The organism is Kitasatospora sp. SUK 42 (assembly GCF_015776785.2).
Lineage (GTDB): Bacteria > Actinomycetota > Actinomycetes > Streptomycetales > Streptomycetaceae > Kitasatospora.
Genome location: NZ_LFMD02000002.1, coordinates 209899 through 265746, shown reverse-complemented (window position 1 = coordinate 265746; position 55848 = coordinate 209899). Strand labels below are relative to the sequence as shown.

Genomic DNA, 55848 nt, shown 5'->3' with positions numbered 1-55848 from the left:
CGCCGGCGCCAAGAAGGTCATCATCTCGGCGCCCGCCACCGACGAGGACGTCACCATCGTCCTGGGTGTCAACGACGAGAAGTACGACGCCGCCAAGCACGACATCATCTCCAACGCCTCCTGCACCACCAACTGCGTGGCGCCGATGGCCAAGGTGCTGAACGAGGCCTTCGGCATCGTCAAGGGTCTGATGACCACCGTCCACGCGTTCACCAACGACCAGGTGACCCTGGACTTCCCGCACAAGGACCTGCGCCGCGCCCGTGCCGCCTCGCAGAACATCATCCCGACCTCGACCGGTGCCGCCAAGGCGACCGCCCTGGTCCTGCCGGAGCTGAAGGGCAAGCTGGACGGCACCTCGCTGCGCGTCCCGGTCCCGACCGGCTCCATCACCGACCTGGTCGTCACCCTGGAGCGCGAGGTCACCAAGGACGAGGTCAACGCGGCCTTCCTGAAGGCCTCGCAGGAGGGCTCGCTCAAGGGCATCCTGGCCTACACCGAGGACCAGATCGTCTCCTCCGACATCGTCAACGACCCGGCCTCCTGCATCTTCGACTCCAGCCTGACCATGGTCCAGGGCAACCAGGTCAAGGTGCTCGGCTGGTACGACAACGAGTGGGGCTACTCGAACCGCGTCGTCGACCTGGTCACCCTCGTCGGTGGGCAGCTCTGACCTTGCGGGAGCTGACGTGATGTAGGGGCGAGGGCCCGGCCGGCGAACTTGCGCCGGCCGGGCCCTCGTTCCGCGCTCAAGGACTTCCCAGGCGGCCCCTGCGCCGTGCCGCCTCACTGCGCATCAACCATCTCCCCAGGAGAAACCGAATCCCCGTGAAGACCATCGAAGAGCTCATCGAAGCCGGTGTCGAAGGCAAGCGCGTGTTCGTCCGCGCCGACCTGAACGTGCCGCTGGACGGCACGACGATCACCGACGACGGCCGGATCCGCGCCGTCGCCCCGACCATCGCCAAGCTGGCCGAGGCCGGCGCGAAGGTCGTCGTCGCCTCGCACCTCGGCCGGCCCAAGGGCGCGCCGGACCCGCAGTTCTCGCTCGCCCCGGCGGCCAAGCGCCTCGGCGAGATCCTCGGCCGGGAGGTCGCCTTCGCCACCGACACCGTCGGTGAGAGCGCCGGGGCCACCGTGGCCGGGCTGGCCGACGGCCAGGTCGCGTTGCTGGAGAACCTGCGCTTCAACGAGGGCGAGACCAGCAAGGACGACGCCGAGCGCAAGGCCTTCGCCGAGCAGCTGGCCGCCCTGGCCGACCTGTACGTGGGCGACGGCTTCGGCGCCGTGCACCGCAAGCACGCCTCGGTCTACGACCTGCCCGGCCTGCTGCCGCACGCCGCCGGCGACCTGATCGCCACCGAGGTCGGTGTGCTGAAGAAGCTCACCGAGGAGGTCGCGCGCCCGTACGTGGTCGTGCTCGGCGGGGCCAAGGTCTCGGACAAGCTCGGCGTGATCGACAACCTTCTGGAGAAGGCCGACCGGATCCTGATCGGCGGCGGCATGGCGTACACCTTCCTCAAGGCCAAGGGCCACGAGGTCGGCATCTCGCTGCTGCAGGAGGACCAGATCCCGACCGTCCTGGAGTACCTGGCCCGGGCGGAGCAGCGGGGCGTCGAGTTCGTCCTGCCGGTGGACGTCCTGGTCTCCGCCGAGTTCCCGGACCTCAAGACCAAGGCCCCGGCGAACTACTCGACCGTCGCCGCGGACGCCATCCCGGCCGACGAGGAGGGCCTGGACATCGGCCCGAAGACCCGCGAGCTGTACGCGGCCAAGCTGGCCGACGCGGGCACCGTGTTCTGGAACGGCCCGATGGGCGTCTTCGAGCACCCCGACTACGCGAACGGCACCAAGGCCGTCGCGCAGGGCCTGCTCGACAGCGACGCGTTCACCGTGGTCGGAGGCGGCGACTCCGCCGCGGCCGTCCGCATCCTGGGCTTCGACGAGACGAAGTTCGGGCACATCTCGACCGGCGGTGGCGCGAGCCTTGAGTACCTGGAGGGCAAGACCCTCCCCGGTCTCGCCGCCCTGGAAGGCTGAAGGCAATGACTGAGCGTCTCCCGCTGATGGCGGGCAACTGGAAGATGAACCTCAACCACCTTGAGGCCATCCAGCACACCCAGAAGCTGGCCTTCGCGCTGGCCGACAAGGACTACGAGGCCGTCGAGGTCGCCGTCCTGGTGCCGTTCACCGACCTGCGCTCGGTGCAGACCCTGGTCGACGGCGACAAGCTGAAGATCAAGTACGGCTCGCAGGACATCTCGCGGCACGACTCCGGTGCCTACACCGGCGAGGTCTCCGGCCCGATGCTGGCCAAGCTCAAGTGCACCTACGCGGTGATCGGCCACTCGGAGCGCCGCCAGTACCACGGCGAGAACGAGGAGATCGTCAACGCCAAGGTCAAGGCCGCCTACCGGGCCGGGGTCACCCCGATCCTGTGCATCGGCGAGCCGCTGGAGGTCCGCAAGGCCGGCACCCACGTCGAGTACACCCTGGCCCAGCTGGACGGCGCCCTGGCGGACGTCCCGGCCCACCAGGCCGAGTCGATCGTGGTCGCCTACGAGCCGGTCTGGGCGATCGGCACCGGCGAGGTGGCCACCCCGGAGGACGCGCAGGAGGTCTGCGCCGCCATCCGCCGGCGGCTCGCCGAGCTGTACAGCGCCGACCTGGCCGACAAGGTCCGTGTGCTGTACGGGGGTTCGGTCAAGTCGTCGAGCGCGGCCGGCCTGATGGCCAAGCCCGACATCGACGGCGGCCTGATCGGCGGTGCCTCGCTGGACGCCGACGAGTTCGTCAAGATCGTGCGCTACCGTGAGCAGGCAGTAGGCTAACGCCGCCGCAGCAACGTAGGCTTTGGGGCCGGACCGCCGTACGCGGCCCGGCCCCTTCGCCGAAGATACGAGAGAGTTGGTCCCGTCGTGGTTCTCGGGTTCTCGATTGCCCTGATCATCTTCAGCCTGCTGATGATCCTGCTGGTGCTGCTGCACAAGGGGAAGGGCGGCGGGCTGTCCGACATGTTCGGCGGTGGCGCGATGTCGACCGGTGGAGGTTCGGCGGTCGCCGAGCGCAACCTGGACCGCATCACCATCGTGGTCGGCACCGCCTGGTTCGCCTGCATCATCGTGCTGGGCCTGGTCCTGAAGTACAAGAGCTGACGCAGGCCTGACGCCCCGTCGCCCGAGCGCCTATCCTGGGACGGTCGGGCGCGGAGGCGGTAGTGGCGGATGCTTAACACCTGCTTACACTAGGACGACTTTCGCCACCGACGCGCACCGCGGCGGGTGGGCGCACCAGCACGCAGGGAGTCAGACCGTGGCAAGTGGCAACGCCATCCGTGGCAGCAGGGTCGGGGCCGGCCCGATGGGGGAGGCGGAGCGCGGTGAGTCCGCTCCGCGCAACCGGATCTCCTTCTGGTGCGCCAACAAGCACGAGACCCGGCCCAGCTTCGCCGCCGAGGCCGTCATCCCGGACACCTGGGACTGCCCGCGCTGCGGCTTCCCGGCCGGGCAGGACGAGCACAACCCGCCGGCGCCCTCGCGCAACGAGCCGTACAAGACCCACCTCGCCTACGTCCGCGAGCGGCGCACCGACGCCGACGGCGAGGCGATCCTCGCCGAGGCGCTGGCCAAGCTGCGCGGCGAGATCTGACCCGTTCGTTCGATGACGAAGGGCGCCACCGTCGAGTGACGGTGGCGCCCTTCGGCGTTCGCGGAGCCTACGCGGAGCTACGCGGAGGCCGGCGGGTAGAGCTGCGGCGGGATCTGCTCCGCGGCGGCGCGGTCCAGCAGCCACAGGGTGCGGCTGCGGCCGTACGCGCCGGAGGCGGGGGCCTGGATCTCGCCCGGGCCGGACAGGGCCAGCGCCACCGCGCCCGCCTTGTCCTCCCCGGCCGCCAGCAGCCAGACCTCGCGGGCCGCCCGGATCGCCGGGAGGGTGAGCGAGATCCGGGTCGGCGGGGGCTTGGGGGCCCCGCGCACGCCGACCACGGTCAGCTCGTCCTCCCGCACGCCCGGGTGCTCGGGGAAGAGCGAGGCGACGTGGGTGTCCGGGCCGACACCGAGCAGCAGCACGTCGAAGGAGGGGACGCCGAGCCGGTCGCCCGGCCCGGCCGCCTTCGCGAGCTCCTCCGCGTAACGGGCGGCCGCGGCCTCCACGTCCGAGCCGTCCACCCCGTCCGAGGCGGGCATCTCGTGCACCCGCTCCGGGTCGAGCGGGACGGCGTCCAGCAGCTCGGCACGGGCCTGGACGGCGTTGCGGTCCGGGTCGGCGGCGGGCACGAAGCGCTCGTCGCCCCACCAGAGGTCCAGCCGGCCCCAGTCGACCGCGTCGCGCGCCGGGGAGGCGGCGATCGCGGCCAGCAGGGCGTTGCCGTTGCGGCCGCCGGTGAGCACCACCGAGGCAGTGCCGCGGGCGGCCTGGGCGTCCACGATCCGGGTGATCAGCCGGGCCGCGGCCGCCTGGGCCATCAGCTCCTTGTCCCGGTGGACGACCAGCTGCGGGATCGCGTTGGTCATGCGTTCCCCTTGGCCGCGCGCTTGCCCGCGGTCCTCTTGGCCGGGGACTTCTCGGCGCTGTCGGCGGTCACCCGGGCCGGGTTGGCCACGGGGGCCTCGGCGGCGGCCTCGGTGGCCGCGGCCTCGGCGACGGCGTGGGCGACCCGCTCGGCCGCCGCCGTCTCGGCGTTGGTCGGCTCGTGCAGCCGCTCGACGGGCGTGCGCACGGCCGTCGCGTAGATGTCGTCCGGGTCCAGCCGGCGCAGCTCCTCGGCGATCAGCTCCGAGGTCTCGCGCCGCTTGAGCGCCACCTGGCGGTCCGGCGAGCCGGGCATGGAGAGCGTGCCCATCAGGCCGTCCGGCCGGTCCAGGGTGATGTCCCCGTCCTTGGTGCGCAGCCGCACCGCGGTGATGCCGGGGCCACCGGTGACGACCCGCTCGACCGGGGCGTGCAGCCGGTTGGTCAGCCACAGGCCGAGCAGTTCGACGCTGGGGTTGTAGGACTCGCCCTCGACCACGGCGGAGACGATGTGCGACGGCCGCTGGTCCAGCGCGGCGGCCAGCATCGAGCGCCAGCCGGTGATCCGGGTCCAGGCCAGGTCGGTGTCGCCCGGGGTGTAGCTCTCGGCCAGCTGGGAGAGCTGGCCGACCGGGGACTCGGCGGTGACCGCGTCGGTGATCCGGCGCTGGGCGAGCGCGCCCAGCGGGTCCTGCGCCGGGTGCAGCGGCGCGTTGTCCGGCCACCAGACCACGGTCGGGGCGTCCGGCAGCAGCAGCGGCAGGACCACCGACTGGGCGTGCGAGGCGAGTTCGCCGTGCATGCGCAGGACGACGGTCTCGCCGGAGCCGGCGTCCGAGCCGACCAGGATCTCGGCGTCCAGCCGGGTCTCGGCACGGGCCCGGGGCGAGCGCCCGGCGCGCTTGATCACCGCGAGGGTGCGCATCGGGTGCTCGCGGGAGGCGTCGTTGGCGGCCTTGAGGGCGTCGTAGGCGCTGCCCTCGTCGGTCACGATCACCAGGGTGAGCACCATGCCGGCGGCGGTGGAGCCGCTGGCCCGGCGCGCCTCCATGAGCGCGGCGTTGATCTTGCTGGACGTCGTGTTGGTGAGGTCGATCTTCATGGCCGGCGCCAGCTCCTGCCGTCTCGTGCGAGCATCTCGTCCGCCTCGACGGGGCCCCAGGTCCCCGCCGCGTACTGGGCGGGCTTGCCGTGGGTGTCCCAGTACTTCTCGATCGGGTCGAGGATCTGCCAGGAGAGCTCGACCTCCTGGTGGCGCGGGAACAGGTTGGCGTCGCCGAGCAGCACGTCGAGGATGAGCCGCTCGTACGCCTCCGGGCTGGACTCGGTGAAGGACTCGCCGTAGGCGAAGTCCATCGTGACGTCCCGGACCTCGAAGGAGGTGCCCGGCACCTTGGAGCCGAACCGCACCGTCACGCCCTCGTCCGGCTGGACCCGGATGACCAGGGCGTTCTGCCCCAGCTCCTCGGTCGCGTAGGAGTCGAAGGGCAGGTACGGGGCGCGCTGGAAGACCACCGCGATCTCGGTGACCCGGCGGCCCAGCCGCTTGCCGGTGCGCAGGTAGAACGGGACGCCCGCCCAGCGGCGGTTGTTGATCTCCAGCTTGATGGCCGCGTAGGTGTCGGTCTTGGACTCGGGGTCGATGCCGTCCTCGTCCAGGTAACCGGCGACCTCCTCGCCACCCTGCCAGCCGGCCGCGTACTGGCCGCGCACGGTGTGCCGGCCGAGGTCGGCCGGGAGCTTGACGGCGCTGAGCACCTTGAGCTTCTCGGCCACCAGCGCCTTCGGGTGGAAGGACGCGGGCTCCTCGATGGCGGTGAGCGCCATCAGCTGGAGCAGGTGGTTCTGGATGACGTCACGGGCGGAGCCGATGCCGTCGTAGTAGCCGGCCCGGCCGCCGATGCCGATGTCCTCGGCCATCGTGATCTGCACGTGGTCGACGTACGACCGGTTCCAGATCGGCTCGAACATCTGGTTGGCGAAGCGCAGCGCCAGGATGTTCTGGACCGTCTCCTTGCCCAGGTAGTGGTCGATCCGGAAGACCTCGTCCCGGGGGAAGACCTCGTGGACGACCTTGTTGAGCTCCTGCGCGCTCTCCAGGTCGTGGCCGAAGGGCTTCTCGATGACGGCGCGGCGCCAGGAGCCCTGCGGCGGGTCGGCCAGGCCGTGCTTCTTGAGCTGCTGGACGACGGTCGGGAAGAACTTCGGCGGGACGGACAGGTAGAAGGCGAAGTTGCCGCCGGTGCCCTGCGCCTTGTCCAGCTCCTCGATGGTCTCGCGCAGCTTGTCGAAGGCGTCGTCGTCGTCGAACGTGCCGTGGACGAAGCGCATGCCCTTGGCGAGCTGCTGCCAGACCTCCTCCCGGAACGGGGTGCGGGCGTGGTCGCGGACGGCGTCGTGGACCTCCTTGGCGAAGTCCTCGTCGTCCCACTCGCGGCGGGCGAAGCCGACCAGGGAGAAGCCCGGCGGCAGCAGACCGCGGTTGGCCAGGTCGTAGATGGCCGGCATCAGCTTCTTGCGGGACAGGTCGCCGGTGACCCCGAAGATGACCAGGCCGGACGGCCCCGCGATGCGCGGGAGCCGCCGGTCGGAGGGGTCACGAAGCGGGTTGACGGGGGCGGCCGGGAGGTCGTCCGCGTCCGTTTCCGGCGTCAACTCAGGGAAATCAGTGCTCACTTGATGTGCTCCGCTTTCGTGCGCTGGCTGTGAGCAGGGGTCACTTCTCGCCGGCGAAGGAGGCGAGCGAGGCGGTGACGGTGTCGAGCAGTTCCTGCCAGGACTGCTCGAACTTCTCCACGCCCTCGTCCTCCAGCACCTGGACCACGTCGTCGTAGTCCACGCCGGCGGCGGCGATGGCGTCCAGGACGGCCTTCGCGTCGGCGTAGTTGGGGACGATGGTGTTGCCGGTGACCACGCCGTGGTCGCCGGTGGCGTCCAGGGTGGCCTCGGGCATGGTGTTCACGGTGCCGGGGGCGACCAGCTCGGTGACGTACAGGGTGTCCGGCAGGGCCGGGTCCTTGACACCGGTGGAGGCCCAGAGCGGGCGCTGCGGCTTGGCGCCGGCCGCTTCGAGGGCCTTCCAGCGGGCGCTGCCCTCGGTCTTGCCGTCGACCGAGCCGAAGACCTCCTCGTACGCCTGGTAGGCGAGGCGGGCGTTGGCCAGGGCGGCCTTGCTGCGCAGCTCCTTGGCGGCGCCGCCGATCTTGTCCAGGCGCTTGTCGATCTCGGTGTCCACGCGGGAGACGAAGAAGGAGGCGACGGACTCGATCTGGGAGAGGTCCAGGCCCTTGGCCTTGGCGGCCTCCAGGCCGGTCAGGTAGGCGTCGATGACGGCCTTGTAGCGTTCGAGCGAGAAGATCAGCGTGACGTTGACGCTGATGCCCAGGCCGATGACCTCGCTGATCGCGGGCAGGCCGGCCTTGGTGGCGGGGATCTTGATGAAGACGTTCGGGCGGTCGACCAGCCACCACAGCTGCTTGGCCTCGGCCACGGTGGGGGCGGTCTCGTGCGCCAGGCGCGGGTCGACCTCGATGGAGACGCGGCCGTCGCGGCCGTTGGAGGCGTCGTAGACCGGGCGCAGCACGTCGGCGGCGTCGCGCACGTCCGAGGTGGTGATCATGCGGATCGCCTCGTCGGTGGTGACCTTGCGGACGGCGAGGTCGCGCAGCTGGCCGTCGTAGGAGCTGTCGCCGCTGCCGGCGATGGCCTTCTGGAAGATGGTCGGGTTGGTGGTGACACCCACCACGTGCTTGTTCTGCACCAGTTCGGCCAGGTTGCCGGAGTTCAGCCGCTTGCGGCTGAGGTCGTCCAGCCAGATCGCAACGCCTTCGTCGCTGAGGCGCTTCAGTGCGTCAGTCATGGTGCTTCAGTCCTTCTTCTTCATTGTGCTTCGTGGGGTGGTCGAAGGGGGCCGCGTGCCCGCGTGCGGGCGGGCACGCGGCCCGGAGCCGCTAGCGGTTGACGGCCTCAAGCGACCGCAGCGCGTTGTGCGCCTCGGCCACCACGCGCTCGGCGGTGATGCCGAACTCCTCGAAGAGCACCTTGTAGTCGGCGGAGGCGCCGAAGTGCTCCAGCGAGACGATCCGGCCGTGGTCGCCGACCAGCTCGCGCCAGCCCTGGCCGATGCCGGCCTCGACCGAGACGCGGGCCTTGACCGACGGCGGCAGCACGCTGTCGCGGTACGCCTGGTCCTGCTCCTGGAACCACTCGAAGGACGGGATCGATACCACGCGGGTGGCGATGCCCTCGGCCTCCAGGGCCTCGCGGGCCTGGACGGCCAGCTGGACCTCGGAGCCGGTGCCCAGCAGGATCACCTGCGGGTTGCCGGTGGACGCCTCGGCCAGGATGTAGCCGCCCTTCGCGGTGCCCTCGGCGGAGCCGAAGGTCTCGCGGTCGAAGGTCGGGACGTTCTGGCGGGTGAGGGCCAGGCCGACCGGGCCGGGGTGGCTGGTCTGGCGCTCGATCACGGTGCGCCAGGCGACGGCGGTCTCGTTGGCGTCGGCCGGGCGGACCACGGACAGGCCCGGGATGGCGCGCAGCGAGGCCAGGTGCTCCACCGGCTGGTGGGTCGGGCCGTCCTCGCCGAGGCCGATCGAGTCGTGCGTCCAGACGTAGGTGACCGGCAGCTTCATCAGCGCGGCCAGGCGGACGGCCGGGCGCATGTAGTCGGCGAAGACCAGGAAGGTGCCGCCGTAGACGCGGGTCCTGCCGTGCAGCGCGATGCCGTTCATGGTGGAGCCCATGGCGTGCTCGCGGATGCCGAAGTGGATCGTCCGGCCGTACGGGCTGGCGGACTTCAGCGGGTTGCCCTCGGGGAGGAAGGAGCTGTCCTCGTCGATGGTGGTGAGGTTGGACTCCGCGAGGTCGGCCGAGCCGCCCCACAGCTCCGGGATCACCGCGCCGAGGGCCTTGAGGGTCTCGCCGGAGGCCTTGCGGGTGGCGACGTCCTTGCCGGCCGGGAAGGACGGGACGGCCTTCTTCCACCCCTCGGGCAGCTCGCCGGCCTGGATGCGGTCGAAGTCGGCGGCGCGCTGCGGGTTGGCGGTGCGCCAGGCGTCGAAGCCCTGCTGCCACTGGTCGCGGGCGGCCTTGCCGCGCTTGATGACCAGGCGGGCGTGCTCGATGACCTGGTCGCTGACCTCGAAGGTCTTCTCCGGGTCGAAGCCCAGGACCTTCTTGGTGGCGGCGATCTCGGCGGCGCCGAGCGCGGAGCCGTGGGCCTTGGCGGTGTTCTGGGCGTCCGGGGCCGGCCAGGCGATGATCGTGCGCATCGCGATGATCGACGGACGGGAGGTCTCGGCCTTGGCGGCGGCCAGCGCCTCGGCGAGGGCCGCGACGTCGATGTCGCCGCTGGCCTTGGGGGTGACCCGCTGGACGTGCCAGCCGTACGCCTCGTAGCGCTTGAGGACGTCCTCGGAGAAGGCCGTCTCGGTGTCGCCCTCGATCGAGATGTGGTTGTCGTCGTAGAGGGCGACCAGGTTGCCCAGCTTCTGGTGGCCGGCCAGCGAGGAGGCCTCGGCGGAGATGCCCTCCTCCAGGTCGCCGTCGGAGACGATGGCCCAGATGGTGTGGTCGAACGGCGACTCGCCGGCCGGGGCCTCCGGGTCGAACAGGCCGCGCTCGTAGCGGGCGGCCATCGCCATGCCGACCGCGTTGGCGATGCCCTGGCCGAGCGGGCCGGTGGTGGTCTCGACCCCGGCGGTGTGGCCGTGCTCGGGGTGGCCCGGGGTGCGGCTGCCGGCCACCCGGAAGGCCTTGAGGTCGTCCAGCTCCAGGCCGTAGCCGGAGAGGTACAGCTGGGTGTAGAGGGTCAGGCTGGTGTGCCCGGGGGAGAGGACGAAGCGGTCGCGGCCGGCCCATGCCGGATCGGTCGGGTCGTGGCGCAGGAATCGCTGGAAGATCAGGTACGCCGCGGGGGCCAGTGACATGGCCGTCCCGGGGTGTCCGTTGCCGACCTTCTGGACGGCGTCCATGGCCAGGACCCGCGCCGTGTCAACCGTCCGCTCGTCCAGTTCGGTCCACTCGAATGCGTTCGTCGGCGTGGTGCTCACCCTGTCAGGGCTCCTTCCAATGTGAAGAGTGACCCCGTGATTGGGGACCGGGTCGGCCACGGCGCTGTGGTCTCGACTGTGGATGGTGCCGGTCACGGAGGGTAGATCCCGCTTCTGCGTGCGAGCCTACCGTCCGGGCCGGTGGCTCACCCTGCGTGCCGGGACAACCGTGATCACCGCACGGTGATTCCCACGAGGGCGAACTGATTGGTTTTGTCCCAGCGTCTCCCGATTTGCCGCCCCGCGCCGCCCCGGTGGTCAGGACGGGTTGTGAGGCCCGCCGGAGCCCCTCGGGGGCCCCGCCCGGCCGGGTTCACCCGGGGGTGTGCGATCCGCCTCGCCGGGGGACCCCGGGGCCGGATGGGATATATGGAGCGTCTAAGGTGGCGTGGTACGCGCAGAGCGGACGATTCGGGACCCATCGTTCCTGTGGACGCCTGCGAGGATTCATTCTCAGTTGGGGTGTTAGTGACCGCCGTCGAAACCCGTCCCGCCGGGGTCACCGGGGCGACTCCTGCGCACCGGCCGATCGGGGCCCGTGTCGGCGCATTCGTCGCACTGACGAAGCCACGGATCATCGAGCTGCTGCTGATGAGCACGGTGCCGGTGATGTTCCTCGCCCAGCAGGGCGTCCCGAACATGCTGCTGGTGCTGAAGGTCGTGGTCGGCGGCTACCTCTCGGCGGGCGGTGCCAACGCCCTCAACATGTACATCGACCGCGACATCGACGCGGTGATGTCCCGTACCGAGCGGCGGCCGATCGTCACCGGGATGGTGTCGCCGCGCGAGGCGCTGGTGTTCGGCATCGCCCTCGCAGTCGTCTCGACCCTGCTGCTGGGCTTCGGGGTCAACTGGCTCTCCTCCGGGCTCGCGCTCGGTGCGCTGCTGTTCTACGTGTTCGTCTACACGCTGGGGCTCAAGCGGCGCACCTCGCAGAACATCGTCTGGGGAGGCATCGCCGGCTGCATGCCGGTGCTGATCGGCTGGTCCTCGGTGACCAACTCGCTGTCCTGGGTGGCGGTGGCGCTGTTCCTGGTGGTGTTCTTCTGGACGCCGCCGCACACCTGGGTGCTGTCGATGAAGGTGCGCGAGGACTACGAGCGGGCCGGCGTTCCGATGCTGCCGGTGATCAAGGGCAACGTCGCGGTCGGCAAGCAGGTCGTCGCCTACTCCTGGGTGATGGTGGCGGTCTCGCTGGCGGTGTGGCCGCTGGGGCACATGAGCTGGCTGTACCCGGTCACCGCGGTGCTGCTGGGCGGGTTCTGGATGCGTGAGGCGCACGCGCTGTACAGCCGGGCCAAGGCCGGGATCGTCGGCGCCAAGCTGAAGGAGATGCGGCTGTTCCACTGGTCGATCACCTACCTGTCGCTGCTGTTCGTGGAGTGCGCGATCGACCCGTTCCTGAAGTGACGCTTGTTCGACGCTGAAGAGCCCCGGTCCTGGTGGACCGGGGCTCTTCACGTTTTCGGCGATTGGGCCGGACGGGGCCTAGCGGGAGGGGAGTTCGGACGGGCCGACGTGGCCGTCCAGCCAGTCCCTGAGCGGCTGGGAGGCGCGCAGGAAGGCGGTGATCCTGGTTCCGGCCGTCCGGGTGCCCAGCCACGTGGCGGGCTCCCACTCCTGCCAGGCCACCAGGCCCTTGTGGCGCAGCAGCTCGATCCTCGGGTGGTCCCTGGGGTAGCCGCGCGGCGCGGACTTGAGGGAGTCCCGGCCGTGGACCCGGGGACCGTCCGCTTCCACCGCGGCGATCACCCGTACCAGCTCGGCGCCGCCGACGTCCTCGGCGACGGCGGCGCGGTAGCGCTCCAGCTGGTCGGGGGCGAGCTGGTACATCCCGTTGCCGCAGGCCAGGCCGTCGGCGGAGAGCTGGATGTAGCCGCCGGTCTCCAGGTGGGCGCCGATGTGCGTCTTGTACGGGGACTTGTCGGCGCTGAAGCGGACGTCGCGGTGGGGGCGGAAGATCTTCCCCGGCCCGAACTCCGGCTCCAGGTCGGCGAGCAGCAGCTCCATGGGGGCGCGTATGGCGTCCTCGTACTGGTCCTTGTGGGCCTGCCAGAACGTCTTCGAGTTGTCGGCTTCGAGGTGCTCGTAGAAGTCCAGGGCCTCGGCTGGCCAGCCTTTGAAGGTCACCTTCCCAGTATGTGGCCCGGTGCACAGGGCGTCCCCGTCGCCAGCGCCGCTACCGGTGGGTAGCATGCGGGCATGACCAGCGCAGAGACCGCCACCGCCGCGGCGTCGGACGCCCGTACCGAGCGCCGCGCCAAGCGCATCGCCAAGCACCTGACCAGCTTCGCCCGGCAGCACGGCGGCAGCGCCGACGCGGTCGTGGAGTACGTCGGCTCCGTGGCCACCCGGATCGTGGTGGTCGGCGCGGACGGCGCCTGGGGGGACCAGGTGGCCCCGAGCTACGCCGTCGGCCGGCGGGCCGCCCAGCTGGCCGGACTGACCCTGCACGACGACTTCGAGGGCGAGCTCGGCCTCAAGGTGAAGACCGGCGAGTACGAGTGGAAGCGGATGGCCGGGATCCAGCTCGGCGGCTGACCGCACCCGGATGAACGCCGACGGCCCGGCTCCCCCGCGTGGGGGAGCCGGGCCGTCGGCGTGTGCCCGGGCGGGCCGTCAGACGGACGCGGTCTGCGGGGTCTGGACGGGCAGCTGCCCGGGGGTCGCCTCGACCTCGCGGGTGCGCAGGGCGAGGGGGATGCGCAGGGCGGCGATCCAGGTGAGGGTGGCGCCGAGCATGTGGAGGCCGACCATCAGCTCGGGGGCGTCCGTGAAGTACTGGACGAAGCCGAGCACGCCCTGGAGCAGCAGGACCGCGAGCAGCTCCCTGGCCCTGGCCCTGGCGGGCTGCGGGGCCTTCACGGCGGCGAAGACGAAGATCACCGCGATGGACAGGCCGACCGAGACGAACGCGAAGTCGGCGTGGAACTGGGCCAGGCGGTCGTAGTCGATCGGGATGCGCGGGACGATCTTGTTGTCCGAGGGCGTGCCGGGGTGGTGGCCGGCGCCGGTCACCAGGGTGCCCGCCGCGACCAGCAGTCCGACCACGGTGACCAGGACGTACGAGAGCTGGTGGATCGGCCGGGCCACCGAGAGCCTGGCCGGGCCGTCGCCCTCCTTGGACCGCTCCCACATCAGCAGCGCGACCCAGATCAGGGCCATCGCGGCGATCATGTGCAGCGCCACGGTGTAGGGGTTGAGGCCGGTCAGCACGGTGATGCCGCCGAGCACGGCGTTGCTCATCACCAGCCAGAACTGGGCCCAGCCGAGCTTGGTCATGCCGCGCCGCCAGGGGCGGTGGCAGCGGGCGGCCAGGATCGCCCAGCCGACGGCGGCGCTCAGCACGTAGGTGAGCATCCGGTTGGTGAACTCGACGACGCCGTGGAAGCCCATCTCGGCGGTGGGCGTCAGGCTCTCGTCGGTGCAGCGGGGCCAGGTCGTACAGCCGAGGCCGGAGGCGGTGAGCCGGACGGCGCCGCCGGTGACGACGATCACCACGCTCATCACCAGCGCGGCGAACGCGGCGCGCCGGACCATCGCGGCGGAGGGCTGCCAGCGCTCGGCGAGCAGGGAGAAGGGGTTAGGCACGGGGTCAATCGTAGGCGGCCTTACAGCCGATCTTGGGGCGGGGCGCGGGCGGCGCGCGGGAACTGTGCGTAACAGATGGTCGGCGACACGCAGGGGATCGACACGCGGACAAAAGGGGATGGTTCGGTCAAGATCTGCATTGGTCTTGACCATTCACCCGTTTGGCCGAAAGAGTGCGGCTTGGTCCATACCATTTCGGGCCCCCTCCCCCCATTTATGCCCGCACGCAAGCGGAGAGCTGCACATGCGCATACCCATTTCCGCCGCCGCGCTCGCGGTAGGCGGCTCGCTCGCACTGGCCGGCCTGACCATGCCGGCCGCCCACGCCGTCGGCACCGACCAGGAGTGCCGCAGCCTCGGAATCGCCAACGGCTACGGCGAGTTCATCGAGGGCGACGACACCCACACCCCCGACGCCGAGGGTGCCGTCGCGGTCGGCGGCAACGCCGACTTCACCGGAGGCTTCTCGGTCGGCCAGGAGCTGACCGCCGCCGAGCTCGACGCGCTGCCCGGCAAGAACGCGCTCGTCGTGGCCGGAAAGATCACCGGCCACAACACCCAGGTGATGAAGGGCAACGGCGTCTACGGCGCCAAGGCCGACGCCGCGGTCGTCCAGGCCCACGCCGGTGGCATCGCCCAGGGCGCCTCGCCGATCGACTTCAAGGCCGAGTTCGCCAAGCTGCGCGCCGCCTCGACCTCGCTGGCCGCCGTGCCGCAGACGGCCGGGGCCACCGTCCAGACCGAGGGCACCAAGCTGACCTTCAGCGGCGGGGACGCCAAGTACAACAGCTTCACGGTCGACGCCGCGAAGCTCCAGGGCGCCAAGGACGTCTTCGTCAAGGTGCCGGCCGGCTCGGTGACCGTCATCAACGTGACCGGCGGGACGTACGACATGGCGGCGGCCGGCACCACCGGCTTCCACCTGTGGGACGCCGGCAAGTCCGCCTTCGTGCTGGACGACAAGCTGCAGAGCGCGGCGAGCGGGGCGATCCGGGCCAAGCTGCTCTGGAACTTCCCGACCGCGACCAAGGTGGTCAAGAACAGCCAGGCCGCCTGGGCCGGCACCGTGCTCGCGCCGAACGCCGCCTTCGACCTCGGCAGCGGCGGCCCGGTCAACGGCTCGGTGATCGCCGCCTCGCTGACCGGCAAGGGCGGCGCGGAGACGCACCACTACCCGTTCACCGGCTGCCTGCCGGGCACCGTCGTGCCGACGCCGTCGGTCACCCCGCCGGTGGTGGTGCCTCCGGTGGGGCCGAGCGGCACCCCGACCGTCCCGGCGACGGCGACGCCGGGAACCTCGGCGAGCCCGTCCGGCACCCCGAGCGTTCCGGCGACCGGCAAGCCGGGCACGAGTGCGTCGCCGAGCCCGTCCGCCTCGTCCTCGGCCGTCGCGGCCGCCGCGACGGCCGCGCCCTCCGGTTCGGCCAGCCCGTCCGCCCAGGCGAACGCGGGCGGCAACCTGGCGCACACCGGCTCCGGTCCGGTGGTGCCGCTGGCGATCGGCGGCGCGGTGGTGATCGCGGCCGGTGCCGGAATCGTGGTGGCGGCCCGGCGCAAGGCGGCCAGGAAGGCCTGAACTGTCTGAATGGCCCGAACAGTTGGAATGACCTGAACGTTCGTCGGCTGATCGACAAGACGCCCTCGGTGATTGAACCTGATCACCGAGGGCGTCTTTTTGCCTTGATGTTGACGAAGTTCAGTCAGGTTTGCCGAATCCGTGTTCTGCGAGGTGGTGGCTGTGATGGGCTGGCCATGCACATTCGGGAACGGACCGACAGACGAAATCCGGTCGTGCGGCGGGGTGTGGCGAGGTGCGGAAGTGCCGGTAGAGTCCCCCGGACAGTCGTAGCGGGCCACCGCAAGACACTCCAACACGCCTGCTGCGCATGACCGTTCGGAGGGGAACAGCGTAATGGCGCGACAGCAGCGGCACATGCGGATCGGCGCGGCGGCGATCGCCGGCACGGCGACGGCCGGATTTCTCCTGCCCCTGGCGCTGGCCACCAACGCCTCGGCGCACGTACCGACCTGGTCGGTGACCTGCGACAAGGTCGTCATCAGTCTGATCAACTACAGCGGCAACGAGACCGTGAAGAACACCGTCAGCCTCACCATCGACGGCGAGAAGGTCCTGGACGGCAAGATCTTCCCGGCGGAGTTCCACGGCTCCTACCCGGTGAAGGACCACAACGCCCCGATCCAGGCCCACCTGGTGGTCAACACCACCGAGACGCCGAGCGAGCGCGGCTGGAACATCGACGAGACCAAGACCATCGAGCCGTGCCACACGCCGACTCCGACCCCCACCCAGACCCCCACCCAGACCCCCACCCCCACTCCCACACCGACCCCCACGCCGACGCCCACTCCCACGCCGACGTCGACCCCGACTCTGACGCCGAGCACCACCCCGTCGGCCACCCACACCCCGAGCAGGACCCCGGCCCCGGTGCCCACCACCAGTGCGCCGGCGCTCGCCCAGACCGGTAGCAGCGACGCCACCCCGGTGATCGCGGCGGCCGGCGGCGGTGTGCTGCTGGTCGGTGGCGCGCTCGTGCTGCTCGCCCGCAAGCGCCGTGGCGGCAGCCAGGGCTGACGCACCGTCGGCTGAAGCACGCGACGCCCCCGGCCGCATGCGGCCGGGGGCGTCGCACGTTGCCGGTGGGCGGCTACTCCCAGCGGAAGAAGCGGGCGGCCGCGGCCAGGCCGAGGACGGACCAGCCGGCCAGGATGCCGAGGTCCGACCACGGCACCCCGGCGCCGTGCTGCAGCACCGACCGCAGACCGTCCGAGAGCGCCGAGATCGGCAGCAGCTCCAGCACCGACCGCACGGCGTCCGGGAACCTGCTCAGCGGCACGATCACCCCGCCGGCCAGCAGCAGCAGGATGAACACCAGGTTGGCGCCGGCCAGCGTGGCCTCGGCCTTCAGGGTGCCGGCCATCAGCAGGCCGAGGCCGGAGAAGGCCGCGGTGCCGAGCACCAGCAGCGCGACCACCGACAGGAAGTCGCCCTGCGGGGACCAGCCGAGCGCCAGCGCGATCACCGACAGCAGCGCGACCTGCAGCGCCTCGGTGACCAGCACGCAGCCGGTCTTGGCGGTCAGCAGCGCCCAGCGCGGCAGCGGGCTGGCGCCCAGTCGCTTGAGCACGCCGTAGCGGCGCTCGAAACCGGTGGCGATGGCCTGCCCGGTGAAGGCGGTGGACATCACGGCCAGCGCGAGCAGGCCGGGCGCCAGGAAGTCGACCCGCTTGCCGGGGCCCTCCACGGCGACGATGTCGACGGCGGAGAACAGCACCAGCAGCACGGTCGGGATGACCACGGTGAGCAGCAGCTGCTCGCCGTTGCGCAGCAGCATCCTGGTCTCGAAGGCGGTCTGGGCCAGCAGCATCCGGCCGACCGGGGCCGCGCCCGGCTTGGGGGAGTAGTCCGTGGCAACAGTGTTGATCGTTCCCTCACTTCGTTCGCTCATGAACGGAGCTCCCGTCCGGTCAGGTCGAGGAAGACGTCTTCGAGGCTGCGGCGCTGGACGGACAGCCGTTCGGGCAGGATGCCGGAGGCCGCGCACCAGCCGGTGACGGTGGCCAGCAGGCGGGGGTCGACGGGCGCCTCGACGCGGTAGCTGCCGGGGGCGGTCTCGGTGGCGGTGGCGCCCTCGGGCAGCTCCTTGAGCAGCGGGCCGAGGTCGAGCCCGGGCGGGCCGTCGAAGCGCAGGCTGTCCTCGGCGCCGCCGCGGCACAGCTCCTCGGTGGTGCCGTCGGCGATCACCCTGCCGCGGTCGACGATGGCGACGCGGTCGGCGAGCTGCTCGGCCTCGTCCATGTGGTGGGTGGTGACCACCACGGTGACGCCGTCCCGGCGCAGGTCGCGGACCAGTTCCCAGGTGGCGCGGCGGGCCTGCGGGTCGAGGCCGGCGGTGGGCTCGTCCAGGAAGACCAGCTCGGGGCGGCCGACCACGGCCATCGCCAGGGCGAGCCGCTGCTGCTGGCCGCCGGACAGCCGCCGGTAGGTGGTGCGGCCGCAGGAGCCGAGGCCGAGGCGTTCGACCAGGTCGTCCACGTCCAGCGGGTGGGCGTGCAGTCTGGCGGTGTGCCGCAGCATCTCGACGGCGCGCGCGCCCGCGTACACGCCGCCGGACTGGAGCATCACGCCGATCCGGGGCCGCAGCGCGGCGTTCTGGGCGACCGGGTCGAGGCCGAGGACGCGGACGGTGCCGGCGTCGGGGCGGCGGTAGCCCTCGCAGGTCTCGATGGTGGTGGTCTTGCCGGCGCCGTTCGGGCCGAGGACGGCGGTGATCGCGTTGGTCGCGATGGTGAGGTCGAGGCCGTCCACGGCCGACTTGTCGCCGTACCGCTTGACCAGCCCGGCGATCTGGACCGCGGGTTCGGAGTGCATACCGGCGAGTGTAAGAGTGCTTCACGGGGTGGCCCGACGCCGCCTCGTTGATCGTTTCCGCAGGCGAGGTAAGCCTTGCCTGCGTGACAGATGCCACGGGTGAGGCCTGGGTCACGGCTTGTCCCGGCGGAAGTAATTACGCAACACTGGTGTTGTGAAAAACATGCGCGAGCACGCCCAGCAGCAGGAGGCCGAGTCGGCCCCCGGCTGCGACGTGCCCGTGACGGCGGCCGAGGTGCTGCTGGACGGCCACCGGGCCACCCGCGACCGGGTCGCCCGGTCGATCCTGGACCACGGCCCCTCCTCCGCCGCCGACCTGGCGAACCGGCTCGGCCTCACCGCCGCCGCCGTCCGCCGCCACCTGGACGGACTGGCCGCCGCCGGCCTGGTCGAGTCCCGCGAGCAGCGGGTCTACGGCAGCCGGGGCCGGGGCCGCCCGGCCAAGGTCTTCGCCCTCACCGACGCCGGCCGGGACGCCTTCTACCAGGCGTACGACCAGCTCGCGGCCGACGCGCTGCGCTGGATCTCGGACTCGGTGGGCGGCGGCAAGGCGGGCGAGGAGGCGGTCGCCGCCTTCGCCCGGGCCCGTTTCGGCAAGCAGGGCGAGAAGTACCTGGAGGCCCTGCGGCGGGCCGAGGCGCAGGAGCGCCCGGAGGCCCTGGCCCAGGCGCTGAGCGCGGACGGGTACGCTGCCACGGTGCGGCGTGTCCCGTCGGCCGCGGCCAAGGCCCCGGCGGGCGCCCAGCTCTGCCAGCACCACTGCCCGGTCGCGCACATCGCCGAGCAGTTCCCCCAGCTCTGCGAGGCGGAGACCGAGGTCTTCTCCCAGCTCCTGGGCACCCATGTGCAACGGCTGGCCACCATCGCCCACGGCGACGGGGTCTGCACCACCTATGTGCCGGCACCCGGTGCCGCATCGTCGCCCGACCGGCGCCCTGCGGGCCACGGCTCCGATGCAGTGCCGACTGCCGGTACGTCCACCGAAGATTCTGCGTCCGCGCGTTAGGAAGCTCGCATGACTGACACCGTTTCGCACCCGGAGCTTGAGGGCCTGGGCAACTACGAGTACGGCTGGGCCGACCCGGACGTCGCCGGTGCCGCGGCCAAGCGCGGGCTCAGCGAGGACGTCGTCCGCGACATCTCGGCGAAGAAGAACGAGTCCGAGTGGATGCTCAACCTGCGTCTCAAGGGCCTGAAGCTGTTCGGCAAGAAGCCCATGCCGACCTGGGGCTCCGACCTCTCCGGCATCGACTTCGACAACATCAAGTACTTCGTCCGCTCCACCGAGAAGCAGGCCGAGTCCTGGGAGGACCTGCCCTCGGACATCAAGGCCACCTACGACAAGCTGGGCATCCCGGAGGCGGAGAAGCAGCGCCTGGTCGCCGGTGTCGCCGCGCAGTACGAGTCCGAGGTCGTCTACCACCAGATCCGCGAGGACCTGGAGGAGCAGGGCGTCATCTTCCTGGACACCGACACCGCGCTGCGCGAGCACCCGGAGATCTTCAAGGAGTACTTCGGCACCGTCATCCCGGCCGGCGACAACAAGTTCGCCGCGCTGAACACCGCGGTGTGGTCCGGCGGCTCCTTCATCTACGTGCCGAAGGGCGTGCACGTCGACATCCCGCTCCAGGCCTACTTCCGGATCAACACCGAGAACATGGGCCAGTTCGAGCGGACGCTGATCATCGTCGACGAGGACGCCTACGTCCACTACGTCGAGGGCTGCACCGCGCCGATCTACTCCTCCGACTCGCTGCACTCGGCGGTCGTGGAGATCATCGTGAAGAAGGGCGGCCGCTGCCGCTACACGACGATCCAGAACTGGTCGAACAACGTCTACAACCTGGTCACCAAGCGCGCCGTGGCGTACGAGGGCGCGACCATGGAGTGGGTCGACGGCAACATCGGCTCCAAGGTCACCATGAAGTACCCGGCCGTCTACCTGATGGGCGAGCACGCCAAGGGCGAGACCCTGTCGATCGCCTTCGCGGGCGAGGGCCAGCACCAGGACGCCGGCGCCAAGATGGTGCACATGGCACCGAACACCTCCTCGCACATCGTCTCCAAGTCGGTGGCGCGCGGTGGCGGCCGGACCTCCTACCGCGGTCTGATCGAGATCGGCGAGGGCTCCCACGGCGCCAAGTCCAACGTGCTGTGCGACGCGCTGCTGGTCGACACCATCTCCCGCTCGGACACCTACCCGTACGTGGACGTCCGCGAGGACGACGTGTCCATGGGCCACGAGGCGACCGTCTCCAAGGTCAGCGAGGACCAGCTGTTCTACCTGATGAGCCGCGGCCTGACCGAGACCGAGGCGATGGCGATGATCGTCCGCGGCTTCGTCGAGCCGATCGCGCGCGAGCTGCCGATGGAGTACGCGCTGGAGCTCAACCGGCTGATCGAGCTGCAGATGGAGGGCGCGGTCGGCTGACGTCCGGCCGCCACCGCCCACCGACGTTTCGAGGAAGAGAGCACTACGACAGCTATGGCTGACGTCCAGAACACCACCGGCTCCACCACCGCCGGTTCGATCGAGGTCGGCACCGCCGGCGCGGGCGCGCAGCTCGCCGGCCCCGGCACCGGCCGGGCCGCGGTCCAGCAGCCGATCGACGCGCGCGTCGCGGTCAAGCCCTCCTACGACGTGAACGACTTCCCGGTGCCGCACGGCCGCGAGGAGGACTGGCGGTTCACCCCGCTGCACCGCCTCGGCGGGCTGCACGACGGGACCGCCGCCACCGCCGAACGCGGTGAGGACAAGGTCGAGTTCACGCTGCCGGACGGCGTCACCGCCGAGACCGTCGGCCGCGAGGACGCCCGGCTGGGCAAGGCCGGCACGCCGGTCGACCGGGTCGCCGCGCAGGCCTTCAGCGCCTTCGAACAGGCACTGGTGGTCACCGTCCCCAAGGACGCGGTGCTGACCGAGCCGGTCAAGATCGACGTGCGCGCCGAGGGCGGGGTCCGCTTCGCCCACGTGGTGATCGACGTCAAGCCGTTCGCCGAGGCCGTCGTGGTGCTCAACCACGAGGGCACCGGCACCCGGGCCGCCAACGTCGAGCTGCTGGTCGGCGACGGCGCCAAGCTCACCTTCGTCTCCGTCCAGGACTGGGACCGGGACGCCGTGCACGTGGCGCAGCACAACGCGCTGGTCGGCCGGGACGCCTCGTTCAAGTCCGTGGTCGTCACCTTCGGCGGCGACCTGGTCCGCCTGCACCCGCGGGTCAACTACGCCGGCCCCGGCGGCGAGGCCGAGCTGTTCGGCCTGTACTTCGCCGATGCCGGCCAGCACCTGGAGCACCGCCTGATCATCGACCACGACACGCCGCACTGCCGGTCGAACGTGGCGTACAAGGGCGCGCTGCAGGGCCAGGACGCGCACGCGGTCTGGGTCGGCGACGTGCTGATCCGCGCCGCCGCGCTCGGCACCGACACCTACGAGCTCAACCGGAACCTGGTGCTCACCGACGGCGCCCGGGTCGACTCGATCCCGAACCTGGAGATCGAGACCGGCGAGATCGTCGGCGCCGGCCACGCCTCGGCGACCGGCCGCTTCGACGACGAGCAGCTGTTCTACCTGATGGCGCGCGGCATCCCGGCCGACGAGGCCCGCCGCCTGGTGGTCCGCGGCTTCTTCGCCGAGCTGCTCCAGCAGATCGGCGTGGCCGAGGTGCAGGAGCAGCTCATGGAGAAGATCGAGACCGAGCTGGAATCGGCGGTCTGATCCCGATGAGCTTCCTCCGTGCCTGCGCGCTGAGCGACCTCCAGGAGGACGTGCCCAAGCGCGTGGACCTCAACGGCGTGCCGGTCTCCATCGTCCGCACCGACGAGGGGGTGTTCGCGATCAACGACACCTGCTCGCACGCGAACGTCTCGCTCTCCGAGGGTGAGGTCGAGGACTGCATGATCGAGTGCTGGCTGCACGGCTCCAGCTTCGACCTGCGCACCGGCAAGCCCTCCGGCCTGCCCGCCACCAAGCCGGTCCCTGTCTACCCCGTAAAGATCGAAGGGGACGATGTGCTCGTCTCCGTCAACCAGGAGTCCTGAGTACACATGGCAACCCTTGAAATCCGCGACCTGCACGTCTCCGTCGAGGCCGAGAACGGCCCGCGCGAGATCCTGAAGGGCGTCGACCTGACCGTGAAGCAGGGCGAGACCCACGCCATCATGGGTCCGAACGGCTCCGGCAAGTCCACCCTGGCCTACTCGCTGGCCGGCCACCCCAAGTACACCGTGACCGGCGGCTCGGTGCTGCTGGACGGCGAGGACGTCCTGGAGATGTCCGTCGACGAGCGGGCCAAGGCCGGCGTCTTCCTGGCCATGCAGTACCCGGTCGAGGTCCCGGGCGTCTCGGTCAGCAACTTCCTGCGCACCGCCGCCACCGCCGTCCGGGGCGAGGCCCCCAAGCTGCGGCTGTGGGTCAAGGAGGTCAAGGAGGCGATGGCCGCCCTGCAGATGGACCCGGCGTTCGCCGAGCGCAACGTCAACGAGGGCTTCTCCGGCGGTGAGAAGAAGCGCCACGAGATCCTCCAGCTGGAGCTGCTCAAGCCGAAGATCGCGATCCTCGACGAGACCGACTCCGGCCTGGACGTCGACGCGCTGCGGATCGTCTCCGAGGGCATCAACCGGGTCCGCTCGACCGGCGAGGTCGGCACCCTGCTGGTGACCCACTACACCCGCATCCTGCGGTACATCCAGCCCGACTACGTCCACGTCTTCGCAGGCGGCCGCATCGTCGAGTCCGGCGGTGCCGAGCTGGCCGACAAGCTGGAGAACGAGGGCTACGAGGCGTACGTGAAGGGGGGCGCGTCCGAGTGACGCATCCGTTCACCGGTCTGCTCGACACCGACGCGATCCGCAAGGACTTCCCGGTCCTGCAGCGCGTGCTGCACGACGAGAAGCCGCTGGTCTACCTGGACAACGCGGCCACCTCGCAGAAGCCCCGCCAGGTGCTCGAAGCGCTCAACGCCTACTACGAGCGGCACAACGCCAACGTCCACCGCGGCGTGCACGTGCTCGCCGAGGAGGCCACGGCGATGTACGAGGGCGCCCGGGACAAGGTCGCCGCGTTCGTCAACGCGCCGAGCCGCAACGAGGTGATCTTCACCAAGAACGCCTCGGAGTCGCTCAACCTCGTGGCCAACATGCTCGGCTGGGCCGACGAGCCGTACCGCGTCGACGCCGACTCCGAGATCGTCATCACGGAGATGGAGCACCACTCCAACATCGTGCCGTGGCAGCTGCTGTCGCAGCGCACCGGCGCGAAGCTCAAGTGGTTCGGGCTCACCGACGAGGGCCGGCTCGACCTGTCGAACATCGACGAGCTGATCACCGAGAAGACCAAGGTCGTCTCCTTCACCCTGGTCTCCAACCTGCTGGGCACGATCAACCCGGTCGAGGCGATCGTCCGCAAGGCCCAGTCGGTCGGCGCGCTGGTCGTGATCGACGCCTCGCAGGCCGCCCCGCACATGGTGCTGGACGTGCAGGCGCTGGAGGCCGACTTCGTCGCCTTTACCGGCCACAAGATGCTGGCCCCGACCGGCATCGGCGTGCTCTGGGGCCGCCAGGAGCTGCTGGAGGACCTCCCGCCGTTCCTGGGCGGCGGCGAGATGATCGAGACCGTCACCATGGGCTCCTCCACCTACGCCCCGGCGCCGCACAAGTTCGAGGCGGGCACCCCGCCGATCGCCCAGGCGGTCGGGCTGGGCGCGGCCATCGACTACCTGTCGGCGATCGGCATGGAGAAGATCGCGGCGCACGAGCACGCGATCACCGAGTACGCGGTGGAGCGCCTGCTGGAGGTCCCGGACCTGCGGATCATCGGCCCGCGCACGGCCGTGGACCGCGGTGCCGCGATCTCCTTCACCCTCGGTGACATCCACCCGCACGACGTGGGCCAGGTGCTGGACGAGCAGGGCATCGCCGTGCGCGTCGGCCACCACTGCGCGCGGCCGGTCTGCCTGCGGTACGGAATTCCGGCGACCACGCGGGCGTCGTTCTACCTGTACTCGACGCCGGGCGAGGTCGACGCGCTGATCGCCGGCCTGCACCACGTCCGGAACTTCTTCGGCTGACGGGACGCGCAGGACATGAAGCTCGACTCGATGTACCAGGACATCATCCTGGACCACTACCGCAACCCGCACGGCAAGGGGCTGCGGGACGGCGACGCCGAAGTGCACCACGTCAACCCGACGTGCGGCGACGAGATCACCCTGCGGGTGAAGCTCGACGGCGCCACCGTCACCGACGTCTCGTACGAGTCACAGGGCTGTTCGATCAGCCAGGCCAGCGCCTCGGTGCTGAACGACCTGGTGGTCGGCAAGACCGTGGGCGAGGCGCAGGTGGTCCAGGAGGCCTTCCTGGAGCTGATGCAGAGCAAGGGCCAGGGCGAGGGCGACGAGGAGGTGCTGGAGGACGCGGTCGCGTTCGCCGGCGTCTCCAAGTACCCGGCCCGGGTCAAGTGCGCCCTGCTCAGCTGGATGGCCTGGAAGGACGCCACCGCCCAGGCGCTCGCCCAGCACCCCGCAGTGAACGACTGACCCCGCAGAGGAGGACAAGACCATGAGTGACGAGATCACCACCGACGCCACGGCCTCCACTGCGGAGGAGCAGCCGAACGGTGTCATCGTCGGCACCACCGCCGGCACCGTGTCTGTCGAGGACCTGACCGAGGCCCTGATGGACGTCGTCGACCCCGAACTGGGCATCGACGTCGTCAACCTGGGCCTGATCTACGGCATCCACATCGACGAGTCCGACGTGGCCACCATCGACATGACGCTCACCTCGGCGGCCTGCCCGCTGACCGACGTCATCGAGGACCAGGCCAAGACCGCCACCGACGGCCTGGTGCAGGACCTGCGCATCAACTGGGTCTGGATGCCGCCGTGGGGCCCCGACAAGATCACCGACGACGGCCGCGAGCAGCTCCGCGCCCTCGGCTTCAACGTCTGAGATCACCGGAACGAACGCCGCTGCCCGGGACTTCTTCGGAAGTCCCGGGCAGCGGCGCTTCCGTCGGGTGAACACCCGCGCGCCATCTGCTTCGTTGAGCAGGTTCACCGCCGTTCCCCACCATCCACCCCCCACCCGCCTGTCGGCGGGTGCCCACCCCCGCCCTCGCCGCGCGCCGCCCGGCCAGGCGGCGCGCGGTGCTCATGGAGCAGGGTGACGTACCTGTCGGAGCCCCTTCGGACCGGTGGGACAGCGTGTCTCAGGCGGCGATGTGTGCAGGCCGACGGCCGGTCATCGCGGAGCGTAGAGCGGTTCGGACTCGGGCGGCACCTTCGGCTGCCACGTCCGCCCCCTGGCCGACTGTGAGTGTTCGGGTTGTCAGGCCGGCGCACGGGCGGCAGATGCCCGGTCGTGGCACGGGGTCGTGGCACTCGGCACACTCGGAGTAGCGGGCTGCCGGGGGACGTTCCCTGGGGCGGGAGGGCGGCAGCTTGTGTTCCAGCCGGTAGCGGAGCACCGCCGCCGCCGAGTGCACCGGGACGGGAAGGCCCGGTAGCAGGGCTTGGACCAGGTCGGCCGGGGTGCTGCCGCGAGCCAGCCACTGCGCTACCAGGGGTGCCAGCTCCCGGGCTTCGGCCTCGCCCAGGCGTAGGCGGGGCTCGGGGCGGATCACGCGGAACAGGGTGGCCACCGCTTCGCGGAACGGTTCGTTGTCGGGTGGTGCCTCCTGTCCTTCCTGGTCGCTTTCGTCGGCCGGGCTCGCGGGGAGGGTGGGTTCTTGGCGCCGGTTCTTTACAACAGGGCTGCCAGCACTGCCGGTTGCCGCTTCACCGGGCGCCGGACGGGTGGTACCCGGTCGTGCGAGCTGTGGGGTGTCGTAGACGTGGCTCTCGGTGATGATCGTGCCGTCCGGCATGCGGATCTTCTCGATCCGGTAGTAGCCCGCCTCGGTCAGCTCCTTCAGGGCCTTGCGGATGGCGCCGCGCCCCTGGGGACTGGTGTCGGCCATGCGCCGACCGTCCTCGCGCCAGCCGTCCGGGCGGGAGAGGAGGTCCGCGAGCAGGCCTCGGGCGGTGTAGCTCAACCGCCGGTACTGGAGTAGGGCGTTGGGCAGCACGGTGAAGTTGCGCACGTGGGCGCTACGATGGACGCGCATCGGGAGTGTTGGCTCCTGTTGCCGGACCCCGGGGTGTTACCAGCACCGCCGGGGTCGCCTGTTTTCGGTTGGATTACGGAACGTACCACGGCCTTTGGCATGGCATGAGGCGTTTTGCGCAACTGCGCTTCGTCAGGGTGAGTTGGACGGCTTCACATCCGCCTCATGCCGTACTTGGTGGCGGGAGCGTCTATCCCCTCGCTAGGTCGGTCAGGAACGTCAGCCGCCGGGTGGCTTGTGCCGGATCAGACCGGATGTGGCGCTATCTGTCGCGCGCGTTCGAGGAGTTCGCGGACGTGAGGGTTGCGCCGGTGCGGCCGGGTTGCGGAGAGCATGGTGCGGAAGCGGTCGTCGGCCCTGCCGGACTGGACGTGGGGGAAGTCGTCCAGGGCGAGGTTCCAGTTCTGGGCAGCTTCTTCCAGTCGGCCGGCTTCGAGCTGCCATTCGGCGAGCATCGCGCGGTGGCGGACGCGGGCTCGGCGGTACATCGTCGGGCGGACCTTCTCGGAGCGATGGAGGGCGCGGATCGCACCTTCGCGGTCGCCGAGCTCGTAGTTGACCTGGGCGACGTGGTACGAGAGCGAGGCGGGGTCGTAGGAGCCGTGGGCCTTGGCCTTGGACTCGGCCTGTTCCATGGCGACTTCGGCTTCGTGGAGTTTGGTGAGCGCTCCGGTGCGGTCGCCGGTCTGGGCGAGGGCGTGGGCCTGCTGTCCGGCGAGGAAGGCACGCATCCGCGGTCCGGCCTCGGGTGAGGCGGCAGCGGCGGCGTTCGCGTACCGCAAGGCGGGTGTGCCGTGGCCGAGTTCGACGGCCTGGACGCTCATGCCGCGCAGGGTGGTGCAGTAGGTGAGGTGGTCGCCGGCGGCGAGGGCGAGCTCCAGGGCCTTGGTGTAGTAGGCCTGGCCGAGCAGGTCGAGGCGTTCGTCCACGGCCATGTAGCCGGTCAGGTAGAGGTGGTCGGCGGCGGCGGACAGCATCGCCTTGCGAACTTCGTCGTCGGCGGTGGCCTTCAGGTGCGGCGCGATGTTGTTGACCATGAACGCGGCGGCCATCGGGCGGGCGGTCCGGCCGCCGAACTGGTCGTCCAGCTCGCTGATGCGCTCGGTCATGGCGATCACGGCCTCGACCTCGGCCATGCCGATCCTGGTGCGCGGATCGGCCTTCAGCCGCTCGAACCGCCCGATGACGTCCGGCCAACCGGGGATGGTGAGGGCGACCGAGTGCAGGCCCGCCCCGAGTATCCCCCTGCGCGATGGGTCCATGTCCATAACCCCCAAATCGATCAGTCCAGCCACCGTATCCGCGGACTGGGGCTGAACGTCAGGCTCGTCGGTGAAGCCCGCCTCGAACGCGGTGACGGGTCGGCGTTTCCAGGACCACCTTCTGGTACTTGGCCATGGGGCGGGTTCCCGAGGGCCAGGTTGGCTACCGACCCGGGTACGGCGGACCCGGCGGTGGCAGGGGCGGAGGCGGCGGGGACGGCGGAGGCTGCGTGGCCTCCAAGACCAGTACGGCGTTTTGCGGCATGATGAATCTCCCTTCGGCGCGATGGGACTCTGGCCCGGCGGGTCGCCGAGACCGGTGAACGAGGAGTGGCTCCGGCCGCAGGGGTTTACCTGGAGCCGCCCCGCCCCGGGCTGGTGTGCCGTTGATGCCGGGGCGGGAGTGCAGGGGTCAGACAGGTAGAGGCGTGTCGGGAACCGGTTCCGAGGGTTCGGCTTGAGCCATGGGCCGGGCACTCACGCTTGCTCCACGTGGAGGTCGGCGCACATTGTCTTGCCGTGGGGCTCCAGGTCGATGCCCCAAATGACGGCCAGACGGTCGACCAGGGCCAAGCCGCGGCCGGACTCTGCATCGTGGGCGGCACTGATCAGAACCGGCAAAGCACGGGATCCGTCTCGGACGGAGATCCGTACGGCGTGACCAGCCTGGTTGGTTACCTGGGCGATGCTGACCCGCATGGTGGTCAGGCATCCGGTCTTGACCGCGTTGGAGACCAGCTCCGTGACGACCAACTCGGCTTCGTCGGCCAGGCGCTCCAGTTCCCAGTCCGCAAGCTTCCTGCGGACCAGCGTCCGCGCAACCGACGCGGATTGCGGCTTGTACGGCAGTTTGGCCACGGTAGGTCGTGCGAGGGGTTCCGTTCTGGTCGGCGCCTCGGTCGTCACGGTCCGCTCCTGATCGCCAAGGCTGCGACGGCAGGACAGCGGGGGCTGTCCTGTCGGCAGCGGTCGGAGTCGGCCGCCCGGGGCTTCCCCGGAGCCGGTGTTGGCTCGCGAACCCGAACGGCTGACACCAAGTCAACCGGCGTTCCTTCGTCCAAGTCGCGACCGTAACGGCTCGGTTGTCTTTACCGTTTTTACTGCCCCATGGTGCCGAAGAAGGGACTGGTCATGGCGCAGCCAGTGACGAACCGCCAGCTCGAAACGGCCATCGTCGACGCCGACATGACGTTCGACGCACTCGCCCGAGGCGTCGTGCGGGTGGCAGCCGAAGTTGGCGTACACCTGCGGACCAACCCGTCGACCGTCCACAAGTGGCTTCGGGGCGCCGATCCCGGAGGTGATACCCCGGCCTTCATCTGCGAGGCGCTGTTTCGCAAGACGGGGCGGCTCTACACCCCCGCCGAACTCGGGCTACGGTCGGTGGAAGAATCCGATCCAGGCCTGGGACTGTCCATCGGCCCCGACCCGGTGGGCGTCCTCGCGCGGGTGTGGAGAGCTGATTTGGACCGACGAAAATTCCTGGCCGCCTCGGCGTACTCTGTCGCTGCGATGCACCTGCCACTGGAATACGTCCGTGAGGGTGCAGAACGCGCAGCAGCCGTTCGAAGCGGCGCTGTCGCGGGGGCCGCCGAGGTCGCCGCCGTTCGCGACATGATCAGCATGTTCACCGAGATCGACGAGCGTCATGGTGGTCAGCACGGGCGCTCCGCGCTGATCCAGTACCTGCGATCCGACGTCGCCGCTCTCTGCCGGGGCACCTTTCGCACCCACGAGGACCGTCGGCAGATGCTCTCCGCCGCAGCGGTCGGCGTGCACCTGGCCGGATGGGTGGCGTACGACGCCGGCGAACAGGGCCTCGCTCAGCGTTATTACCACCAGTCCTACGCGCTCGCCGTCGAGTCCGGAATTGTCGGCCACGACGCCTTCGTCCTGCGCACCCTCGCCCAGCAGGGCATGAAGCTCCGCCACCCTGCGCAGACCTTCGCCCTCTCCGAGACCGCGCTGTCCCGCGCCACCGGGCGGGTGGACGCCGGCACTGAGGCCATCCTCACCATCACCCATGCCCACGGCCTCGCCGCCACCAACCAGCGTCGCCCTGCAGTCCAGGCGATCCAGCGTGCCCAGGACCTACTGGAGGCTGCGAACGGAGAGGATGTGCCATTCTGGGCTCGCTCCTGGGGCCCTGCCCGCGCCATGGTCAACTCCCGAAGCGCCAAGGTTTTCTCCCGGCTCGGCGACCGCAAGGGCGCGGTCGAGAATTACGCGGCGGCGGCAGCCACTCGGCCGGCTACGACCTACGCGCGCATCCTCGCGCTCGACCTGGTGGCCCAGGCCGAGATGGAACTCGCTGATGGCGGTATCGAGCAGGCGTGCGACACGTGGAACCGTGCGCTCGACGCCATGGCCGGCGTGCAGTCCGTCCGTACCCGCCGTGCCGTCCTGGAGATGCGCAAGAGCCTCGCTCAGTTCAAGAACCGTGGAGTCTTGGCAGCTCAAGAGCTCGACGAGCGCGGAGCTGTCTTCCTGACCTGAGTGTTTTCGACGACCCGCACGGGGTGGTGGCTGAGGTCACTCATTCGCCCCCCCCGGCGGTCCGAAGGTCGTGCCGGATGAGGAGGGGCTTCAGGTAGTCCGCGTGCGGGCCCGCCAGTCGTTCGGCGTCGGTGTGATCGACGGCGGTGATCCGCTCGAATTCCGGCGTGCGTCCGTTCGCCGTCTCCGACTCGGTCAGTGCCTCGAACTGCTGGAGCAGGGTCGCCACGGGCAGCGGCGGTGCCTGGTAGTGCATGCCGATGTTGCCGTGCTCGCCGCGCGTGACCGCCCACAGTGCCAGATCCTCGGGTGCCACCCGCAGGCCGATCTCCTCGGCGAGTTCCTTGCAGGCCTGACGGCGCAGCTCGTACTCGTCGAGCGTGCGGCCTGCGGTGGGCGGCTCCACGTTGCCGCCCGGGAACTGCCATCGGCCCGGGGCCGCCGTCGTGGCGGACATGCGCCCCACGATCAGGGCGTCGTCGTCCGTCGGCTGTGCGACGGTCACGAATACGGACGACATCGCGGGCGCGCCTGGCACGCGGCGTAGGGCGAGCCACCGGTAGGTGACGGGAGCCCAGGACAGCGCGAGGGTTCGGCCGTCGTGCTCGACGCCCGTGCACACCACCGCCGGGCCGTCGAAGAGGTCGGAGTTGGCCTGCGTCGCGGTCCTCCACACCCTGTCCATGGCGGCCCGGTGCTCCTGGGTGAGCCGAGGGGCGGCCGTTTCAACGAGGCGCAGCGTGTCGGCCTTCAGCACCTGGACGGGGCGCGGCGGGTGGGCTGAGCTCGTCATGGCGGGAGGTTCCTTTCGTCAACCTGCTGTCGCGCAAACCGCCCCTTCGGAGAATGTGTTTGTGTGGCAGTGGTGTATCTGCCGGCGGGCGGCCAAGTTGGGGCTGCGCGCCGCCTGGCTGGGCGGCGCGCGGTGAGGGCGGGGGCGGGCACCCGCCGGCAGGCGGGTGGGGGGTGGATGGTGGGGAACGGCGGTGAACCTGCTCAACGAAGCAGATGGCGCGCGGGTGTTCACCCGGCGGCGGGCGAAGCGGGGGCAGATGGTGAGGCGCGGAAACGCCGCTGCCCGGGACTTCCGAAGAAGTCCCGGGCAGCGGCGTTGTTTGTGCTGGTCAGGCCGTTGGCTTGGGCTTGCGGGCCACGGCGACCGCGAGGGCGGCGCAGAGGATCGCCGCGATGGCGGCGAAGCCGCTGACGGCGGGGAGGAGGCCGTAGGACTGGACGAGGGCGCCGACGGCGATGATGGGGGCGGAGCTGCCGAGGTAGACGATGACCCAGAGGGCGCTCAGTTCGGAGCCGCGGCGTTCCGGGTCCATCGCGGTGACGGCGGTGGTGAAGAGGGAGCGGAAGGCCACGCCCTGGCAGACGCCGCCGAGGATGCTGCCGATGAAGAGCAGTGCTGGGGTCCCGGTGTACTGGGCGGCGACCACCAGGCCCAGGCCGGCGGCGAGGCCGGTCATGCCGAAGGCGGTCACCACGCGGTCGGTGGTGGGCGGGACGATCAGTTGGGTGGCGGCCGAGGAGGCGAGCAGGAGGGCGGCCACGATCGCGCCGACCAGCTTGGAGTCGGTGTGCAGCAGCTTGGCGGCGAAGGCCGGAGCCAGGCTGAGGTAGACGCCGAACACCGCGTAGGAGATGAATCCGGCCGTGGCGGCGAGCAGGAACTCGCGGCGGCCGGTGCGCGGCAGCCGCAGGCGCTGCGGGCGCAGGTGGGCCGGGGTGGTGATGCGGGGCGGCGACGCCGGCGGGCGGTTGCGGCCGGGCATCCGGGGGTGCACCAGGGCGAGCGGCACGCAGAGCGCGAGCAGGGCGATGGCGTGCAGGAGGAAGGGCGTCAGCAGCGGGTCGGAGCCGCCGGCCAGCAGGGCGCCGACCACCGGGCCGAGCGCGACGCCACCCGCGGAACAGGCGAGGGTGATCTTGGGGGCCAGGGCGGGGTGGTCGGGCAGCAGGTCGCCGAGGGCGGCGCCGGCGGCGCCGGTGGAGAGGCCGACGGCGATGCCCTGGACGGCTCGGCCGGCGGCGAGCTGCCAGAAGCTGCCGGAGGTGGCGAACACGACGTCGCCGAGGGCCGACAGCGCGACGGCGGGCAGGATCAGGGCGCGTCGGCCGAGGTGGTCGGACCAGTGGCCGACCACGGCCAGTACCGGGACCAGCGCGAACACGTAGATCGCGAAGAGGATGGTGGTGTCGAGCGCGGTGAGGTGCAGCCGCTGCTGGAGGAGCGAGTAGATCGGCGTCGCGAGATTGGCACCGATCAGCATCAGCAGCAGGGCGGCGGCCACCAGGCCGACGCGGACGCCGCGCAGCGCGTTCCAGCGGCTGATCGCGGCGAGCTGGAGCTGGGCGCGGGGCGCGAGCTCCAGGGGAAGCAGGGCCTCCGACAGTCGGCGTCCGTCGAACTGCGCGGTGCGCAGGCCGGAGCCGGCGGGGGAGAGGTCCGCCATGGCAGGGGTCTCCTGTGGCCGGGCGCCACCGGGGCCGGCGGGGTGTGCCGACGTGCCCGTCCGGTGGCGCTGTGGTGTGGCCGCGGTGCGGGGCTCCTGGTGGTGCGAGGTGAGCTGAAGAAGAGGGGCTTCGTTGCCCGGTGGTCCGCGCGGGGTGTGCGCGGTACCACTGCGAAGGATAAAGGGTGGGCGCACGGTGGCGGCGCGCGCCCCTGTGCGCGCCCCATGAGGCCGGGCATCGGGGGTGCCCGGCCTATACGCTGAGTAGGTAGATCGGGTACGCGGAGCTGTTCGAGCTGACCGCTGGCTGAGGGAGTGCACACGACGATGGCCGGACGACGTCGGAAGAACGCGGGAGCTTCGGGGGAGGGCGCGGCCGAGGCGGTCCTGCCCGCCGACCTGGAGCTCCAGGACCTCTACGGGGCGTTCGCCGCGCACGGGTTGGACGACGAGGACCTGGACGACGCGGCCGTCCTGGTACCGCCGGTGAAGCTGCCCGACGAGCGGGAGCTGGCCGAGCAGGCGAAGGCCGTGCCGATGTTCGGGTACGCGCTGGCGCTCGCCCGCTGGGCGGCCCCGCACCGGGCGGTGGACGAGTTCGGCGACCTGGTCGAGGCCGACCGGGCGCCCGTGGCGAGGCTGCTGGGGCTGGCCCCGGCCGAGGGCGAGGTGCCGGAGGAAGCCGAGGTCGAGGCGCTGCGGGCCTGGTCGCTGGCCTGCGACCTGGACCTGGTGGAGCTGGGCACGACCGCGGAGGGCGAGCACGTCGCGGTGCCGGGGCCGGACCTGGAGCCCGCCGAGCAGGGCGATCCGGACACCGTCCTGGAGCTGTGGCTGACCGCCGCGGGGATCGTCCGGGAGCTGGCGGTGGAGGCCGACTCGCTGCCGGAGGAGGAGGGCGAGGAGGCCGGGGAGGCCGAGGAAGGCGAGGAGGGCGAAGGAACCGAGGCCGAGGACGAGGACGCGCTCTCCGAGGTCGAGGAGGCCCGGGACGCCGCCGCCGAGCTGCTCGACGAGGCGCTGCAGGTGCTGTACGAGACCACCGCCTTCGCCGAGCCCGGCAACGAGACCGTGCCGCTGGGCGTGCTGGCCGCGCTGCTGGTGGTGCCGGAGGGCGAGGAGCCGAGCGAGGAGTTGCTGGGCGACATCACCGATGTGATGGTCGCCCTGGACCCGATGCTGGGCGACCTCGCCGAGCTGGGCCTGCTGGACTACCGCCCGATCGACCCGGAGCTGTTCGACGAGGAGGAGGGCGAGGAGCCCGCCGTCGTCGGCGAGGCGCCGCTGGACGAGGAGGAGTCGGCCCGCTTCGGCCTGGTCCGGCTCACCCCGCTCGGCCAGTACGGCATCCGGCAGTGGCTGCTGGAGGACGGCTACGACGCGCCGCTGGTCGGTGAGCTGGCCCAGGGGGACGCGGCCGAGCTGCTGCGGGGGCTGTGCGAGTCGACCAACGTGCTGCCGGAGGAGGAGCTGAGGGTCTGGGTGTCCGGCCGGGAGCCGGAGGCGGCGGCGCGCGAGCTGCTGGCGGCCGCGCGCGGCTCGGACGCGTACGGCCCGCTGCGGCGGATGCTGTGCGTCTCGGCGCTCAACCTGCTGGGCGCGGGCGCCGAGCCGGCCGCCCGGGAGGTGCTGGACGACCCGGAGCTGGGCGGTGCGGTGCGGGCCTGGTTGAACGCGCAGGGCGTGGCGGACGTGCCGGTGCCGGACCGGGCGATGGCGCTGTGGACGGTGGTCGACACCTTCGCCGCCCAGCTGCTGGACAACGGCGGCGACGCCGAGCTGCTGCGCGAACTGATCACCGACCTGCCGGTGAACGGCGACGCGACGGGGTGGTTCGGCGAGCTGTGGCGGGTCGACCACCCGTACACGGCGGACGTCCTGGAGGCGATCGGCGAGCTGCACCCGGACCGGGCGCTGGCCAAGGAGGCGCGCAAGGCGGCCTTCAAGGCGCGGTCGAAGAAGTAGGACGGCCTTCCCCGGGACGGCTTTCCCCGGGACGGCTTTCTCAGGGACGGCCTTCTCAGGGAAGGTCCAGCGAGCCGTCCTCGGTGAAGGGGAAGAACGGGTTGTGGGCCAGCTCCCACAGGTGCCCGTCCGGGTCCTCGAAGTAGCCGGAGTAGCCGCCCCAGCTGGTCGGGACCGGCGCCTTGACCACCACGGCGCCGGCCTCGACGGCCGTCTCCATCGCGGTGTCCACCAGTGCGGGGGACTCCAGGTTCACCGCGAGGGTGACGCCGCGGAAGGAGGGCTCGCCGGCGGCGGGCACGCCCGCGTCGGCGGCCAATTCGTCGGTGGGGAAGAGGCCGAGCACCGAGTCGGCGGTGCGGAACCAGACGATCTCCGGGCTGGAGGCGGTGGAGCGCCGCCAGCCCAGGGCCTCGTAGAAGCGGGCGCTGTGTTCGAGGTCGGAGACGCCGAGGGTGACGATGCTGATCCGGGCGGGGAAGGCGCGCTGTGCCGCGCTGCTCTGTGCTGTCATGCCGCCAGCGTAGGGAGGGCTGCTGACAACCGGCCGCCTGACACGGCCACCGCCCCCGTGCGGCAGCCGAGCTGATGACCCGGCAGCTCCGGGCACGTAAGGTGGCGTCAGCGGTGCGGGCGCGAGGACTCGGGGGTGCGGCAGAGGATGATGCGGGAGAGCGGCGGCAGGCCCCAGGAGCGGCACGACGGAGGGCCCGGCCCGGCCGGGCGGGATCGGCGCGCCGACCGTCTCGCCGACCGCCTCGCCGACCAGGAGGAGTTCTCCCGCCGGACCCTGGCGGCGGCCGACTTCCCGGTGTACGGGGTGGCCGCCGGGCCGGCCCGGCGCGGCGAGGCGCTGGCCGCCTTCGAGACCTGCGGAGGCGAGCTGCGCTGGGTCGAGGTGCAGTCCGGTGACTGGAGCTCGCCGGTCGGACCGTACGTGACCGTGCGCACCTACCGGCCGGGGGCCGAGCCGGGCGACGCGCTGCCCGAGCTGGAGGACGTGGTCGAGGACGAACGGGACCGGCTCTACGAGCAGTTGGGGATCGACGAGGGCGACGGTCCGGGCCGGGTCCGGGCGCTGCGCGAGTGGATCACCGTGGACGGCGAGCCCTGCGCGGTCGAGGTGCACGAGGACCGGCCGGTGCCCGACCGCGGGCCGGACGCGGCCGGGCCGGTCTGGGCCGGGCGGCTGCGGGTCGGCGGGCTGACCGTGACGGTGTGCGGGCGCGGGGTGGCCCCCGGCGGTGTGGAGCTGGGAGCGATAGGGGACTTCGAGCGCCACCTCAACGGGCGCACCGAGCTGCTGCGCGACCTGGCCTCCCGGCGGGCCCGCCGGGTGCCGGTGGAGGAGCGCGAACTGCCACCCGTGGTCGGGCTGGAGGCGCACCGGGAGGTGATCGCGCAGAGCATCGCGGAGAGCGCCGCGATCGAGGCGCAGGTGCGGGTCGGGCGTACGCCGCGGCTGCCGCGCGGGCTGCGCGGGGACGCCTGCGTGGTGCGCTGGGAGACGGCGGTGCGCCAGCAGATGCGGCTCGCCACGGAGACCCGGGAGGAGGCCGCGGCCGCCGTGACCTCGATGGTGAACCACCTCAACCGGCTGTCCCAGCAGACGCAGTGGCTGATCGGCACGCCGGCGGGGGAGGCGGCGGTGGAGGAGGTCGTCCGCTACACGGTGTTCGCGAGCGAGGTGGCGAGCCTGCCGGCCCAGCGGGCCTGGGAGCGGCTGTGGCGCGAGCGGCCGGGCGGCGGAGCGCAGGACCGGGAGGAGCACCGGCTCGCCGAGGAGTTGTGGCTGGCGGCCTGGGAGCGGTGGCGGGCGGGGCGCGGCTGAGGGAGTGGCGGACCGCCGGGTGTGAACGACCGCTGCCCGTGGACTACTCGTCCGCGGGCAGCCGCAGTTGCAGCATCGCCAGCAGCCGCTGTTGCGGCTGGGCCAGGTCGATGCCGGTCAACTGCTCGGCGCGGCGCACCCGGTAGCGCAGCGTGTTGGGGTGGATGTGCAGCGAGTCGGCGGCCACCCGGACCTCGCCCAGCGCGTCCAGCCAGGCCAGTACGGACTCGGCGAGCCGGGTGCCGTGCCGGCGGTCGTAGGCGGTGAGCGCGGTGAGGCGGGGGTCGCGCAGGCCGCCGCGTTCCTGGAGCAGCGCGAGCATCTCGCTGACCAGCACCTCGGCCTGGACGTCGATCAGCGCCGCGACGTCCAGGTCCACCCCGCCGCGGCCCATCGCGTCCAGGATGCGGTCCGCCTGGGCGCGGGAGTCCGGCACCTGGGCCAGGCCCTCGACGGTCGAGCCGATCGCGGCGCGCAGCGGGACGCCGAGGTGCTCCCGGGCGGCCGCGACCACCTCGGCCGCCCAGTCGCGCACGGTGGTCATCGGCAGGCCGGCCGGCAGCTCCGGCAGCAGCACGTACACCCGGGAGTCGATCGGGGCGAGCAGCGCGGTGCGGTGCCGGGCGGCGGTGTGCACCGAGATCAGGCCGGTGACGTCGGAGCGGTGCAGCGCCTCGGTGGTGTGCGCGCTGTACGCCAGCACGGTGGCCGGGCGGCGCAGGTCCAGGCCCAGGTGGGTGGCGAGCGACTGGGGGCCGGTGGAGCCCTCCAGTAGGCCGGTGAGCAGGGTCTGGGTGAGCCGGACGTCGGCGGACAGCTCGCGGCGGCGGCGCACCAGTTGGGCGGCGGCGACCCGGGCGGCGCCGACCAGGGCCTGCTCGGCGAGCGGGGCCAGCGGCTGCGCGCCCTCCTGCACCCAGATGGTGCCGAGCGGCTGCGCGCCGGCCCGGATGCCGACCGCGAGGCGGCGGCGCAGGCCGAGCTCGGGGTGCGGCTCGACCGCGATCGGGGTGTCCGAGCTGCGCAGGTGCTGGAAGATGCCCCACTCGCGGAGCTTGGACAGGTACGGCTCCGGGCCCTGCCAGCCGAGGATGGACAGCCGGCGCAGGTCGTCGACCTCGTCGGAGTCGGAGGAGCGGGAGTAGGCGAGCACCCGGCTGGAGGTGTCCTCGATCGAGACGATGCCGTTGGTGAGCACGGCGACGGTCTGGGCGAGGGAGAAGAGGTCGCCGGCGTTGGGCTCGGGGGCGCCGGGCGCGTCCGGGGCGTCGGGGCCGGCGATGATCGCGCGGGCGAGCGAGTCGAGGTGCTCCCAGCGGGTCTCGCGGCGGACGGAGAGCAGGGCGACGCCCGCGTCGGTGGCGGCCTCGCGCAGGGCGTCGGCCTGGCCGGGGCCGTCCAGCTTGACGGCGACGGCGGCGGCGCCGGCCCGGCCGGCGGCGCGCAGGGCGGGGAGGGCGGCGCGGCCGCGGGCGCCGATGGCGAGGACGAGCTCGCCGGGGGCGGCGGTGGGAGGGTCCTCCGGGTCGAGGATCGCGACGTCGCGGACGGGGACGTCCAACCCCTGTGGGGCGGCCTGGAGTTCGACCAGGGGTTCGCCGAGGGACATCAGCAGCTGCCGGAGCGGGAGGCCGGGGGTCGTCACTCCGGGCCTCCTTCATCCGCTCGGACAACGCCGTGTGGTTGATTTTAGCCGGGCGGACAGAGTTCCGGCCCGTCATTCATAAATAGTTGACTCTGACTATTCGGGGCTGGATAGTCGGTACTGACCAAGAGATGAGGACGTCTCGTGGCGAAGCGACGCAAGGTGTCGAACCCGCTGGCCCTCGCGGTCCTGGCCGAGCTCACGGCCGAGCCGATGCACCCGTACGAGATGGGGCGTCGGCTCAAGGAGCACGCCAAGGACCGCAACATCAAGTACAACCGCAGCTCGCTGTACATGGTCGTGGAGCAGCTGCGGAAGGCCGGGTTCGTCGCCGAGGGGGAGACCGTCCGCGACACCCAGCGGCCGGAGCGCACCGTCTACGCCATCACCCAGGAGGGGAGGACGGAGCTCCACGACTGGATGCGCGAACTCGTCGCCGAACCGCGGCACGAGTACCCCGCCTTCGGGGTGTCGCTGTCGCTGCTCATGGTGCTCCCGCCGGCCGAGGCCGTGGAGCTCCTGGAGAAGCGGCGGGCCGCGCTGACCGACGAGGTGGCGGGCATCCGGGAGACGCTGCACAAGGCCACCGAGGAGGGCGTCGGCTGGCTCTTCCTGATCGAGGAGGAGTACCGGGTCGGCGGGCTGGAGGCGGAGGCCGCCTTCGTCGAGCGCCTCATCACACAGCTCCGGGAGCCGGAGTTCGTCCGGACCTGGCACGAGCATTTCGGGAGTCTGCAATGAGTGCACCACGTACCACGAGGAAGGCCCTGGTCATCGGCGGCGGCATCGCCGGCCCGGTGACGGCGCTGGCCCTGCGCGGGGCCGGTGTCGAGGCGGAGGTCTTCGAGGCCTACGGGACCTCCGCCGACGGCATCGGCGGGACCTTCATGATCGCGCCGAACGGGCTGGCCGCGCTGGCCGCCGTCGGCCTGGCCGGGGAGGTCGACGGGATCGGCCAGCCGATCGGGCGGATGGTCATGGAGGACGGGAAGGGCGGTGTCCTCGCCGAGATCCCCGTGGGCGGCCGGGCGATGCGGCGCGCCGAGCTGTACGGGGTGCTCCAGCGGCGGCTGCGGGAGGAGGGCGTTCCCGTCCGGTACGGCAGGCGGCTGGTCGGCGTCGACGAGGGCCCCGGCGGCGTCACCGCGCGTTTCGCCGACGGCGGCACCGCCGACGGCGACCTGCTGATCGGCGCGGACGGCACCCGCTCCGTCGTCCGCGGGCTGATCGACCCGGCCGCGCCCGGCCCGCAGTACACCGGCCTGGTCGGGGTCGGCGGCCGCAGCGCGCACCGGCTGGAGGGGCTGCGCGGACGCGGCGAGTCCATGCACTTCGCGCAGGGCGGACGGGCGTTCTTCGGCTACTGGGCGCTGCCGGAGGGCGCCGGGACGTTCTGGTTCAGCAACATCCCGCAGCCGGCGCAGCTGACCGCCGAGCAGGCCCGGGCGGTCTCCCGGGAGGACTGGCTGGCGCTGGCGCGCGAACTGCACGCCGAGGACCTGCCCGCCCGGGACGTCCTGGCGGAGGCGGACGCCGCGAGCGTCGAGGTCTTCCCGCGGCTGGAGATCATGCCGTCCGTGCCGCACTGGTACCGGGACCGGATGGTGCTGGTCGGCGACTCGGTGCACGCCCCGTCCAACAGCTCCGGCCAGGGGGTCTCGCTGGCCGTCGAGAGCGCCGTCGAACTGGCCCGCTGCCTGGAGTCGCACCCCGACCTGCCGGGCGCCTTCGCGGCCTACGAGGCGGCGCGGCGGCCGGTGGTGGAGCAGGTCGCGGCGGACGCGGCGGTCGTCAACGACCGGAAGGCGAGCGCCGGGGCGGGAACGGGGATGTGACGGGCGGTGCGACGGCCTGGCGATCGGGCGGGGCCGCCTGGTGACGGCGGCTCCGTGACCGTAGCGTGACCCCTTCGTCGGGCCGGACAACGCCGTACGGGGGAATTTAGCCGCCCGGCCAATCAAGTGGCCCGGCGGGCAGGAATAGCGTTCGTGCTGTGGCCGGCGTGCGACCCGCGCCGGCAATCCCCCCGCACTGAACGAAGGAGAGCGTGCGCTCTATGGACGCTGTGACCCAGGTCCCCGCGCCGGTGAACGAGCCGGTCCACAGCTACGCCCCCGGGAGCCCGGAGCGGGCTCGTCTGGAGGCCAAGCTGAAGGAGCTGGGCGGCCAGGAGCCGGTCCAGCTGACCATGACGATCAACGGTGAGCGCCGCATGGGCGGCGGCACCGAGATCCACGTCGTCCAGCCGCACAACCACGCGGCTCGGCTCGGCACCCTGCGCAACGCCACCCAGGCCGACGCGCAGGACGCCATCGACACTGCCCTGGCCGCGGCCCCGGCCTGGCAGGCGCTCTCCTTCGACTCCCGCGCCGCGATCTTCCTCAAGGCCGCCGACCTGCTGGCCGGCCCCTGGCGCGAGACCCTGGCCGCCGCCACCATGCTCGGCCAGTCCAAGACCGCCCAGCAGGCCGAGATCGACACCCCCTGCGAGCTGGTCGACTTCCTGCGCTTCAACGTGCACTTCGCCCGCCAGATCATGGCCGAGCAGCCGATCTCCTCGGACGGCGTGTGGAACCGCAGCGACCACCGCCCGCTGGAGGGCTTCGTCTACGCGATCACCCCGTTCAACTTCACCGCGATCGCCGGCAACCTGCCGACCGCGCCCGCGCTGATGGGCAACGTGGTGCTGTGGAAGCCGTCCCCGACCCAGCAGTTCTCCGCGCACCTGCTGATGCAGCTGCTGGAGGAGGCCGGCCTGCCCAAGGGCGTCATCAACATGGTGACCGGCGACGGCCTGGACGTCTCCGCCGTGGCGCTCAAGCACCCCGCGCTGGCCGGCATCCACTTCACCGGCTCCACCGCCACCTTCCAGCACCTGTGGCGCGAGGTCGGCAACAACATCTCGCAGTACCGCACCTACCCGCGGATCGTCGGCGAGACCGGTGGCAAGGACTTCCTGGTCGCCCACCCGTCGGCCGACCCGAAGGTCCTGAAGACCGCGATGACCCGCGGCGCCTTCGAGTTCCAGGGCCAGAAGTGCTCGGCGCTGTCGCGGGCGTACGTCCCGGCGTCGATCTGGGCCGGGCTGAAGGACGAGTTCGCCGCCGAGGTCGAGGGCCTGACCATGGGCGACGTCACCGACCTGTCCAACTTCATGTCGGCCGTCATCGACGAGCGCTCCTTCGCCAAGAACAAGGCCGCGATCGACCGCGCCCAGGCGGACGAGTCCGTCGAGGTCCTCGCCGGCGGCACCTACGACGACTCGGTCGGCTACTTCGTCCGCCCGACCGTCCTGGTCTGCCAGGACCCGGCCGCGGAGTACTTCCGCGACGAGTACTTCGGCCCGATCCTCGCCGTGTACGTCTACGAGGACGAGAAGTACGACGAGATGCTGGCGCAGATGGAGTCGGTGTCGGCCTACGGCCTGACCGGCTCGATCATCTCCCAGGACCGCGCGGCGGCCCAGGACGCGATGCACAAGCTGCGCTTCGCGGCCGGCAACTTCTACATCAACGACAAGCCGACCGGCGCCGTCGTCGGCCAGCAGCCCTTCGGTGGCGGCCGGGCCTCGGGCACCAACGACAAGGCCGGCGCCAAGCAGAACCTGGCGCGCTGGACCTCGACCCGCTCGGTCAAGGAGACCTTCGTCCCGCCGACGGACTACCGCTACCCGCACATGGGCTGACCAGCCCTGTCCGGCTGACCACCCGGCTCACTCGGTAGCCACCGGTCACCCGCGACGCCCGGTCCCGCAGCCGGGCGTCGCCCACCGGGGCGGCGGCCCTCCCACCCGTCGCCCACCGCCACCCTTCCTGGGACGCGCTGTGCGCGGCACCCCTGACGCCGCCGCCCCGGTCCTTCTGCCACCCTTGGAAACACCAGCTCCAGGAGTCACGATGCTCCGTTCCGCCCTTCTCGCGGCCTCCCGGTCCCCGCAGGTCCGCACCGTGGTCGAGAAGTTCCCCCCGACCCACGCGATAGTCGAGCGCTTCGTCGCCGGCGACGTCCTCGACGCCGCGATCACCGCCTGCGACGACCTGGTCGCCACCGGCCGCAAGGTCACCCTGGACCACCTCGGCGAGGACACCCAGGACGCCAGCCAGGCCGCCGGCACCGCCGAGGCCTACGAGCACCTGCTCAAGGCCCTCAAGGAGACCGGCCTCGCGGCCGGCGCCGAGGTGTCGGTCAAGCTGTCGGCCGTCGGCCAGTTCCTGCCGGTGGACGGCGAGAAGATCGCGCTGGAGAACGCCCGCCGCATCTGCGAGGCCGCCGCCGACGCGGGCACCACGGTGACCCTCGACATGGAGGACCACACCACCACCGACTCCACCCTGGCGATCGCCCGCGAGCTGCGGCAGGACTTCCCCTGGCTGGGCGTCGTGCTCCAGGCCTACCTGCGCCGTACCGAGGCCGACTGCCGTGAGTTCTCCGGCCCCGGCTCGCGCGTGCGCCTGTGCAAGGGCGCCTACAAGGAGCCCGAGTCGGTCGCCTTCCAGGGCAAGCACGAGGTCGACCTCGCGTACGTCCGCGCGCTGAAGGTCCTGATGGCCGGCGAGGGCTACCCGATGATCGCCTCGCACGACCCCAACATGATCAAGATCGCCGGCCAGCTGGCCCAGTGGAACGGCCGCAAGCGGGACTCCTTCGAGTACCAGATGCTGTACGGCATCCGCCCCGAGGAGCAGCTGCGCCTCGCCGGCGAGGGCAACACCATGCGCGTGTACCTCCCGTACGGCCAGGAGTGGTACGGCTACTTCATGCGCCGCCTCGCGGAGCGTCCGGCCAACCTCACCTTCTTCCTCCGCGCCATGGCCACCCGCAGCTGACCCTGGCGACACCTGCCAAACGGCCCGCACCCCTGACGGGGGGTGCGGGCCGTTTTGTGGCTCCTAGAGGAAGTCCTTGGTGTCGAGCTCGAAGTCGAACGGGGCGGGGAGGACGAGCGGCTCGCCGAAGGCTGCCAGGTGGACCTCGGTGTACTCCTCGCGGTGCGGCTTGCTGAAGAGGCTGATCTGGGACTTCTCGCGGTCGACGAGGAGGTAGAGCGGGATGCCGGCCCGGGCGTAGCAGTGCCGCTTGGCGATCCGGTCCTGGTCGGGCTTGCTCGACGTGACTTCGGCGACCATGGCCACGCCGTCCGGTTCCATCCAGGAGGGGGCACCCCGGAAGAGGCGGAGTTCCCTGGGAGCGAAGGTGGCGTCCGGGATGACGTGGTTCTTCGGACAGAGGCCGCCGCTCACAAGGCGGAGGCCCTTGCCGCCGGACACCTGCATGTGGACTTTCGACGCAGCCTTGACCTGGTCGATCAGCAGGTCGATGTAGTCCTCGTGATCGCCGTCCGGCGGTGGTGCCACGATGATCTCTCCCTCGATGAGCTCGGCCCGGAAGCCTTCGGGGGAGTGCAGGCTCAGGAAGCTCTCCAGCAGGATGTCGGCCTGTGATGGAGAGCTCGTGATCGGTTGCTCATGCGCCACAGCACTCATGATGCCCCTCCCTTCGGATGGACGTCACGCTATTCGCCGCCCGGTCGCGTTATGCAGTACACGGCGGACTTTCACTCGATGGTGTGGGTTTGAGGGCTGGCGTACGATCCCGATGCTGGTGAACTGGGTGTTCGGTGGGAGGAGTTGGGGATGCTGAAGGCGTTCGAGGGGCTTTCCACGCCGTTGGTGGCGGATGCGTGTGTGCGGGTCGGGGTGGGGTTGCGGGCGGCGCCGAGCGGGGTGAGGGGGGTGGCCCCGGGGGCGCGGGTGGCGGGGCGGGCGCTGCCGGTGCGGCACTACGGGAGCGTGGACGTGTTCCTGGAGGCGTACGGGGCGGCGCTGGACGGGGACGTGCTGGTGATCGACAACGGCGGGCGGACGGACGAGGCCTGCATCGGGGACCTCGCGGTGCTGGAGGCGCGGGCCGCCGGGGTGGCCGGGATCGTGGTGTGGGGGCTGCACCGGGACACGCCCGAGCTGGTGGAGATCGGGCTGCCGGTGTTCAGCTACGGAGCGCTGCCGCTCGGGCCGATGCGGCTGGACGACCGGGAGCCGGAGGCGCTGGGGCCGGCGCGGGTCGGGCCGCACCTGGTGGGCGCCGAGGACGTGGTGTTCGCGGACGCCGACGGGGTGCTGTTCGTGCCGGCCGACCGGGTCGAGGAGGTGCTGGAGACGGCCGCGGGGATCGCCCGGACCGAGCGCGCCCAGGCCGAGCGGATCGCCTCCGGTGACACGCTGCGCCGGCAGACCGCCTTCGACGAGTACCTGGAGCGGCGCGCCGCCGACCCGTCGTACAGCTTCCGGAGTCACCTGCGGCGGGTCGGCGGGGCGATCGAGGAGTAGGTCCCCTACAGCGGGCGGTACATGACGTGCAGCCCGACGTAGCCGTCGACCGGGTGGTGGAAGGCCTCGGGGACGGTGCCGACGACCTCGAAGCCGAGCGACTCGTAGAGCCGTACGGCGTGGTGGTTGTTGGCGACCACCGCGTTGAACTGCATGGCGCGGAAGCCGGCCCGGCGGGCCCAGACGAGGGTGTGCTCGACCAGGGCCCGTCAGCCGCCGAGGACGGCGTCCTCGACCAGGGTGGCGGTGTGGGCCTGGCCCTCGGCGTTGGGGTGCACCAGGGCGTACTGGAGCGGGATGATGCTGGTCAGGACGCCGTCCAGCCAGTGGTCCTGGTCGCAGACGCTGTGGCCGGCGGAGGAGGGGTAGAGGTCCACGAAGGTGTCGCCGTGGGCGGCGGTGCCCTGCGCGATGACCGCGTTGAGCGGCTCCACGATGGCGGTACGGGCCCAGGCGAGGTCGCCGGTGGTGAAGGTGCCGAACTGGAGGAGGTTGCCGTAGCCGCAGAGGCCGGCGTCCTCGGGGATGAGGTGCGGGTAGCCGACGGTGAGGACCTTGGCGAACGGGGCCTTGGCGTGCAGCGCGGTGAGCGTCCGGTCGTAGTCGGTGCGCAACTGGTTGAGCCGGTCGGGCAGTTCGGCGTCGAACTTGTCCTCGCAGGGCGTGCCCTGGCCGAGGTGGGTGGCGCCGAGCTCGATGCAGCTCTTGAGGATCTCGCCGAAGCCGAGGTCGTTGCCGCCGATCCCGAGGGTGATCAGGTCGGTGGCCGGGTCGACGGCGTCGATCTGCGGCGGGACGGGCGGGTAGGGGGCGTTCGGATCGGTGCCGAACGGCGGGAGCGGGCGGCCGAGCGGGGACAGCGAGGTCGCGTAGACGTTCGCGGTGGTGGCGCCGCTGCAGCTGACGTTGCGCAGGCTGACGAGGGAGCCGAGGTTGCGGCGGATGATCTCCGGGTAGGACCCGGTGGTGCGGGCGCAGCCGTCGCGGGGGTCGGTCAGGTCGCCGGTGGCCTGGATGACGCCCGCGGTGTAGGAGTCGCCGAGGGCGGTCCACTGGAGGCCCTGGGCGCGGGTGGCGGGCTTGGTGGCGGCCGGGGCGGGGGTGGTCAGGCCGACGGTCAGGGCGACGGCGGTGCCGGCAACGGCGAGGCGGGACAGGAGGCGTGGCACGGTCTCTCCTCAGCGGGTGCGGGGGAGAGTGCGATTCACCCCCCTGAGAGTCAGATCGAGTCGGTCCGTGGACGACTTGATGCCTCGGGAGGGTGAATTCGCGGGCGTGGATTTGACGTTGTGGGCCCCGCGGGTCCCGCAGGGAGGCGGGGGCGGAGGGTCAGAGCAGCGCGGCGGAGGGCTCGATCATCGCCCGGGCGGTCTTGCCGTCGACGTACTCGCCGAGCGCCGTCATCTCCCACTCGCCGGAGTCCTGGCGGACCAGCTTGCACATCACCACGCCGGTGCGCGGCTCGGAGTGGGTGAGATCGAAGCGGACCAGCTCCTCGTCCGTCCGGACGTCGACCAGGCGGCAGTAGGCGTTGCGCACCTCGGTGAACTTCTGCCCGGAGAAGGAGTTGACCACGAAGACCAGGGCACGCACCTCGGCCGGCAGGCCCTCCAGGTGGACGGTGATCGCCTCGTCGTCGCCGCCGTCACCGCCGACCAGGTTGTCGCCGGAGTGGGCGATGGAGCCGTTGAAGATGTTCAGCTTCATGAACCAGGCGGTCTCCAGCCGCTGGTTCCGGGCGTCGAAGGCGAGGCAGGAGGCGTCCAGGTCGATGTCGCGGCCGCGGCCGGCGGACTCCCAGCCGAGCGCCATCCGGACCGAGGAGAGGAACGGGCGGCCGTTCTTCACCAGGGAGACGGAGCTGCCCTTGACCAGACTGACCCGGCCCTTGTCCAGGGTGACCTTGGGGCGCGCGGCCGGGGCCGGTGCCTGTGCCGGGGTCGGGGGAGCGGTCGGTGCCTGAGCCGGTGCCGGGGGCGCGACCGGCGGAGCGGCCGGGGGTGCGGGCGGTGCCGGGGGCATCGGCGGGGCGGTGGCGAGGGCGATCCGGGGGTCGACCGGCGGCGCGGCGGGCATCGGCGGCACGGGCGGGGCCGCGGGCGGGGCGGGCGGCGCCGGCGGAAGCGGCGGGGCGGCCGGGGAGGTGATCTGGACGGTCGGCGCGCTCGGCGAGGCGGGGGCCTGGGCGGCGGGCGCGGGGGAGTCGTCGATGGTGACGCCGAAGTCGGTGGCGATGCCCGCCAGGCCGTCCGCGTAGCCCTGGCCGACCGCGCGCACCTTCCAGGCGCCGCCCCGCCGGTAGACCTCGACCACGATCAGCGCGGTCTCCAGGCCCAGCCGGGGCGGGGTGAAGGTGACCAGCACGGCGCCGGTGTCGGCGTCGCGGACGGTGGCGGTGGGCTCGATCCCCGCGAAGGTGGAGGACTGGTCGGCGGGGCTGGCGGTGACCACGATCTTGCTGATGCCGGCCGGGACGGCCGGGGTGTCGACGGTGATCGCGTCCGGGGTGCCGGCCGAGGCGGGGCGGAGGCTGACGCCGGGGCCGTGCGGGGCGTTGAAGAAGACGAAGTCGGCGTCCGAGCGGACCTTTCCGGCGTCGGTCAGCAGGAGACCGGAGACGTCCAGCGCCTTGGGCGCGGTGACCTCGACGGTCACTCGCGCGGCGGTCAGCGGTGCGTTGCCGCCTTGGGTCAGGACGGTGGACACGGACTCCTCCTCGGGTGCGGAACGTCGGCCCGGGCCGGGGCCGGTGGGGCCGCACGGCCGGGTGCTGCACACAGTAACGAACAGGGGTGCGGTGATGAGCCCGGCGGGTGGGCTGAGCTGTCCGATCGTCGGGTGGTCGGAGGTTCCGACGGACGGTCAGCGGGTCAGCGGAGCGCGGGTGCCGGCGACTGGGGGGAGGGAGGCTGGGGGGAGGGCGGCTGGGACGACACCGGCAGCAGCGGGCCGAAGCCGCCGAGCGCGGCGACCGCCCGGGGATCGCCGATGGCGAAGGCGGAGGCGTTCCAGCTCTCCGGCCGGGCCGCCCCGCGCGCCGGGCCGACCGGGTCGCCGTGACGGGCGCCGCGCACGACGAAGGTGTAGCGGCCGGGCTTGACGTTGGTGCCGGGCGGGGTGGTGAAGCGGTAGACCAGGGCGCCGCGCTCCTGCTGGATGGTCACCACGGCGCCCGGAAGGTCGGTCCAGGCGGCACCGCTGCTGGGGGCCAACTCGCCCGGGGTGAGCCGGAATTCGGCCTGAAGGGCGGTGACCGGCTCGGCCACGGTGAGGTCGAGCGAGTGCCGGAGGCCGTCGCGCCCGAGCGGGGAGGTCAGGCCTGTGCCGGTCAGGGCCTGGTCGGCCGCCGGGTCGGTGGTGTCGGCGTCCGGGCCGTCGTCGACGGAGTCGCCGCCACCCGGCAGGACGGGTGCGGACGGCGGCAGCGGACGGGCCGGGGCGGGCGGGTTCGAGGCCGGAGGGGCGGGGTCGGCCGGTCGGAGTCCGGGCGGGTGCGCGTGCCCGGAACCCGGCTGCCCCGGTCCAGGCTGCCCGGCACCGGGCTGCCCTGCTCCCGCCTGGCCGGCACCGGCGTCGGCACCGGAGCCGGAGCCGGAGCTGGAGCCGGACTGCCCGGCGCCCGTCTGCCCGGCGGGGACGGAGGGTGCGAGCGGCCGGGCCGAGGGTGAGGGGCTGCCCGACGGGCCCGGCTCGGTGCCGGTCGCGGGCACCAGGTCGTGCTCGACGGCGGTCTGTCCGCCGGTGGTGGGCGTGGCAGGGCCGGTCGCCCCGCCCGGCGTGGCCCCGGCGTTCGCCGGTCCGGAGGGGCGCGGCGAGGGGTGCCCGGTGGGCCGGGAGTCGTGCGGGCGGCTGGTGGGCCGGGGGGCGTCCGGGGTGTGGTCGGCGACCGCCTCGGCCTCGTCGGTGGCGCTGGGCGTGGGCGGCGGGGTGGTGCCGACCCGGGCGACGCCGGCCCGGCGGCCGATGCCCTGCTGCTCGTTCAGCAGGAGGGTGGTGGCGATGCTGATGCCGACGACGGTGGACATCGCCATCGCGGCGCCGGAGAAGCGCAGGGTGGGCAACCGGAACCGGCCGCCGAACGGGCGCGGCCGACCGTGCCGACCGTGCCGTGCGGGCTCGTGCTGCACGTCCCGCGCGAGGTTCTCGCGCGCAGCCACCGGACCCCTCCCTCCCCGAAGTCGCCGTCGCGTCGCCGTATTCTCCCACGGGCCGCCGCCAGGCCCGGATCCGGCCGTCGCGCACCGGTCGCCGGCGCGGGCCCGCGCCGGGAGAGGGGAGAGCGTACCAGTGGGTGCCCGTAGCGTGGACGGAATCCATCCATTTTCCGGACATCCTTTTGACTTGCGGAAGTTGACGGACCGTCGGGAAGCCTGGGTAAGGGGCGGCAGGCCTGGCCGGGGATTATTGCAACCCCCTTGCAACCCTTGCCCGCAGGGGCCGGGTGGCGCAGGCTGAGGGCATCCCGCGCCGTTCCCGGAGAGACCGTCATGTCGCCCGACCCGCTGTCCGCAGCCTCCAGTGCTCCCCTCGCCGCCACCCCCACGGGCGGCGATGGGGCCGGCTCCACCGCCGCTCCGGCGGCGGTGGAGGAGGTGCTGATGCTGCGGATCTCCCTGGGCGAGGACGTGGTCGGGGAGGTGCGCACCCGGTTCCGCTTCGACGCCTCGCGCCCGTACGAGGTGCTGCTGACCTTCCATCTGGGGCGTCCTGACGAGGCGGACTGGGTGTTCTCGCGCGACCTGCTGCGCGAGGGCCTGCGTACGCTGAGCGGCCAGGGCGACGTCAAGCTGTGGCCGGCCTACTGTCCCTGCCACGGCTCGACGTTGCACCTGGCGCTGGAGTCCCCGCACGGCAGCGCGCTGCTGGAGGCCTCCAAGCCCCGGGTGCAGGACTGGCTGGACCGCACCTACGCGCTGGTCTCCGTCGAGGCGGAGCGCGGTTGCGGCCCCACCGACTCCCAGCTGGCCGCGCTGCTCGCGGACGGCTGAGCGGCGACCGCCCCGCCCCCGGCGGAACGCGGCTGCGGTACGGGCGCCGCGGCGCCCGGCAGCCGTACCGTGCCCGCCGCCAGCCCGGCCCGCAGCCGCCGGACGGCCGGGGCGGTGGAGGAGGGCAGCAGGTCGTACGGGTCCTCCGGCGCCTCCACGGTGACCAGCACCGAGTCGGCGAAACGGTACGGCCGGTGGGCCAGCAGGCCGCCCAGGTAGCGGCGCAGCCGGGAGAGTTCGGCCCGGACCGTCACCGTCCGCCCGGCGTCGCCGAAGAGCGCCTCGGCGAGCTGGGCCGCGGTGCTGCCCTCGGGGGCGGTGGCGAGCAGCAGCAGCAGTTCGGCGTGGCGCGGGCTGACCGGGTGCGACCAGCTGTCGGCCGCGCCCCGGACGGACAGCTCGGGGCGGTCCGCTCGGCTCAGGTCGAGCCGGAGCCGGGCGCCCTCGGCCTGTTCGGCGCTCACCGTGCCGGAGCCGTCCTCCTCGGGCGGGCGGACCGGGCGCACCAGCCAGCCGTCGCCGAGCGGCTCCAGCACGCACTCACCGAGGCCCGGCACCCAGTGCACAGCCGCCGGGGCCCAGCCCTCGCTGGGCACGTGCAGCCGGTTGGGCGGCGGGAGCCCGGCCGCGGCGGCGGTCCAGCCGGCCGCGTCCACGACCAGGGCCGGGCCGCCGACCCGGGCGAGCAGCGGGGCGGCCAGGGTGCGCAGGTGGTGCAGCGCCTCCAGCCGGTGGGCGCGCAGCTCGGTCTCGGCGAGCCGGGCGGCGGTGGCGGTGAGCTGGAGCAGGTAGGGGCGGACGCTGTGGGCCGGGCCGCTGAGGTTGATCGCGCCGACCACCCGGCCGGTGGCCGGGTCGTGCACGGGCGCGGCCACGCAGGTCCAGGTGTGGTGGCTGCGCAGGTAGTGCTCGGCGGAGTGGACGTGCATCGGGCGCTGGGCGCGCAGGGCGACGGCGATGCCGTTGGTGCCGACGGTCTCCTCGACCCAGCGGGCGCCGGTGACGAAGCCGATCCGGTCGGCGCTGCGCCGCAGGCCGCGTTCGCCCTCCTGCCAGAGGATGTGGCCCTCGGCGTCGGAGACGGCGAGGATCAGCGGGGTCTGGTCGACGGGCCCGAACAGGGTGTCGCGCAGGACCGGGACGACGGCGTCGAGCCCGCTGGTCCGGCGGCGCTGCTCCAGTTCGGCGGGGCCGAGCAGGACGGCGGCGGCGCCGGTGTCGGGGTCGAGGCCGAGGCGGCGCAGCCGGGCCCAGGAGTCGCCGATCTCGGGCCGGGGTTCGAGCAGGCCGGGGCCGCCGGACTCGGGGTGGGCGAGTTCGCGGGCGGCGGCGTCGGCGAGGATCCGCTCGTGGACCTTGGCCAGTTCCGCCGCGGTCGGCGGGGTGCGGCGCTCTGGTCGTCGGGTCTGCCGTCCGGTCTGCCGCACTCGCGTTGCTCCTCGCCGCCGTTCGAGGACGCGCCGGGGCCGACGCGCTGACGAAAGCGTACGGGTGTGGTGGGCGTGGGGGGACGGTGTCCGCCAACTCGGCATACCGGTCGGTACGGAAACCGTTCGGGGGCCGTTCCCGCCGGCCGTCCCGGGGGTGTATCAGGGGGGTGCCCCGGGGGTGTCAGCGTTCCGCGCCGGGCTCGTGCTGGGCGGCCTCGACGGTGTGGTGCAGGTCGGCGGTGGCCTCCAGGGTGGCGCCCGCGCTGAGGGCCAGGCAGGCGGCCAGGGCCAGGGCGACGGCCCGCAGCCGGGTGCCGGGGGTGGCGCTGGGGCGGGGCTGGAGCAGGGCGGCGACCCTGCGCGGGACCGGCCCGGAGTGGGCGGCGGCGACCAGCCGGGGGCGGGCGGGCCAGGGGGCGCGGCTCGCGGCGAGGGCGGCCCGGCCGACCGCGCGGGCGGTCACGGCGCGGTCGCCGACCCGGGCCGCCGCCACCTCGTCGGCCCAGCGTTCCAGGTGGTAACCGAGGGGCGCGCGCAGCGGGCGCAGGGCCGGGTGGAGGTCGGCGGCGTGCTCGGCGAGGGCGAGGAAGAGGTGGTGGCGGGCGGCCAGGTGGGCGCGCTCGTGGGCGAGCAGGGCGGCCCGTTCGGGGCCGCTGAGGGCGCGCAGCATGCCGGAGGTGACCACGATCCGGCCGGGCTCGCCCGGTCGGCCGGGGCGGCGCAGCCGGCCGGGCAGGGCGAAGGCGTCGGCGCGGGCGTCGTCCAGTACGGCGAGCGGGTGGTCCGCGGGCTCCGGCCGGCGCGGCCACCAGGTGGTGCGCGCCCGGCGCACGGAGGCGCTCACGGGGCGCACGTCCGGATAGCGGTCATCATTCGGGTCATCGGCGGGCGGGGCCGACGGAGTGGGCAGCGCGGCCCGGGCGGTCCGCAGGTCCAGGCGGCGGCGCCGGGCGGTGCGCACCGCCAGCACGGTGAGCGCGGCGAGCGCGAGCCCGGCCGCGGCGGCCGCGAGCGGGGCGCTGGGCGAGGCGGCGGTGAGCCAGGGCAGCGAGAGGTGGCCGAGGGCGGCGACCGGGGGCAGCTGGAGCAGCCCGGTGGCGGCCAGCAGGCCGAGCGAGCAGACGGTGCCGCCCGCCAGGACGGCGGCGGTGCCGGCCAGCAGCCAGGCGGCGGCCCGGGGCGGCAGAGCCTCGGCGAGGCGGCGGGCCAGCGGGGCGGCCAGGAAGGGCAGCAGCAGGGGGACCCAGACGGCGAGCATCACGAGGCGTCCGCCCCGGGGTGGCCGGTGCCGTCGCCGAGCAGTTCGCGCAGCAGCCGCTCGTCCTCGGCGGAGAGGTCGGAGACGAAGCGGGCGAGCACGGTGGAGCGGTCGGCCTCGCGGCCCAGCTCGGTGTGCATCCTGCGGGCGGCCAGGCCGGCGGTGTCCTGGACGGTCGGGGTGTAGGCGTAGGCGCGGCCGGCCCGGGTGCGCTCGACCGTCCCCTTGTCGTGCAGCCGGGCCAGGATCGTGGCGATGGTGGTGCGGGCGAGGTCCCCGCCGAGCGCCGTCTGGACGTCCTGCGGCGTCATCGGCTGCCGGGCCGACCAGAGGGCGGCCAGCACCTCGGCCTCCAGCTCCCCGGCGGGCCGGCGGGCGGACGGTACGTCGGACATGTCGGCGCTTCCTCCAGCTATCGTCTACAGTCATGTAGACCGTCTACGTCACTGTAGACGGTCCGGGCGGGTTCTGCTGTGAACCGCCCCCCAACGTACGGGAGGTCCGCCAGCCTTGCTTCAGTTCCTCGCCGATCCGGCCGTTCACCTCGCGGTGAACCCGCTGGACGCATCGTCGCTGCTCGCCGCCTTCGGTGCGATCGGCATCGCCGTGGTGCTGTTCGCCGAGACCGGCCTGCTGGTGGGCTTCTTCCTGCCCGGCGACTCGCTGCTGTTCACCGCCGGCCTGCTCTGCGTGCCCGGCGCCACCAAGGGCCCGCAGCTGCACCTGTGGCAGGTGCTGCCCGCCGCCCTGGTCGGGGCGCTGGCCGGGGCCCAGGTCGGCTACCTGATCGGCAAGCGCGGCGGCCGGGCGCTGCTGCGCCGTACGAAGCGCAAGAGCCTGCTGGAGGGCGTCGAGCGAGCCGAGGAACTGCTGGCCAAGTACGGGCACGGCAAGGCGATCGTGCTCGCCCGGTTCATCCCGGTGGTCCGAACGGTGCTGAACCCGCTCTGCGGCGTGCTCGAAGTGCCGGTCCGCTCGTTCACCTTCTGGCAGGTCGCGGGCGGCGCCGTCTGGACGGTCGGCGTGGTGCTGGCCGGGTACGGGCTCGGGTCGACGATTCCCAGTATCGACCGGTACCTGCTGCCGATCATCGGTCTGGTAGTAGTTGTCTCCGTGCTCCCCATTGTTCTCGAAGTGTTCCGCGCCCGTAAGGCGCGACGTCACGGAGGTGACGTGTGATGTCCTCCCGGGCTCTCGCCGTGTACGACGGCAGCGGTATCGACGGTGGCCTGTACACCCGGGTCAACGGGTGGGCGCAGTCGGCCCCGCACTGGCTGGACGACCTGATCAAGGTCTGGTCGGCGCTCGGCCTCGGCCTGTTCGCGGTCTTCATGCTCTACGCCTGGTGGCGGGCGCGCGGCGCCGACTCCGTGGTGATGGCCAGGGTGCTGGCCTCGCCGGTGATCGTGGTCGTGGCGTACGCCGTCAACTCCGTGTTCAAGGGCATGGTCGAGGAGGTCCGGCCCTGCGCCCAGATCCCCGGCAGCGTCTCGCTGGAGACCTGCCCGGGCACCGGGGACTGGTCCTTCCCGAGCAACCACTCGGTGATCGCCTTCGCGGCCGCGATCGCGCTCTGGTTCGTCGGGCGGCGCCTCGGCGTCGTCGCCACGGTGTTCGCGGTGCTGATGGCCGCCTCCCGGGTCTGGGTCGGCGTGCACTACCCGCACGACGTGGCGGTCGGCGCCGCGGTCGGCATCCTGGTCGCGCTGGTGCTGGCGCCGCTGGCCGGGCGCTGCGGACCGCTGGTGGACAGGATGCGCTCCAGCGCGCTGCGCCCGCTCCTCGGCCCCGGCGCGGCGCCGGTGGCGGCCGCCGGGTACGCGTCGTACGGGGCGCGGCAGCACTGATTCCGCGAGCGGCGTCGATTCCGTAATCCGCCTGCCCCTTGTCCGGTTTCGGACGACGGGTGGAGCATGTGAGCCGGGCGTGGGGCCCCTTCCGGGGGCGCCCGCCCGGCTCAGTCGTGCTCGGGGCGCGAAGGCACCGGGCGTGCCAGCGGAGGGAGTGCCGAATGCCGTACCGACTCGACATCACGCAGGGGGACTGGCCGGGCGACCTGTTGCACAAGGGAGTCGAGGGGCTGCTCGCCGAGGCGATGGTGCTCACCCTCGCCACCGCCGGCCACGAGCACGGGCCGCACGCCAACCTGGCGTTCTTCGCGTACGACGAGGACCTCGTCCTGTACTTCGTCAGCGAGCGCTCCACCCGGCACAGCCACCACCTGGCCGAGGAGGCCCGCGCCGCCGCCACCGTCTTCCTGCCGCCGCCGGTCTTCGGTGAGCAACTGCGCGGGCTCCAGCTGGCCGGGAGCGCGGGCGAGGCCTGGGGGCGGCAGGCGGAGGCGGCGCTGGCGGCGTACCAGGGGCGGTACCCGTCCTTCGCACAGGACGAGGAGGTCCGGCGGCAGTACCTCACCGGCGGCGGGGCGGCGGCGCTGTACCGGTTCCAGGTGGAGGAGCTGACGGCGGTGGACGAGCCGAACTTCGGCCGGCGCAACTACCTGCGGGCCCGGGTCCTCCGCGCCTAGGGCCTGCCCCAGTACCTGCCCCGGTGTTGTATGTACAACTTTTCGGGTGATTCATCTGCGGGACGACACCAGGACGCCCCTTGGACACCTGGGCGCACCACCCTGGCCGCATGAGAGTCATCGTCGTAGGAGCAGGCGTGCTCGGCAGCATGCACGCCTGGCAGGCCGTCGAGCGCGGTCACGAGGTCGTCCACCTGGAGCGCGAGAGCGAGGCGCGCGGCGCCTCGGTGCGCAACTTCGGGCTGGTCTGGGTCAGCGGCCGGGCGCAGGGCGAGGAACTGGACACCGCGCTGCGCGCCCGCGAACTGTGGGAGGCCATCGGCGCCCGCGTCCCCGACCTGGGCTTCCGGGCCAACGGCTCGCTCACCGCGATCCGCACCGAGGCCGAACTCGCCGTCGCCGAGCAGGCGCTGACCCTGCCCGACGCCGCCGCGCGCGGCTACCGGCTGCTCGACGCGGACGAGACCCGGGCCACCAACCCGGCCCTGCGCGGCAAGCTGCTCGGCGCCCTGTGGTGCGGGCGCGACGCCGCCGTCGAGCCGCGCACCGCCCAGCCCGCGCTGCGCGCGTACCTGGAGTCCACCGGCCGCTACACCTTCCTGCCCGGGCGCGAGGTGCGCGACGTGGTCGGCGAGAACGCCGTCCGCGACGACCACGGGGACGTGCACACCGGCGACCTGGTCATCCTGTGCACCGGCGCCTGGCTCGGCGGCCTGGTCCGCGAGCTCGCCCCCGAGCTGCCGGTCCGCCGGGTGCGGCTCCAGATGATGCAGACCGACCCGCTCGGCGAGACCCTCACCACCTCCGTCGCCGACGGCGACAGCTTCCGCTACTACCCGGCCTTCGCCGGCAGCGCCCTGGACCGGTTGCGCGAGGTGCAGCCGCAGTCGCCCGTCGCCGCCGAGCACAGGATGCAGCTGCTGATGGTGCAGCGCCGCGACGGCGGACTGACCATCGGCGACACCCACGAGTACGACCAGCCCTTCGGCTTCGACGTGGTCGAGGACC

The 55848-nt window shown here is 72.2% G+C and carries 53 protein-coding genes and 1 pseudogene (2 of these 54 cut by a window edge); 30 read left to right on the top strand and 24 right to left on the bottom strand.

Annotated elements, in window-relative coordinates:
- From gap to RZ50_RS01125, 5 genes are all read left to right on the top strand, one after another.
- A protein-coding gene (gap, locus tag RZ50_RS01145) for a type I glyceraldehyde-3-phosphate dehydrogenase (RefSeq protein WP_217680177.1) crosses the window boundary here: on the top strand, positions 1 to 673 show its 3' portion. Its footprint begins 335 nt before the window's first position; 673 of the gene's 1008 nt are visible here — the last part of the coding sequence; its start codon lies off the left edge, out of view; the stop codon is at positions 671 to 673.
- A gap of 155 nt (positions 674 to 828) precedes the next feature.
- The gene (gene pgk / locus RZ50_RS01140; protein WP_196952658.1) at positions 829 to 2040 is read left to right on the top strand and encodes a phosphoglycerate kinase; all 1212 of its coding nucleotides are present in this window, start codon (positions 829 to 831) and stop codon (positions 2038 to 2040) included.
- Positions 2041 to 2045: 5 nt separating this feature from the next.
- Complete coding sequence (tpiA, locus tag RZ50_RS01135) at positions 2046 to 2831, top strand: triose-phosphate isomerase (RefSeq protein ID WP_196952657.1); 786 nt, start codon at positions 2046 to 2048, stop codon at positions 2829 to 2831.
- 87 nt (positions 2832 to 2918) lie between these two features.
- Complete coding sequence (gene secG / locus RZ50_RS01130; RefSeq protein ID WP_196952656.1) at positions 2919 to 3155, top strand: preprotein translocase subunit SecG; 237 nt, start codon at positions 2919 to 2921, stop codon at positions 3153 to 3155.
- Positions 3156 to 3312: 157 nt separating this feature from the next.
- The gene (locus RZ50_RS01125; RefSeq protein WP_035841977.1) at positions 3313 to 3648 is read left to right on the top strand and encodes an RNA polymerase-binding protein RbpA; all 336 of its coding nucleotides are present in this window, start codon (positions 3313 to 3315) and stop codon (positions 3646 to 3648) included.
- Positions 3649 to 3725: 77 nt separating this feature from the next.
- Here the strand turns inward: RZ50_RS01125 and pgl are convergent, their stop codons facing one another.
- The 5 genes from pgl to tkt all read right to left on the bottom strand — a co-directional run bounded on the left by pgl (position 3726) and on the right by tkt (position 10562).
- Positions 3726 to 4514: a 6-phosphogluconolactonase gene (pgl, locus tag RZ50_RS01120; protein WP_196952655.1), complete on the bottom strand. Its 789-nt coding sequence runs from the start codon at positions 4512 to 4514 to the stop codon at positions 3726 to 3728.
- Positions 4511 to 5614 (bottom strand): glucose-6-phosphate dehydrogenase assembly protein OpcA, encoded by a 1104-nt coding sequence (gene opcA / locus RZ50_RS01115; RefSeq protein WP_196952654.1) that lies wholly within the window; start codon positions 5612 to 5614, stop codon positions 4511 to 4513. The genes pgl and opcA overlap by 4 nt, the downstream gene beginning before the upstream one ends.
- Positions 5611 to 7167 carry a glucose-6-phosphate dehydrogenase gene (zwf, locus tag RZ50_RS01110; RefSeq protein ID WP_196952678.1) on the bottom strand — a complete coding sequence of 519 codons (1557 nt, stop codon included), beginning with the start codon at positions 7165 to 7167 and terminating at the stop codon, positions 5611 to 5613. The genes opcA and zwf overlap by 4 nt, the downstream gene beginning before the upstream one ends.
- A 61-nt stretch (positions 7168 to 7228) precedes the next feature.
- Complete coding sequence (gene tal, locus RZ50_RS01105) at positions 7229 to 8371, bottom strand: transaldolase (protein ID WP_196952653.1); 1143 nt, start codon at positions 8369 to 8371, stop codon at positions 7229 to 7231.
- A gap of 91 nt (positions 8372 to 8462) precedes the next feature.
- A complete protein-coding gene (gene tkt / locus RZ50_RS01100; RefSeq protein WP_196952652.1) occupies positions 8463 to 10562 on the bottom strand; it encodes a transketolase in 2100 nt (699 codons plus the stop codon).
- Between the two features lie 462 nt (positions 10563 to 11024).
- Between tkt and RZ50_RS01095 the strand changes: the two genes are divergently transcribed.
- The gene (locus tag RZ50_RS01095) at positions 11025 to 11972 is read left to right on the top strand and encodes a heme o synthase (protein WP_196952651.1); all 948 of its coding nucleotides are present in this window, start codon (positions 11025 to 11027) and stop codon (positions 11970 to 11972) included.
- A gap of 78 nt (positions 11973 to 12050) precedes the next feature.
- On the opposite strand, the gene RZ50_RS01090 is transcribed toward RZ50_RS01095, so the two are convergent.
- Entirely contained in the window at positions 12051 to 12692 is a 642-nt protein-coding gene (locus RZ50_RS01090; protein WP_308271111.1) for a DUF2461 domain-containing protein, read from the bottom strand.
- A gap of 72 nt (positions 12693 to 12764) precedes the next feature.
- Between RZ50_RS01090 and RZ50_RS01085 the strand changes: the two genes are divergently transcribed.
- Positions 12765 to 13103: a hypothetical protein gene (locus tag RZ50_RS01085; protein WP_196952649.1), complete on the top strand. Its 339-nt coding sequence runs from the start codon at positions 12765 to 12767 to the stop codon at positions 13101 to 13103.
- A 78-nt stretch (positions 13104 to 13181) separates the two neighbouring features.
- On the opposite strand, the gene RZ50_RS01080 is transcribed toward RZ50_RS01085, so the two are convergent.
- Positions 13182 to 14153 (bottom strand): heme A synthase, encoded by a 972-nt coding sequence (locus RZ50_RS01080; RefSeq protein WP_374199854.1) that lies wholly within the window; start codon positions 14151 to 14153, stop codon positions 13182 to 13184.
- A 244-nt stretch (positions 14154 to 14397) separates the two neighbouring features.
- Between RZ50_RS01080 and RZ50_RS01075 the strand changes: the two genes are divergently transcribed.
- Together RZ50_RS01075 and RZ50_RS01070 are read left to right on the top strand one after the other, a co-directional pair.
- Entirely contained in the window at positions 14398 to 15729 is a 1332-nt protein-coding gene (locus RZ50_RS01075; RefSeq protein ID WP_196952647.1) for a choice-of-anchor A family protein, read from the top strand.
- 336 nt (positions 15730 to 16065) lie between these two features.
- Complete coding sequence (locus tag RZ50_RS01070) at positions 16066 to 16749, top strand: LAETG motif-containing sortase-dependent surface protein (RefSeq protein ID WP_196952646.1); 684 nt, start codon at positions 16066 to 16068, stop codon at positions 16747 to 16749.
- Positions 16750 to 16822: 73 nt separating this feature from the next.
- On the opposite strand, the gene RZ50_RS01065 is transcribed toward RZ50_RS01070, so the two are convergent.
- Positions 16823 to 17623, bottom strand: coding sequence for an ABC transporter permease (locus tag RZ50_RS01065; protein ID WP_196952645.1), 801 nt, complete (start codon positions 17621 to 17623; stop codon positions 16823 to 16825).
- Positions 17620 to 18546 carry an ABC transporter ATP-binding protein gene (locus RZ50_RS01060; protein WP_196952644.1) on the bottom strand — a complete coding sequence of 309 codons (927 nt, stop codon included), beginning with the start codon at positions 18544 to 18546 and terminating at the stop codon, positions 17620 to 17622. Before RZ50_RS01060 ends, RZ50_RS01065 begins: the two co-directional genes overlap by 4 nt.
- A gap of 163 nt (positions 18547 to 18709) precedes the next feature.
- On the opposite strand from RZ50_RS01060, the gene RZ50_RS01055 reads away from it, so the two are divergent.
- From RZ50_RS01055 to RZ50_RS01020, 8 genes are read left to right on the top strand one after another with little or no spacing between them, the layout of a single operon-like run.
- The gene (locus RZ50_RS01055; protein WP_196952643.1) at positions 18710 to 19552 is read left to right on the top strand and encodes a helix-turn-helix domain-containing protein; all 843 of its coding nucleotides are present in this window, start codon (positions 18710 to 18712) and stop codon (positions 19550 to 19552) included.
- 9 nt (positions 19553 to 19561) lie between these two features.
- On the top strand, positions 19562 to 20977 hold the full coding sequence (gene sufB / locus RZ50_RS01050; RefSeq protein WP_196952642.1) for a Fe-S cluster assembly protein SufB: 1416 nt from the start codon (positions 19562 to 19564) through the stop codon (positions 20975 to 20977).
- A gap of 54 nt (positions 20978 to 21031) precedes the next feature.
- On the top strand, positions 21032 to 22264 hold the full coding sequence (gene sufD, locus RZ50_RS01045; protein ID WP_196952641.1) for a Fe-S cluster assembly protein SufD: 1233 nt from the start codon (positions 21032 to 21034) through the stop codon (positions 22262 to 22264).
- Between the two features lie 5 nt (positions 22265 to 22269).
- Positions 22270 to 22587: a bifunctional 3-phenylpropionate/cinnamic acid dioxygenase ferredoxin subunit gene (locus RZ50_RS01040; protein WP_196952640.1), complete on the top strand. Its 318-nt coding sequence runs from the start codon at positions 22270 to 22272 to the stop codon at positions 22585 to 22587.
- 6 nt (positions 22588 to 22593) lie between these two features.
- On the top strand, positions 22594 to 23358 hold the full coding sequence (gene sufC / locus RZ50_RS01035; protein WP_196952639.1) for a Fe-S cluster assembly ATPase SufC: 765 nt from the start codon (positions 22594 to 22596) through the stop codon (positions 23356 to 23358).
- Positions 23355 to 24614, top strand: coding sequence for a cysteine desulfurase (locus RZ50_RS01030; RefSeq protein ID WP_196952638.1), 1260 nt, complete (start codon positions 23355 to 23357; stop codon positions 24612 to 24614). The genes sufC and RZ50_RS01030 overlap by 4 nt, the downstream gene beginning before the upstream one ends.
- A 15-nt stretch (positions 24615 to 24629) precedes the next feature.
- On the top strand, positions 24630 to 25082 hold the full coding sequence (gene sufU / locus RZ50_RS01025; protein ID WP_196952637.1) for a Fe-S cluster assembly sulfur transfer protein SufU: 453 nt from the start codon (positions 24630 to 24632) through the stop codon (positions 25080 to 25082).
- Between the two features lie 22 nt (positions 25083 to 25104).
- Positions 25105 to 25497 (top strand): metal-sulfur cluster assembly factor, encoded by a 393-nt coding sequence (locus tag RZ50_RS01020; RefSeq protein ID WP_305853008.1) that lies wholly within the window; start codon positions 25105 to 25107, stop codon positions 25495 to 25497.
- Between the two features lie 259 nt (positions 25498 to 25756).
- On the opposite strand, the gene RZ50_RS01015 is transcribed toward RZ50_RS01020, so the two are convergent.
- The 3 genes from RZ50_RS01015 to RZ50_RS01005 form a co-directional block, all read right to left on the bottom strand.
- Positions 25757 to 26629: a hypothetical protein gene (locus RZ50_RS01015; RefSeq protein WP_308271107.1), complete on the bottom strand. Its 873-nt coding sequence runs from the start codon at positions 26627 to 26629 to the stop codon at positions 25757 to 25759.
- 269 nt (positions 26630 to 26898) lie between these two features.
- Positions 26899 to 27915: a tetratricopeptide repeat protein gene (locus tag RZ50_RS01010; RefSeq protein WP_308271106.1), complete on the bottom strand. Its 1017-nt coding sequence runs from the start codon at positions 27913 to 27915 to the stop codon at positions 26899 to 26901.
- A 477-nt stretch (positions 27916 to 28392) separates the two neighbouring features.
- Positions 28393 to 28821, bottom strand: coding sequence for an ATP-binding protein (locus RZ50_RS01005; RefSeq protein ID WP_196952634.1), 429 nt, complete (start codon positions 28819 to 28821; stop codon positions 28393 to 28395).
- 201 nt (positions 28822 to 29022) lie between these two features.
- Here RZ50_RS01005 and RZ50_RS01000 point away from each other — a divergent pair, with 201 nt between their 5' ends.
- The gene (locus RZ50_RS01000) at positions 29023 to 30411 is read left to right on the top strand and encodes a hypothetical protein (RefSeq protein ID WP_254801941.1); all 1389 of its coding nucleotides are present in this window, start codon (positions 29023 to 29025) and stop codon (positions 30409 to 30411) included.
- A gap of 40 nt (positions 30412 to 30451) precedes the next feature.
- Here the strand turns inward: RZ50_RS01000 and RZ50_RS00995 are convergent, their stop codons facing one another.
- Positions 30452 to 31204: an NUDIX domain-containing protein gene (locus RZ50_RS00995; RefSeq protein WP_196952633.1), complete on the bottom strand. Its 753-nt coding sequence runs from the start codon at positions 31202 to 31204 to the stop codon at positions 30452 to 30454.
- A gap of 331 nt (positions 31205 to 31535) precedes the next feature.
- Positions 31536 to 32870, bottom strand: a complete 1335-nt coding sequence (locus RZ50_RS00990; RefSeq protein ID WP_196952632.1) for an MFS transporter — start codon at positions 32868 to 32870, stop codon at positions 31536 to 31538.
- A gap of 327 nt (positions 32871 to 33197) precedes the next feature.
- On the opposite strand from RZ50_RS00990, the gene RZ50_RS00985 reads away from it, so the two are divergent.
- Positions 33198 to 34835 carry a hypothetical protein gene (locus tag RZ50_RS00985; protein ID WP_254801940.1) on the top strand — a complete coding sequence of 546 codons (1638 nt, stop codon included), beginning with the start codon at positions 33198 to 33200 and terminating at the stop codon, positions 34833 to 34835.
- A 55-nt stretch (positions 34836 to 34890) separates the two neighbouring features.
- On the opposite strand, the gene RZ50_RS00980 is transcribed toward RZ50_RS00985, so the two are convergent.
- Positions 34891 to 35349, bottom strand: a complete 459-nt coding sequence (locus tag RZ50_RS00980) for a VOC family protein (protein WP_196952631.1) — start codon at positions 35347 to 35349, stop codon at positions 34891 to 34893.
- Between the two features lie 135 nt (positions 35350 to 35484).
- On the opposite strand from RZ50_RS00980, the gene RZ50_RS00975 reads away from it, so the two are divergent.
- Complete coding sequence (locus RZ50_RS00975) at positions 35485 to 36666, top strand: hypothetical protein (protein ID WP_196952630.1); 1182 nt, start codon at positions 35485 to 35487, stop codon at positions 36664 to 36666.
- Positions 36667 to 36709: 43 nt separating this feature from the next.
- Here RZ50_RS00975 and RZ50_RS00970 read toward each other — a convergent pair whose 3' ends face one another.
- Positions 36710 to 38311, bottom strand: coding sequence for a helix-turn-helix domain-containing protein (locus RZ50_RS00970; RefSeq protein WP_308271100.1), 1602 nt, complete (start codon positions 38309 to 38311; stop codon positions 36710 to 36712).
- 144 nt (positions 38312 to 38455) lie between these two features.
- Here RZ50_RS00970 and RZ50_RS00965 point away from each other — a divergent pair, with 144 nt between their 5' ends.
- The 4 genes from RZ50_RS00965 (at position 38456) to RZ50_RS00950 (ending at position 43137) form a co-directional block, all read left to right on the top strand.
- Positions 38456 to 39052 (top strand): PadR family transcriptional regulator, encoded by a 597-nt coding sequence (locus tag RZ50_RS00965; protein WP_196949361.1) that lies wholly within the window; start codon positions 38456 to 38458, stop codon positions 39050 to 39052.
- Positions 39049 to 40146 carry an NAD(P)/FAD-dependent oxidoreductase gene (locus tag RZ50_RS00960; protein WP_196949362.1) on the top strand — a complete coding sequence of 366 codons (1098 nt, stop codon included), beginning with the start codon at positions 39049 to 39051 and terminating at the stop codon, positions 40144 to 40146. Before RZ50_RS00965 ends, RZ50_RS00960 begins: the two co-directional genes overlap by 4 nt.
- A gap of 221 nt (positions 40147 to 40367) precedes the next feature.
- The gene (gene pruA, locus RZ50_RS00955; protein ID WP_196949363.1) at positions 40368 to 41996 is read left to right on the top strand and encodes an L-glutamate gamma-semialdehyde dehydrogenase; all 1629 of its coding nucleotides are present in this window, start codon (positions 40368 to 40370) and stop codon (positions 41994 to 41996) included.
- Positions 41997 to 42207: 211 nt separating this feature from the next.
- Positions 42208 to 43137 (top strand): proline dehydrogenase family protein, encoded by a 930-nt coding sequence (locus RZ50_RS00950; RefSeq protein WP_196949364.1) that lies wholly within the window; start codon positions 42208 to 42210, stop codon positions 43135 to 43137.
- A gap of 63 nt (positions 43138 to 43200) precedes the next feature.
- On the opposite strand, the gene RZ50_RS00945 is transcribed toward RZ50_RS00950, so the two are convergent.
- A complete protein-coding gene (locus RZ50_RS00945; RefSeq protein ID WP_196949365.1) occupies positions 43201 to 43794 on the bottom strand; it encodes a Uma2 family endonuclease in 594 nt (197 codons plus the stop codon).
- Between the two features lie 150 nt (positions 43795 to 43944).
- Between RZ50_RS00945 and RZ50_RS00940 the strand changes: the two genes are divergently transcribed.
- Entirely contained in the window at positions 43945 to 44637 is a 693-nt protein-coding gene (locus RZ50_RS00940; protein ID WP_196949366.1) for an RraA family protein, read from the top strand.
- A gap of 5 nt (positions 44638 to 44642) precedes the next feature.
- Here RZ50_RS00940 and RZ50_RS00935 read toward each other — a convergent pair.
- The 4 genes and pseudogenes from RZ50_RS00935 to RZ50_RS00920 form a co-directional block, all read right to left on the bottom strand.
- A pseudogene (locus RZ50_RS00935) lies at positions 44643 to 44846 on the bottom strand (N-acetyltransferase family protein); the annotation flags it as partial.
- Positions 44847 to 45806 carry an SGNH/GDSL hydrolase family protein gene (locus RZ50_RS00930; RefSeq protein WP_196949367.1) on the bottom strand — a complete coding sequence of 320 codons (960 nt, stop codon included), beginning with the start codon at positions 45804 to 45806 and terminating at the stop codon, positions 44847 to 44849.
- 160 nt (positions 45807 to 45966) lie between these two features.
- Positions 45967 to 47331 carry a TerD family protein gene (locus tag RZ50_RS00925; RefSeq protein ID WP_217680374.1) on the bottom strand — a complete coding sequence of 455 codons (1365 nt, stop codon included), beginning with the start codon at positions 47329 to 47331 and terminating at the stop codon, positions 45967 to 45969.
- A 176-nt stretch (positions 47332 to 47507) separates the two neighbouring features.
- Complete coding sequence (locus RZ50_RS00920; RefSeq protein ID WP_196948392.1) at positions 47508 to 48794, bottom strand: hypothetical protein; 1287 nt, start codon at positions 48792 to 48794, stop codon at positions 47508 to 47510.
- Between the two features lie 330 nt (positions 48795 to 49124).
- On the opposite strand from RZ50_RS00920, the gene RZ50_RS00915 reads away from it, so the two are divergent.
- Positions 49125 to 49625, top strand: a complete 501-nt coding sequence (locus tag RZ50_RS00915; RefSeq protein WP_196948391.1) for an SsgA family sporulation/cell division regulator — start codon at positions 49125 to 49127, stop codon at positions 49623 to 49625.
- Here RZ50_RS00915 and RZ50_RS00910 read toward each other — a convergent pair.
- From RZ50_RS00910 to RZ50_RS00900, 3 genes are all read right to left on the bottom strand, one after another.
- Positions 49544 to 51052: a GAF domain-containing protein gene (locus RZ50_RS00910; protein ID WP_196948390.1), complete on the bottom strand. Its 1509-nt coding sequence runs from the start codon at positions 51050 to 51052 to the stop codon at positions 49544 to 49546. The two genes, RZ50_RS00915 and RZ50_RS00910, sit on opposite strands and share 82 nt — an antisense overlap.
- Before the next feature lie 184 nt (positions 51053 to 51236).
- On the bottom strand, positions 51237 to 52313 hold the full coding sequence (locus RZ50_RS00905; protein WP_196948389.1) for a M56 family metallopeptidase: 1077 nt from the start codon (positions 52311 to 52313) through the stop codon (positions 51237 to 51239).
- A complete protein-coding gene (locus RZ50_RS00900) occupies positions 52313 to 52708 on the bottom strand; it encodes a BlaI/MecI/CopY family transcriptional regulator (protein ID WP_196948388.1) in 396 nt (131 codons plus the stop codon). Before RZ50_RS00900 ends, RZ50_RS00905 begins: the two co-directional genes overlap by 1 nt.
- A 115-nt stretch (positions 52709 to 52823) precedes the next feature.
- On the opposite strand from RZ50_RS00900, the gene RZ50_RS00895 reads away from it, so the two are divergent.
- From RZ50_RS00895 to RZ50_RS00880, 4 genes are all read left to right on the top strand, one after another.
- Positions 52824 to 53492 (top strand): DedA family protein, encoded by a 669-nt coding sequence (locus RZ50_RS00895; RefSeq protein ID WP_196948387.1) that lies wholly within the window; start codon positions 52824 to 52826, stop codon positions 53490 to 53492.
- A complete protein-coding gene (locus RZ50_RS00890) occupies positions 53492 to 54160 on the top strand; it encodes a phosphatase PAP2 family protein (protein ID WP_196948386.1) in 669 nt (222 codons plus the stop codon). The genes RZ50_RS00895 and RZ50_RS00890 overlap by 1 nt, the downstream gene beginning before the upstream one ends.
- Positions 54161 to 54324: 164 nt before the next feature.
- Positions 54325 to 54840, top strand: coding sequence for a pyridoxamine 5'-phosphate oxidase family protein (locus tag RZ50_RS00885; RefSeq protein ID WP_196948385.1), 516 nt, complete (start codon positions 54325 to 54327; stop codon positions 54838 to 54840).
- Between the two features lie 110 nt (positions 54841 to 54950).
- Positions 54951 to 55848, top strand: partial view of a TIGR03364 family FAD-dependent oxidoreductase gene (locus tag RZ50_RS00880; protein ID WP_196948384.1) — the 5' portion only. Its footprint extends 224 nt past the window's final position; only the first 898 of its 1122 coding nucleotides appear in the window; the start codon lies at positions 54951 to 54953; its stop codon lies beyond the right edge, outside the window.

Bases quoted from the DNA above. Each gene is read 5' to 3' on its own strand.
- tpiA (WP_196952657.1), top strand. From the start codon at position 2,046: ATGACTGAGCGTCTCCCGCTGATGGCGGGCAACTGGAAGATGAACCTC.
- pgl (WP_196952655.1), bottom strand. From the start codon at position 4,514: ATGACCAACGCGATCCCGCAGCTGGTCGTCCACCGGGACAAGGAGCTG.
- opcA (WP_196952654.1), bottom strand. From the start codon at position 5,614: ATGAAGATCGACCTCACCAACACGACGTCCAGCAAGATCAACGCCGCG.
- tal (WP_196952653.1), bottom strand. From the start codon at position 8,371: ATGACTGACGCACTGAAGCGCCTCAGCGACGAAGGCGTTGCGATCTGG.
- RZ50_RS01085 (WP_196952649.1), top strand. From the start codon at position 12,765: ATGACCAGCGCAGAGACCGCCACCGCCGCGGCGTCGGACGCCCGTACC.
- RZ50_RS01075 (WP_196952647.1), top strand. From the start codon at position 14,398: ATGCGCATACCCATTTCCGCCGCCGCGCTCGCGGTAGGCGGCTCGCTC.
- RZ50_RS01070 (WP_196952646.1), top strand. From the start codon at position 16,066: ATGGCGCGACAGCAGCGGCACATGCGGATCGGCGCGGCGGCGATCGCC.
- RZ50_RS01065 (WP_196952645.1), bottom strand. From the start codon at position 17,623: ATGAGCGAACGAAGTGAGGGAACGATCAACACTGTTGCCACGGACTAC.
- RZ50_RS01060 (WP_196952644.1), bottom strand. From the start codon at position 18,546: ATGCACTCCGAACCCGCGGTCCAGATCGCCGGGCTGGTCAAGCGGTAC.
- RZ50_RS01055 (WP_196952643.1), top strand. From the start codon at position 18,710: ATGCGCGAGCACGCCCAGCAGCAGGAGGCCGAGTCGGCCCCCGGCTGC.
- sufB (WP_196952642.1), top strand. From the start codon at position 19,562: ATGACTGACACCGTTTCGCACCCGGAGCTTGAGGGCCTGGGCAACTAC.
- sufD (WP_196952641.1), top strand. From the start codon at position 21,032: ATGGCTGACGTCCAGAACACCACCGGCTCCACCACCGCCGGTTCGATC.
- RZ50_RS01040 (WP_196952640.1), top strand. From the start codon at position 22,270: ATGAGCTTCCTCCGTGCCTGCGCGCTGAGCGACCTCCAGGAGGACGTG.
- sufC (WP_196952639.1), top strand. From the start codon at position 22,594: ATGGCAACCCTTGAAATCCGCGACCTGCACGTCTCCGTCGAGGCCGAG.
- sufU (WP_196952637.1), top strand. From the start codon at position 24,630: ATGAAGCTCGACTCGATGTACCAGGACATCATCCTGGACCACTACCGC.
- RZ50_RS01020 (WP_305853008.1), top strand. From the start codon at position 25,105: ATGAGTGACGAGATCACCACCGACGCCACGGCCTCCACTGCGGAGGAG.
- RZ50_RS01010 (WP_308271106.1), bottom strand. From the start codon at position 27,915: ATGGACCCATCGCGCAGGGGGATACTCGGGGCGGGCCTGCACTCGGTC.
- RZ50_RS01000 (WP_254801941.1), top strand. From the start codon at position 29,023: ATGGTGCCGAAGAAGGGACTGGTCATGGCGCAGCCAGTGACGAACCGC.
- RZ50_RS00995 (WP_196952633.1), bottom strand. From the start codon at position 31,204: ATGACGAGCTCAGCCCACCCGCCGCGCCCCGTCCAGGTGCTGAAGGCC.
- RZ50_RS00990 (WP_196952632.1), bottom strand. From the start codon at position 32,870: ATGGCGGACCTCTCCCCCGCCGGCTCCGGCCTGCGCACCGCGCAGTTC.
- RZ50_RS00985 (WP_254801940.1), top strand. From the start codon at position 33,198: ATGGCCGGACGACGTCGGAAGAACGCGGGAGCTTCGGGGGAGGGCGCG.
- RZ50_RS00980 (WP_196952631.1), bottom strand. From the start codon at position 35,349: ATGACAGCACAGAGCAGCGCGGCACAGCGCGCCTTCCCCGCCCGGATC.
- RZ50_RS00960 (WP_196949362.1), top strand. From the start codon at position 39,049: ATGAGTGCACCACGTACCACGAGGAAGGCCCTGGTCATCGGCGGCGGC.
- pruA (WP_196949363.1), top strand. From the start codon at position 40,368: ATGGACGCTGTGACCCAGGTCCCCGCGCCGGTGAACGAGCCGGTCCAC.
- RZ50_RS00950 (WP_196949364.1), top strand. From the start codon at position 42,208: ATGCTCCGTTCCGCCCTTCTCGCGGCCTCCCGGTCCCCGCAGGTCCGC.
- RZ50_RS00945 (WP_196949365.1), bottom strand. From the start codon at position 43,794: ATGAGTGCTGTGGCGCATGAGCAACCGATCACGAGCTCTCCATCACAG.
- RZ50_RS00940 (WP_196949366.1), top strand. From the start codon at position 43,945: ATGCTGAAGGCGTTCGAGGGGCTTTCCACGCCGTTGGTGGCGGATGCG.
- RZ50_RS00915 (WP_196948391.1), top strand. From the start codon at position 49,125: ATGTCGCCCGACCCGCTGTCCGCAGCCTCCAGTGCTCCCCTCGCCGCC.
- RZ50_RS00905 (WP_196948389.1), bottom strand. From the start codon at position 52,313: ATGCTCGCCGTCTGGGTCCCCCTGCTGCTGCCCTTCCTGGCCGCCCCG.
- RZ50_RS00900 (WP_196948388.1), bottom strand. From the start codon at position 52,708: ATGTCCGACGTACCGTCCGCCCGCCGGCCCGCCGGGGAGCTGGAGGCC.
- RZ50_RS00890 (WP_196948386.1), top strand. From the start codon at position 53,492: ATGTCCTCCCGGGCTCTCGCCGTGTACGACGGCAGCGGTATCGACGGT.
- RZ50_RS00885 (WP_196948385.1), top strand. From the start codon at position 54,325: ATGCCGTACCGACTCGACATCACGCAGGGGGACTGGCCGGGCGACCTG.